General features: G+C 60.1%; 53 protein-coding genes and 1 pseudogene (3 of these 54 running past the window's edge). 33 read left to right on the forward strand and 21 right to left on the reverse strand.

Annotated elements, in window-relative coordinates:
* From DES49_RS09105 to DES49_RS09120, 4 genes are all read left to right on the forward strand, one after another.
* Nucleotides 1-539, forward strand: the final stretch of a protein-coding gene (locus DES49_RS09105; RefSeq protein ID WP_133736082.1) for a type III polyketide synthase. The gene continues 556 nt to the left of window position 1, outside the view; 539 of the gene's 1095 nt are visible here — the last part of the coding sequence; its start codon lies off the left edge, out of view; the stop codon is at nt 537-539.
* A 4-nt stretch (nt 540-543) separates the two neighbouring features.
* Nucleotides 544-1245, forward strand: coding sequence for a methyltransferase domain-containing protein (locus tag DES49_RS09110; protein WP_243864984.1), 702 nt, complete (start codon nt 544-546; stop codon nt 1243-1245).
* Between the two features lie 5 nt (nt 1246-1250).
* Nucleotides 1251-2423 (forward strand): NAD(P)/FAD-dependent oxidoreductase, encoded by a 1173-nt coding sequence (locus tag DES49_RS09115; RefSeq protein ID WP_133736083.1) that lies wholly within the window; start codon nt 1251-1253, stop codon nt 2421-2423.
* 119 nt (nt 2424-2542) lie between these two features.
* Nucleotides 2543-3607, forward strand: a complete 1065-nt coding sequence (locus DES49_RS09120) for a hypothetical protein (RefSeq protein WP_133736084.1) — start codon at nt 2543-2545, stop codon at nt 3605-3607.
* Here DES49_RS09120 and DES49_RS09125 read toward each other — a convergent pair.
* Nucleotides 3598-4572 (reverse strand): ribose-phosphate diphosphokinase, encoded by a 975-nt coding sequence (locus tag DES49_RS09125; RefSeq protein ID WP_133736085.1) that lies wholly within the window; start codon nt 4570-4572, stop codon nt 3598-3600. The two genes, DES49_RS09120 and DES49_RS09125, sit on opposite strands and share 10 nt — an antisense overlap.
* 107 nt (nt 4573-4679) lie before the next feature.
* On the opposite strand from DES49_RS09125, the gene DES49_RS09130 reads away from it, so the two are divergent.
* The 4 genes from DES49_RS09130 (at nt 4680) to recQ (ending at nt 7735) form a co-directional block, all read left to right on the forward strand.
* Nucleotides 4680-4964 carry an ORF6N domain-containing protein gene (locus tag DES49_RS09130; RefSeq protein WP_133736086.1) on the forward strand — a complete coding sequence of 95 codons (285 nt, stop codon included), beginning with the start codon at nt 4680-4682 and terminating at the stop codon, nt 4962-4964.
* A gap of 66 nt (nt 4965-5030) precedes the next feature.
* Nucleotides 5031-5213 carry a DUF2897 family protein gene (locus DES49_RS09135; protein WP_133736087.1) on the forward strand — a complete coding sequence of 61 codons (183 nt, stop codon included), beginning with the start codon at nt 5031-5033 and terminating at the stop codon, nt 5211-5213.
* 158 nt (nt 5214-5371) lie between these two features.
* Complete coding sequence (locus DES49_RS09140; protein WP_133736088.1) at nt 5372-5818, forward strand: phosphate-starvation-inducible protein PsiE; 447 nt, start codon at nt 5372-5374, stop codon at nt 5816-5818.
* 48 nt (nt 5819-5866) lie between these two features.
* Nucleotides 5867-7735: a DNA helicase RecQ gene (gene recQ, locus DES49_RS09145; protein WP_243864985.1), complete on the forward strand. Its 1869-nt coding sequence runs from the start codon at nt 5867-5869 to the stop codon at nt 7733-7735.
* Nucleotide 7736: 1 nt separating this feature from the next.
* On the opposite strand, the gene DES49_RS09150 is transcribed toward recQ, so the two are convergent.
* Complete coding sequence (locus tag DES49_RS09150; RefSeq protein WP_133736089.1) at nt 7737-8270, reverse strand: hypothetical protein; 534 nt, start codon at nt 8268-8270, stop codon at nt 7737-7739.
* Between the two features lie 335 nt (nt 8271-8605).
* Between DES49_RS09150 and DES49_RS09155 the strand changes: the two genes are divergently transcribed.
* From DES49_RS09155 to DES49_RS09235, 17 genes are all read left to right on the forward strand, one after another.
* Nucleotides 8606-9076 (forward strand): Pvc16 family protein, encoded by a 471-nt coding sequence (locus DES49_RS09155; protein WP_133736090.1) that lies wholly within the window; start codon nt 8606-8608, stop codon nt 9074-9076.
* A gap of 52 nt (nt 9077-9128) precedes the next feature.
* Nucleotides 9129-10337, forward strand: coding sequence for a phage tail sheath family protein (locus tag DES49_RS09160; protein WP_133736091.1), 1209 nt, complete (start codon nt 9129-9131; stop codon nt 10335-10337).
* 36 nt (nt 10338-10373) lie between these two features.
* Nucleotides 10374-10877, forward strand: coding sequence for a phage tail protein (locus DES49_RS09165; protein WP_133736092.1), 504 nt, complete (start codon nt 10374-10376; stop codon nt 10875-10877).
* 24 nt (nt 10878-10901) lie between these two features.
* The gene (locus DES49_RS09170; protein ID WP_133736093.1) at nt 10902-11927 is read left to right on the forward strand and encodes a hypothetical protein; all 1026 of its coding nucleotides are present in this window, start codon (nt 10902-10904) and stop codon (nt 11925-11927) included.
* The gene (locus tag DES49_RS09175) at nt 11927-12667 is read left to right on the forward strand and encodes a CIS tube protein (RefSeq protein WP_133736094.1); all 741 of its coding nucleotides are present in this window, start codon (nt 11927-11929) and stop codon (nt 12665-12667) included. The genes DES49_RS09170 and DES49_RS09175 overlap by 1 nt, the downstream gene beginning before the upstream one ends.
* The gene (locus DES49_RS09180; protein WP_133736095.1) at nt 12664-14148 is read left to right on the forward strand and encodes a phage baseplate assembly protein V; all 1485 of its coding nucleotides are present in this window, start codon (nt 12664-12666) and stop codon (nt 14146-14148) included. Before DES49_RS09175 ends, DES49_RS09180 begins: the two co-directional genes overlap by 4 nt.
* Before the next feature lie 3 nt (nt 14149-14151).
* Complete coding sequence (locus DES49_RS09185) at nt 14152-14496, forward strand: hypothetical protein (protein ID WP_133736096.1); 345 nt, start codon at nt 14152-14154, stop codon at nt 14494-14496.
* Nucleotides 14493-14993 carry a GPW/gp25 family protein gene (locus DES49_RS09190; protein WP_133736097.1) on the forward strand — a complete coding sequence of 167 codons (501 nt, stop codon included), beginning with the start codon at nt 14493-14495 and terminating at the stop codon, nt 14991-14993. The genes DES49_RS09185 and DES49_RS09190 overlap by 4 nt, the downstream gene beginning before the upstream one ends.
* Nucleotides 14990-17560: a putative baseplate assembly protein gene (locus DES49_RS09195; protein WP_133736098.1), complete on the forward strand. Its 2571-nt coding sequence runs from the start codon at nt 14990-14992 to the stop codon at nt 17558-17560. The genes DES49_RS09190 and DES49_RS09195 overlap by 4 nt, the downstream gene beginning before the upstream one ends.
* Nucleotides 17547-18092 carry a phage tail protein gene (locus DES49_RS09200; RefSeq protein WP_133736099.1) on the forward strand — a complete coding sequence of 182 codons (546 nt, stop codon included), beginning with the start codon at nt 17547-17549 and terminating at the stop codon, nt 18090-18092. The genes DES49_RS09195 and DES49_RS09200 overlap by 14 nt, the downstream gene beginning before the upstream one ends.
* Before the next feature lie 2 nt (nt 18093-18094).
* Nucleotides 18095-19354 (forward strand): COG1470 family protein, encoded by a 1260-nt coding sequence (locus DES49_RS09205; protein ID WP_133736100.1) that lies wholly within the window; start codon nt 18095-18097, stop codon nt 19352-19354.
* Nucleotides 19355-19365: 11 nt separating this feature from the next.
* The gene (locus DES49_RS09210; RefSeq protein WP_133736101.1) at nt 19366-19881 is read left to right on the forward strand and encodes a hypothetical protein; all 516 of its coding nucleotides are present in this window, start codon (nt 19366-19368) and stop codon (nt 19879-19881) included.
* Nucleotides 19878-20561, forward strand: coding sequence for a hypothetical protein (locus DES49_RS09215; protein WP_133736102.1), 684 nt, complete (start codon nt 19878-19880; stop codon nt 20559-20561). The genes DES49_RS09210 and DES49_RS09215 overlap by 4 nt, the downstream gene beginning before the upstream one ends.
* 29 nt (nt 20562-20590) lie before the next feature.
* Complete coding sequence (locus DES49_RS09220) at nt 20591-21436, forward strand: hypothetical protein (RefSeq protein WP_133736103.1); 846 nt, start codon at nt 20591-20593, stop codon at nt 21434-21436.
* 484 nt (nt 21437-21920) lie between these two features.
* Complete coding sequence (locus DES49_RS09225) at nt 21921-23063, forward strand: esterase/lipase family protein (RefSeq protein WP_243864987.1); 1143 nt, start codon at nt 21921-21923, stop codon at nt 23061-23063.
* A gap of 87 nt (nt 23064-23150) precedes the next feature.
* Nucleotides 23151-24209, forward strand: a complete 1059-nt coding sequence (locus tag DES49_RS09230; RefSeq protein ID WP_133736104.1) for a hypothetical protein — start codon at nt 23151-23153, stop codon at nt 24207-24209.
* A 136-nt stretch (nt 24210-24345) separates the two neighbouring features.
* Entirely contained in the window at nt 24346-25365 is a 1020-nt protein-coding gene (locus DES49_RS09235) for a sensor domain-containing diguanylate cyclase (RefSeq protein WP_133736105.1), read from the forward strand.
* A 45-nt stretch (nt 25366-25410) separates the two neighbouring features.
* Here the strand turns inward: DES49_RS09235 and DES49_RS09240 are convergent, their stop codons facing one another.
* The 7 genes from DES49_RS09240 to DES49_RS09270 form a co-directional block, all read right to left on the reverse strand.
* Nucleotides 25411-25776, reverse strand: a complete 366-nt coding sequence (locus DES49_RS09240) for a DUF7352 domain-containing protein (protein ID WP_243864989.1) — start codon at nt 25774-25776, stop codon at nt 25411-25413.
* 93 nt (nt 25777-25869) lie between these two features.
* Nucleotides 25870-26766, reverse strand: a complete 897-nt coding sequence (locus DES49_RS09245) for a LysR substrate-binding domain-containing protein (protein WP_243864991.1) — start codon at nt 26764-26766, stop codon at nt 25870-25872.
* Between the two features lie 58 nt (nt 26767-26824).
* Complete coding sequence (locus tag DES49_RS09250; RefSeq protein WP_133736106.1) at nt 26825-28447, reverse strand: tetratricopeptide repeat protein; 1623 nt, start codon at nt 28445-28447, stop codon at nt 26825-26827.
* Between the two features lie 160 nt (nt 28448-28607).
* A complete protein-coding gene (locus DES49_RS09255) occupies nt 28608-28937 on the reverse strand; it encodes a hypothetical protein (RefSeq protein ID WP_133736107.1) in 330 nt (109 codons plus the stop codon).
* Nucleotides 28938-28942: 5 nt separating this feature from the next.
* On the reverse strand, nt 28943-29413 hold the full coding sequence (locus DES49_RS09260) for a hypothetical protein (RefSeq protein ID WP_133736108.1): 471 nt from the start codon (nt 29411-29413) through the stop codon (nt 28943-28945).
* A gap of 8 nt (nt 29414-29421) precedes the next feature.
* The gene (locus tag DES49_RS09265) at nt 29422-29709 is read right to left on the reverse strand and encodes an ElaB/YgaM/YqjD family protein (protein ID WP_133736109.1); all 288 of its coding nucleotides are present in this window, start codon (nt 29707-29709) and stop codon (nt 29422-29424) included.
* 105 nt (nt 29710-29814) lie between these two features.
* Complete coding sequence (locus DES49_RS09270; RefSeq protein ID WP_208297028.1) at nt 29815-30279, reverse strand: PRC-barrel domain-containing protein; 465 nt, start codon at nt 30277-30279, stop codon at nt 29815-29817.
* 313 nt (nt 30280-30592) lie between these two features.
* On the opposite strand from DES49_RS09270, the gene DES49_RS09275 reads away from it, so the two are divergent.
* Together DES49_RS09275 and DES49_RS09280 are read left to right on the forward strand one after the other, a co-directional pair.
* Nucleotides 30593-31738, forward strand: coding sequence for an AI-2E family transporter (locus DES49_RS09275; RefSeq protein WP_133736111.1), 1146 nt, complete (start codon nt 30593-30595; stop codon nt 31736-31738).
* A 220-nt stretch (nt 31739-31958) separates the two neighbouring features.
* Nucleotides 31959-33308 (forward strand): GGDEF domain-containing protein, encoded by a 1350-nt coding sequence (locus DES49_RS09280; RefSeq protein WP_243864992.1) that lies wholly within the window; start codon nt 31959-31961, stop codon nt 33306-33308.
* Nucleotides 33309-33370: 62 nt separating this feature from the next.
* Here DES49_RS09280 and katE read toward each other — a convergent pair whose 3' ends face one another.
* Complete coding sequence (gene katE / locus DES49_RS09285) at nt 33371-35518, reverse strand: catalase HPII (RefSeq protein WP_133736112.1); 2148 nt, start codon at nt 35516-35518, stop codon at nt 33371-33373.
* A 291-nt stretch (nt 35519-35809) separates the two neighbouring features.
* Nucleotides 35810-37666 (reverse strand): catalase, encoded by a 1857-nt coding sequence (locus tag DES49_RS09290; protein ID WP_133736113.1) that lies wholly within the window; start codon nt 37664-37666, stop codon nt 35810-35812.
* A 580-nt stretch (nt 37667-38246) separates the two neighbouring features.
* Here DES49_RS09290 and DES49_RS09300 point away from each other — a divergent pair.
* A complete protein-coding gene (locus DES49_RS09300; RefSeq protein ID WP_133736115.1) occupies nt 38247-39116 on the forward strand; it encodes an alpha/beta fold hydrolase in 870 nt (289 codons plus the stop codon).
* A gap of 9 nt (nt 39117-39125) precedes the next feature.
* Here DES49_RS09300 and DES49_RS09305 read toward each other — a convergent pair whose 3' ends face one another.
* From DES49_RS09305 to DES49_RS09315, 3 genes are all read right to left on the reverse strand, one after another.
* Nucleotides 39126-41009 carry a sensor domain-containing diguanylate cyclase gene (locus DES49_RS09305; protein WP_166646050.1) on the reverse strand — a complete coding sequence of 628 codons (1884 nt, stop codon included), beginning with the start codon at nt 41007-41009 and terminating at the stop codon, nt 39126-39128.
* A 295-nt stretch (nt 41010-41304) separates the two neighbouring features.
* Complete coding sequence (locus DES49_RS09310) at nt 41305-41799, reverse strand: hypothetical protein (protein WP_133736168.1); 495 nt, start codon at nt 41797-41799, stop codon at nt 41305-41307.
* Nucleotides 41800-42047: 248 nt separating this feature from the next.
* Nucleotides 42048-43331 (reverse strand): cation:proton antiporter, encoded by a 1284-nt coding sequence (locus DES49_RS09315; RefSeq protein WP_133736117.1) that lies wholly within the window; start codon nt 43329-43331, stop codon nt 42048-42050.
* A gap of 312 nt (nt 43332-43643) precedes the next feature.
* Here DES49_RS09315 and DES49_RS09320 point away from each other — a divergent pair, with 312 nt between their 5' ends.
* The 3 genes from DES49_RS09320 to DES49_RS09330 all read left to right on the forward strand — a co-directional run bounded on the left by DES49_RS09320 (nt 43644) and on the right by DES49_RS09330 (nt 49827).
* On the forward strand, nt 43644-44972 hold the full coding sequence (locus DES49_RS09320; protein WP_133736118.1) for a PilZ domain-containing protein: 1329 nt from the start codon (nt 43644-43646) through the stop codon (nt 44970-44972).
* A 21-nt stretch (nt 44973-44993) separates the two neighbouring features.
* The gene (locus tag DES49_RS09325) at nt 44994-47546 is read left to right on the forward strand and encodes an EAL domain-containing protein (protein ID WP_133736119.1); all 2553 of its coding nucleotides are present in this window, start codon (nt 44994-44996) and stop codon (nt 47544-47546) included.
* Between the two features lie 166 nt (nt 47547-47712).
* Nucleotides 47713-49827 (forward strand): EAL domain-containing protein, encoded by a 2115-nt coding sequence (locus tag DES49_RS09330; RefSeq protein WP_133736120.1) that lies wholly within the window; start codon nt 47713-47715, stop codon nt 49825-49827.
* Between the two features lie 51 nt (nt 49828-49878).
* Here DES49_RS09330 and DES49_RS09335 read toward each other — a convergent pair whose 3' ends face one another.
* The 3 genes from DES49_RS09335 to DES49_RS09345 all read right to left on the reverse strand — a co-directional run bounded on the left by DES49_RS09335 (nt 49879) and on the right by DES49_RS09345 (nt 52000).
* On the reverse strand, nt 49879-50052 hold the full coding sequence (locus DES49_RS09335; RefSeq protein ID WP_133736121.1) for a YqaE/Pmp3 family membrane protein: 174 nt from the start codon (nt 50050-50052) through the stop codon (nt 49879-49881).
* A gap of 345 nt (nt 50053-50397) precedes the next feature.
* Nucleotides 50398-50529, reverse strand: a complete 132-nt coding sequence (locus DES49_RS15630; RefSeq protein ID WP_341776798.1) for a hypothetical protein — start codon at nt 50527-50529, stop codon at nt 50398-50400.
* Nucleotide 50530: 1 nt separating this feature from the next.
* Nucleotides 50531-52000 carry a malate:quinone oxidoreductase gene (locus DES49_RS09345; RefSeq protein ID WP_133736123.1) on the reverse strand — a complete coding sequence of 490 codons (1470 nt, stop codon included), beginning with the start codon at nt 51998-52000 and terminating at the stop codon, nt 50531-50533.
* 282 nt (nt 52001-52282) lie between these two features.
* Between DES49_RS09345 and DES49_RS09350 the strand changes: the two genes are divergently transcribed.
* A complete protein-coding gene (locus tag DES49_RS09350) occupies nt 52283-54382 on the forward strand; it encodes a bifunctional diguanylate cyclase/phosphodiesterase (protein ID WP_133736124.1) in 2100 nt (699 codons plus the stop codon).
* Nucleotides 54383-54494: 112 nt separating this feature from the next.
* Here the strand turns inward: DES49_RS09350 and DES49_RS09355 are convergent, their stop codons facing one another.
* Both DES49_RS09355 and DES49_RS09360 read right to left on the reverse strand, forming a co-directional pair.
* The gene (locus DES49_RS09355) at nt 54495-54809 is read right to left on the reverse strand and encodes a HigA family addiction module antitoxin (protein WP_133736125.1); all 315 of its coding nucleotides are present in this window, start codon (nt 54807-54809) and stop codon (nt 54495-54497) included.
* Between the two features lie 10 nt (nt 54810-54819).
* Nucleotides 54820-54939: pseudogene (locus DES49_RS09360) on the reverse strand (type II toxin-antitoxin system RelE/ParE family toxin); the annotation flags it as partial.
* Between the two features lie 411 nt (nt 54940-55350).
* Here DES49_RS09360 and DES49_RS09365 point away from each other — a divergent pair.
* The gene (locus DES49_RS09365) at nt 55351-56559 is read left to right on the forward strand and encodes a cyclic di-GMP phosphodiesterase (RefSeq protein WP_166646051.1); all 1209 of its coding nucleotides are present in this window, start codon (nt 55351-55353) and stop codon (nt 56557-56559) included.
* A gap of 80 nt (nt 56560-56639) precedes the next feature.
* Here DES49_RS09365 and DES49_RS09370 read toward each other — a convergent pair whose 3' ends face one another.
* Nucleotides 56640-57671: the 3' portion of a TIGR02285 family protein gene (locus DES49_RS09370; RefSeq protein WP_341776800.1), read on the reverse strand. Its footprint extends 12 nt past the window's final position; 1032 of the gene's 1044 nt are visible here — the last part of the coding sequence; its start codon lies off the right edge, out of view; it ends in the stop codon at nt 56640-56642.
* Nucleotides 57646-57671, reverse strand: the end of a protein-coding gene (locus tag DES49_RS15500; protein WP_166646053.1) for a hypothetical protein. It continues 148 nt past the right edge of the window; only the last 26 of its 174 coding nucleotides appear in the window; the start codon falls outside the window, past its right edge — the gene reads right to left on this strand; the stop codon is at nt 57646-57648. Before DES49_RS15500 ends, DES49_RS09370 begins: the two co-directional genes overlap by 38 nt.

Genomic DNA, 57671 nt, shown 5'->3' on the forward strand with positions numbered 1-57671 from the left:
TGCATCTGCAAGAGACCTCAGACCTGAACGCCCTGTTACCACTGACGTTGTTTGCTGACGGCGCCAGTGCCGCGCTGGTAACGGCACAGCCTACAGGCATTGCCCTGCTTGATTTCCTGGCGATTATTATTCCCGACAGTAGCGATCTGATGACCTGGCGTATTGGCGACCAGGGTTTCAACATGCACCTCTCGGGTCAGGTTCCGCAACGGATCAAGCAGGCCCTGCGCGCGGAAATGGAACAGGCCGGAGCCAACAGGATATTGCGCGGAGAGCAGGTCAAGGATTATGACTTATGGGCTGTACATCCTGGCGGCCGCGCGGTGATTGACGCTGTTGAGACTGGATTGGAACTTACTTCTGCTGACCTCAGTAGTTCGCGTCGCATACTGCACGACTATGGCAATATGTCCTCGGCGACAGTCATGTTTGTGTTGCAGAACATGCTGCACCAACATCACCCCGAAGCACGTGGCCTGGCGATGGCCTTTGGCCCAGGCATGGTAGCTGAAACCTTCCGCTTCCGGATGGCGGGGTAATACCATGAAATTGCTCAAAGAGCGCAGTACCGACCCCGAGTTGATGGATGATGACGACACCAGCAACGCAGATTACAACCAGTGCCTGGCTGATCTGACATCGGTCAATCGTATCACCCGGACTCATCAGCCAACATTGCGCTGGCTGGATCAAGCGATACGCACTTTACCGGCGAACACACCCATTACCATTCTCGATGTCGCCTGTGGCCAGGGTGATTTACTGCGGATGATTCATCGCTTTGCCACTCAGCGTAATCTCAGGGTCACACTGCAAGGCCTCGACCTGAATCCGAACAGCGCCATCGCCGCCCGGCAGGCCACCCCGTCGAGTATGGCTATTACCTATTACACGGGTGACGTCTTTACGTTTACGCCTGAACCGCCTCCCGATTTCATCGTGAGCTCGCAGTTCACCCATCACCTCAGTGATAGTCAGGTCGTGAGCTTCCTCCAATGGATGGAGCATCATGCACGGCATGGATGGTTTATTGCCGACCTGCAGCGTCATCCGCTGGCATACTATGGCTATTCGCTACTGGCGAGGCTGGCACGCTGGCACCCTATCGTCCGTCATGACGGGGCAGTCTCCGTTGCGCGGAGTTTTCGTCGTGCTGATTGGCAGGCTCTGCTGGCGCAAGCGGGCATCCCGGCGGATATTCGCTGGCATATGCCATTTCGTCTGTGTGTAGGACGGCTGAAATAACGGCCATGCAAACCACTGCCTCTACAGAAATGCCACCCACCACAGCCGAAGTGGCCGTCGTGGGTGGCGGCCTGGCTGGAGCCGGCGCGGCCTGTGTATTGGCGAAGGCAGGTCATGAGGTGATGCTGTTGGAGCGTGAGGCCTCTGCCACCCACAAAATCTGCGGCGAATTTCTGAGCACGGAAACGCAGGGCTATCTCAGACGACTTGGTCTGGATCTGGATGGACTTGGTGGTCACGTCGTCTCCCACTTGCGGCTCGTCCGCGAGAACACAATCGTGGAAACAGCCCTGCCGTTTAATGGCATGGGTCTTTCGCGCTACCGTCTGGATGAGGCATTGCTGAATCATGCCTGCCAGTGTGGCGCGCAACTCTCGCGTGGCCAGCGTGCCAGTGTTGCTGACATCAGTGGGTCTATTGATCTCGACGTTCAAAATGCTGGAACAGTCAGAACCAACACATTATTTCTGGCCACGGGCAAGCATGATCTGCGTGAATTGCGGCGCCATCCCGATACCCCGCCCGAAGACCTGGTCGGCTTCAAAATGCATTTCGATGTTGATAGCACGCAGCGTCACGCGCTCGCAAACCATGTCGAATTGGTCCTGTTTGCTCATGGGTATGCAGGGCTGCAGCGCGTGGAGGATGGTCGGGTCAACCTCTGCCTGTTGGCTGAAGGTAGCTGGCTGAAAGCATGTGGGGGTACCTGGGAAGGCTTACTGGAAGAACTGTTGCGCACCTGTCCACACTTGCAGCGACGCCTATCCAATGCCACACCCCTGCTGTCACAGCCTCTGACTATTTACCGCGTACCTTATGGTTTTGTCTATAATCCGCCTGCCAATAGTGCGGGCAACATCTATCGGTTAGGAGATCAGGTTGGGGTGATTTCTTCGTTTTCCGGTGATGGGATGGGTATTGCGCTCCACAGTGGAGTCGTGGCTGCTACCCATTATCTCGCGGGTTTGGACGCGGGCAGTTATCATCGCAGGATCCGTCACGATATTGCCAGCCAGATCTGGCGGGCTGGCCTCCTCTATCGCGCAAGCCGCTGGGCGCCCAGCCAGCGGCTGCTCATGGGCTGGACACGTTTGATGCCTCGTAGCCTGCGTCTCGCCGCCAGCCTGACTCGAATACCTCCTTCTGCCGTGACGCAGGCCATGGAGCGCATACCTTAAGGGAAACTGACCTGCCGCACTGACCGCTGCCGGCACCTTTTATGGAAACCCCATGCGGTTGGGATACCCTGAGTGTAAACCGTGTCAGGATGTCATTCTGAACCAACAGGACGCAGCCTATGTCGGCCGCCAGCAACGAAATCAATCTGCGCCAGACCCTGTCGTTTCTGAGTGATCCGGCCAGCTATACGGACAATCCGGAAACGGTCGAGTGCGTCGAAACCCGTATGTCGTGGGTCTTCCTCACCACGCATTACGTCTACAAGATGAAAAAGCCCGTCGTCCTTCCCTATCTGGATTTCACAACACTGGATAAGCGACGCGCCAATTGCGTGGAGGAAGTTCGGCTCAACCGCCGGCTGGCACGCGACGTCTACCTGGACGTGTTGGCGGTCACCCGAGAGCGTGACGGCCAGCTGGTGTTTGATGGCGACGGGGAGCCTTTCGAATGGCTTGTCTGGATGCGCCGGCTGCCCCGCGAACAAATGCTTGACCAGGCGCTGGCCAGGGACCGGGCCGATCCGCGCGACCTGCGCCATTGCGCCCGTGTGCTGGTCGAGTTCTACCGGTCGTGTTCACCGGCCATCCGGGACCCCAACACCTACATTGAAAAGCTGCACCAGGCCATCGACGAGGACCTGAACGGTCTCGCTCATCCCTCCTGCGCGCTGGACCCTGCTGTATTCCAGCAGCCTGCCAACATCCTGCTCGACTGCCTGAACCAGCGGCGGGACTGGTTTGAGGCGCGCGTGGATCAAGGCTATGTCATCGAAGGGCATGGCGACCTGCGTCCAGAGCACGTCTGTCTGTCGCGCCCGCCGGTATTCATTGACTGCCTGGAGTTCAGCCGCGAGCTTCGCACCCTCGATGTCGCGGATGAGTTGGGCTACCTGTTCCTCGAGTGCGAATGCCTCGGCGCGCCGGAAGTGGAAGGCATTATGGCAGACGAATATGTGACGTATTCCGGGAATCCGCTCCCCGGCGGTCTGCTGGCCTTCTACAAGTCCCGGCGCGCAATGTTGCGTGCCCGGTTATGCCTCGCTCACCTGGGCGGGAATCTTCCCGATGAAACGGAGAAGCGCTGGCGTGATCGGGCCGGGGACTACCTCAAACGGGCTGCTCACCATGCCAACAGCGCAAGGGACTTCGCCCTTACCACGCCATCGGATCAGGATCAGGGGTAGACACCGAGCTCTGTCAACGAGCCGCCCTCGGCCAGGCGCCGGAGCGCATCCGCCAACAAAGGCGCCACCGAAACAACCTCCAGTCCCTCCCATTCAATCCGGCGTCCCGGCCGGGAGGCGGGGACGGTGTCGGTGACCACAACGCCATCAAGCTCTGAGTCCGAAAGTACCCGGTCGGCCTCGGGCGAAAAAACTCCATGCGTGGCGGCCGCAAGAATCCGGGCTGCGCCCTGCTCCCGACAGGCCCGTGCCGCGCGAGCCAGAGTGCCTCCGCTACTGATCAGGTCGTCGACGAGGATAACATCGCACCCTGCCACATCCGCCACCAAACGCTCCCCACTGACCACACCGGCGCTGCGGTGTTTCTCCATGAACCCACTACCCGGTTCACGCCCAAGCTGTTCTGCCAGTACCCCACGAAAGAGTTCGGCCCGCTTAATCCCACCCACATCGGGGGAGATGACGACAATATTCTCAGACAGGTTAGGCAGAAGGTGGGATGCCAACACCGGCGCTGCGGTGAGGTGGTCGGTACCGATGCGGAAGGCATTCTCGAAGGCGGCCAGGTTGTGTACATCCAGGGTCAGGACGCGGTCGGTGCCCACGGCCTCAAACAGGGCCGCAACATGGCGCGTGGAAACCGGATCCCGGGGCTTGGTGCGCCGGTCCTTACGCGCATAACAGAGGTACGGAAGTAACACCGTCAAGCGGGCGGCGCCAGCATCGCGCAGTGCGCCGAGCAGCAGCAGCGTCTGCATCAGGCGATCGGGTACGCTGCGCTCAGTGTCGCCGTGGAGGGAGGCAAGCAGGTAGACGTCGTGATCACGCACTGATTCGAGTGCCCGCAGCTTGCACTCACCATCCTCAAACCAACGCTGCTCATGAGCGGCCACCGCGATACCCGCCTGCTCCGCCACGCGGTGCCCGAGTTCCGAATCAAGCGCAAAAAAGCTGATATCCTGCATAGTATCCCTACCGGATGCGATTTTTTATTCTATTCAATTCTGCAGGATTGAAGGCGGGTCCGGATTGACTGGGGTCACCTGACCCAGCGGAACAGAAGCGCGGAGCTATGGAACCGATCGACTACAATGGCACTCCAACCCTCAGCTTCAGGCAGGTGGATAGCATGAACGGGTTTACCAAGGGGACGACCTTCCGCCTGTTCAAACGGGCTGGGGATGCCCTTCAGGAAGGCCGGGATTTTTTCTATCTGCCCGCGTCGGAGTACAGTGAGTGGATCGGGACACTCCGTGCCGCCGGAAGGATCTACCCGTCTTCGCGGCACCTGGTTCTGCTGACCCGTGAGGGCTATGAGCGACTGCAGGACCTCTCGAGCACATCCAATAACCGGTAGATCAAGCAGGCCGTAAACGTTACTGGCAGGGAAGCTGTCAGCAATCAACCCCACAAGGAGAAAATCATGTCGGTCACTGAATGGATCATTCTTATCGCCGTCCTGGGCTCGCTGCTGGGCGGGCTCTTCATGCTGAAAAACAGAGCCCACAAGCTGGAGGTCTCCAAAGAACAGATGGAGCGGATCCGCCAGCGCAAGGAGGAACTGGAAGAACAGGAAGAGCGCGAAAAGGCAGAGAACGACCAGTGAGGCGAGTCACGCGAGGGAATCCGGTGATACCGGACTGTTCCCAAGAACCTTTCCGCGAAACGGACTAAGCGGGGGGTTGTAGACTTGGTTGCACAGGCTGAGCTCCAGCACGAACCAGATGCTTGAGATAATTGCTGTAAACAGGAAAAGGCTTACCCATGAGCGATTCAGATTCAAACAACGCGCGTCAAACTGGCGACCCGGACGCAAATAATCCTGGATTTCCCAAGATCAGCAATTCGGAACATTTTTTCATTGTTGGCGGCTTCGACGTTATCATGAAGTTGCTGCTGATTCTGACCGGGCTGATGACCTTAGGCGCTGCCGGAATAGAGATCGTGGGCATCTACGAAAATGGAACCATAGACCTCGCTGATATTCTGATGATGTTTCTCTATACCGAGGTGGTTGCAATGGTGGTGGTCTCATACACCGGGCGAGGATCACCCTTTATCTACCCGATTTTCATCGCTATTACTGCTCTGTCGCGACTGATAGTGCTGCAGGGCAAAGAGATGGATCCACAGAATATCCTGTTCGAGGCCGGATCAATCGTGCTGTTGGCTATCGCGGCCATCGTGATAGTGCGTTTGCCCCGGCGTTAATCGCCTTTCTTTCAAAGATCACACTACCGACAAGGAGTCATTGCCCTGATGTTCGATAACAGCGTCGCCCCCGAAATGGATTTTGAGCAGGCCGCGCACCGCACCCTGCAGGATGTCTTCGGTTACGAGCACTTCCGTGGCCGCCAGCTGGAAATCATCCGCTCGCTGGTGGAAGGCCGCAACGCGCTGGTGCTGATGCCCACTGGCGGCGGTAAATCGCTGTGTTACCAGATTCCCGCCCTCCTGCGCCCGGGGCTGGCGGTGGTGGTATCGCCATTGATTGCGCTGATGCGCGACCAGGTGGAGGCGTTGCAGCACAATGGGGTGCGCGCAGCCTACCTGAACTCCAGCCTGGACCCGGCCGCGCAGCGCGAGATCGAGCAGTCCGTGGCGGCCGGGGAACTGGACCTGCTCTACGTGGCGCCGGAGCGACTTCTTGGCGAAAGCACCCTGGGGTTGCTCCAGGGCGTGACGGTCTCGCTGTTCGCCATCGACGAGGCCCACTGTGTCTCCCAGTGGGGGCACGACTTCCGGCCCGAGTACATGAAACTGGACGTGCTGCGCCAACGCTTCCCCGATGTGCCGCGCATTGCGCTCACCGCCACGGCGGACAACCGCACCCGCGAGGAAATCAGGCGCCAGCTCCTGCCAGACGGCGCCGAAACCTACATTGCCAGCTTCGACCGCCCCAACATCCGCTACAGCGTGGGCCTGAAGGGCAATGCCAAGAACCAGCTCCTGGCCTTCATCCGCAAGGGCCACGAGGGCGAATCCGGCATTGTGTACTGCATGAGCCGCAAGCGCACCGAGTCCACTGCGGAGTGGCTGAACAGCCAGGGCGTCCCGGCAGTGGCCTATCACGCGGGACTGGACCAACAGACCCGCCAGCACCACCAGCAGCGTTTCCTGCATGAGGACGGGCTGGTCGTGGTGGCGACGGTGGCCTTCGGAATGGGCATCGACAAGCCCGATGTGCGCTTCGTGGCCCACCTGGACCTGCCCAAGAGCATCGAGGCGTACTACCAGGAAACCGGCCGCGCCGGGCGTGACGGGGATCCGGCCGATGCCTGGATGGTCTATGGCCTTCAGGATGTCTACCAGGTACGACAGATGCTGGCGGCGTCCAACGCCGAGGCGATTCAGCAGAAGGCGGAGCGCGAACGCCTGGAGGCCCTGCTCTCGTTCTGTGAGGCCACGGGCTGCCGCCGACAGGTGCTGCTGCGCTATTTCGGAGAGGAACACGAAGGGAATTGCGGGAACTGTGACAACTGCCTGCAGCCACCCAGGACCTGGGACGCGACCGAACCCGCCCGCAAGGCCCTGTCCTGCGTCTACCGTACCGGCCAGCGCTTCGGCGCCGCCCATGTCACGGACGTACTCATGGGCAAGACCAATGACCGCCTCTCGCGGCTGCGCCACGACCAGCTCAGCACCTTCGGGATAGGGGCGGATCTCTCCAAGCAGGCCTGGCACTCGATCCTTCGCCAACTGCTGGCCCACGGTCACCTGCAGAGCGACCCGGAGGGTCACGGCGGCCTGCAGCTTGCCCCGCGATGCCGCGAGCTGCTGCGTGGCGAACAGGCACTGGAGCTGCGCGAGGATATCCTGCCCACATCCAGCAAACGAAAGGCTGCGGCCGGAACCGGCCGAAAGGCACCGCCGGATGTTCCCGCCGGCCCCCACTGGGAACGGCTGCGCCAGTTCCGCAAGGAGTTGGCGGATGCCGAGGGTGTGCCCCCCTACATCATCTTCCACGACGCCACACTCAAGGAAATGCTCCACGCGCGCCCCGCCACCCTGGAACAGATGGGCGAATTGCCCGGTATTGGGCAGGCCAAGCTGGAGCGTTACGGGGAACAATTCCTGAGCGTTATCCAGGAGCTTGATACCGCGCCCGAGCAGGCAGAAACTGACTAGGTCACATGTTTGTGATGATCCGGCCTTTTTCGAGCATCACGTCGACGGCGCAGTCATGGGTTCCGGGAAACTCTTTCTTTACCCTTCGCAGGTATGCGCGCGCCTTTTCCCGTGAGCCGTTTTCCTTCTCGGCTTCGGTCAGGGCCATGAGGTAGAGCGCGTGAGCCCGGACGTTGGTGGCCAGGGTCTCGTCCTGATAGATGCCGACCAGGATCTCCTGGGCTTCCGCATAGCCATCTTCCTGCGGTGCGCTCTCCTCAAGGTATTCCATGATTTTCGGGCTGACCTGGTACTCTTCGGGGTCACACTCGGAAGCGGCAAAGATACCTTTGTAGACGTTGTAATCACGGTTCAGGTTGGTCCTGAATTCCTGGCGTTTTTTGTGCAGCACAGCGGCGGCTGTTCCGGCTGCGGCGTAGGTGGGTCCGGCAATTGAGGCACCGGCGCAGCCCTGCAGCACACTCGCTGCAACAACGGCTGTCAGCGTACCGACGAGTGCCCTCTTAAGTTTTGTCCCGCCTGAATTGCGTTTCATGGCTTTAGCTCCCTGAGTATCGTTGAATGATCCATCGGTCGAAATTAAGGTCCGGAAAGCCTACCAGACCCTGCGCTGGATTGTGCAGTGCCATTGCAGATGTCCGCTGCTAAAAATGTCGCAACCTGAACTGGACGTACCCCCGAGAGCCACTTACACTCGGGTTAATAAACGGAAAATCCCGCTGACCAGTGACGGTCACTTCCCTATGGAGCTGTAAGGGTGTTGTGTGACGCAAGAGGCCGTGCACCACCTGAGCTGTAGCCAGCAGTAAGGCGTCAGGCGCGCGGCGCGTCGTCAAGGCTGCGTCGGCTGCCATGGAGGAAGACGCGAGCATGGAACTGCCGCTGATCCACGAAACATTCCAGTCCTGGGCCCAGAGCCTGAACGAACAGGGCCTGTCGGCGCGCTTTGCGCACGACCTGGCAACCCCCGACGAGGGGCTGATCCTCTCGGCCCTGCTGCTTACCGCGCGAACCGATCCCCAACGCCGGGCCAATGGTCCCGCCCGTCGCCGCCCTTACGAACGGCCACTGGCGCGTCTGCGTTACCTCATCAGCGTCGCCACGCCCGAACGCAACGCACAGGCCGAAGAAGCGCTGCTGTCGGTGATGACCTGGGCCGAGGGCACGGCCGGACTGGATCTGCTTACGGAAGACCCCTCTCCTTCATGGTGGCAGGCCTGGGGCACCCCCCCGAGGCCGTCGTTCCTGCTGGAAGCCAGTGTTACAGAAACCTCACAGCCACCGGACACGCCGGTGGTGAAAAAACACCAGATCGATCTTGTTGGCAGGGAACCTGGCTGATGTGTACGGAGCAGCCGGGCAGTGATCACGATCAAGGCAGGAGGAGAAGACCATGCCCAATTACCTGACGCCGGGTGTCTACGTGGAGGAGGTATCCTCCGGGGCGCGCCCCATCCAGCCGGTGGGAACCAGTACCGCCGGTTTTGTCGGCATTGCGCCGGACCCCTCGATCCGCCCCCACGAACCGGTGGCCATCAACAGCTGGTCGCATTTCATGCGGGTTTTCGCGCCGGATCCGGCCAAGACCGAGTCCACCCACCTTGCCCAGGGGGTCCACGGGTTCTTCCTCAACGGTGGCAGCCGCTGTTACGTGGTCAACTGCCAGGACGAGAACCAGCTTACCGGCAACCGCAAAGGCCTGGGCGCGCTGGAAACCATCGACGAGATCGCCATTGTGGCGGCGCCGGGATTCACCTCGGCGGCGGCCTATGACGCGGTGCTCAACCACTGCGAGAAGATGGAGGACCGGGTCGCCATCCTGGACGGGCCCCAGTCAGTGGATTCCATCAATAACCTCACCAAGGTTGCCACGGCCAAGGCAACGAAAAAGAAAGACGAGGACGGGGAATCCTCCTCTGGAGATGGCGGCGGCCTGCGTCCCCGGAACTCGGACAGGGGCTACGGCGCGGTCTACTTCCCGTGGATCGTCGGACGTGACCCGAACAACCGCAGCAGCCTGGTGCCCATGCCACCCTCTGGCCACATGGCCGGCATCTACGCCCGCACCGACGCCCAGCGCGGCGTGCACAAGGCTCCGGCCAACGAGACGGTACGCGGCGCGCTCAACGTCAGCTACCGGGTCACCCGCCAGGAGCAGGCGGAACTCAATCCCCAGGGCGTGAACTGCATCCGGTTCTTCCCGCGCGAGGGCATCCGCGTCTGGGGCGCGCGCACCCTGGCGCCGGCAGCCAGTGAATGGCGCTACATCAACGTGCGGCGGCTGTTCAACATGATCAAGGAATCCATTGCCGAGAGCACGCACTGGGTGGTTTTTCAGCCCAATGACAAGGATCTCTGGATGGGGATCAAGCGGGACGTGTCCGCCTTCCTCACCCAGATCTGGCGCCAGGGGGCGCTGTTCGGGTCCACGCCCGAGGAGGCCTTCTTCGTGCAGTGCGACGCGGAACTCAATCCGCCGGAGGTACGGGACGCGGGCAAGGTGATCACGCGCATCGGCCTGGCGCCGGTGAAGCCGGCGGAGTTCGTGATCTTCCAGATCGGCCAGGATACCGGCGGCGCCCAGACTGAAGAACAGGCCTGAAGGCCCGACTAAGGCAGGCAAAGAAGGAACAGAGCAATGCCAGACAACGACAATGGAGCAACAACCGGCCAGTGGTCGGACCCCTTCACCTCCTTCCACTTCGCCATTGACGTGAATGGCGTAACCGAGGGGCGCTTCGTGGAATGCAGCAGCCTTGGCGTGGACGTGGAGGCACTGCAATACCGCGAGGCCGGGACCAATCAAGTGGTGCACAAGGTTCCCGGCCAGGTGAACTACACGGACCTGACCCTGCGCTACGGCATGGGCAGCTCCATGGACCTCTGGAAGTGGATGCAGCTGTCCATCGGTGGCGAGGTGGACCGGCGCAACGTCTCGGTGATCATGTATGGCCACGATGGCTCCACCGAAGTGATGCGCTGGAACCTGCGCGGCGCCTGGCCCCGCTCATGGCGCGGCGCGCCCTTGGATGCACTGGGCAGCAACGTCGCCATCGAGACCCTGGTGCTGGTGTTCGAGGAGTTTGAACGGGTGACCCCTGAAGGGGGTGGCGGCGGTGAAGAGGGAGCCGCCGAGGCTTGACGCTGAAACCGAAGGGAGTCTCGCATGTCACGGATTGGAATCATGCTGCGTGGAGTCCTGCGCTGGGTGGGTGAGCGGTTGCCCCGCCGCATTGCTGGGCTGCTCGTGCCCCGCCAGCCGGAAAGATCCGCCCCTCTGACCATGGCCGAGAGCCGGGAACAGGCCCTTGCGGCCTGGGAGCAGCTGGTCAGTGAACACGCACCACATCTGATGCGGGAGTCACCCCGTGGGCGCAGAGGCGAGACACCCTTACACTGGCCCCGCATGGAGCCCTTTGCCTCGACCCGGAAACGCGCCTGGCCGACGTACCCAGCCGGGGACTACAGCGCGCCACTGAAACAGGAACAGCGCCAGGCGGAGCGTTACGGGGAATCAGGCAGTCCAAGGGCATGGCCCGAGGGGGAGCGAACTCCCGGGAACACCCGATATGCCCATTCCGGGGCAGGCGCAAGTCCGGAACCGGCCGAAAAGCATTCCGTGCAGAGCCGCTGCTTCGGGGAGCAGCTTGGGACAACACCCGGAACCTCCACCCCCAGCATGGAACCCGCGCCGACTACGGCTCACCGGGGCTGGCAGAAGCCGCTTACCGCGGATTCGGATTCCGTCAGTGCCCGTCACACCAACTGGTGCACCGAATCCGCCGGTAATCGTGCCCGCTCGCCAGACACGGCGATCCCTGAATCCGCTCCACCGGCCCATGACTGGATGACCCCGCCGGTACCAGGCGCAGAATCTGCGCAACGGGGATATGCCCCCCCGATGCCCGAGCCACCGACTACAAACTGGCTCGCTACGAGCACTGGGGTAACCACGCCCGCCGCTGGTCCCCAACACCCTGTCTCGCCCTGGCTGGAGACCCCCGTCCCGGAAGGCAACAGACCAGCGTTTGAAGCCGGTAATGCGGAACCAGGGCCGCAACACTCAAGGCGCGACGCCTGGCCCGACCTCCCCTCGGGCCCATTGTCGTCACCGCCCGAAGCACCGCGCGCCGGGTGGGCGGAAGCCGACCGTCGTCAACGCCTCTTTGATGAACAACGGGGAGTGCTGTAATGGAAAAGGCCGTACTACTGATTGAACATTCCGGCGACCATCTGCGCTGCCTGCTGAACCCGGAACAGCTGGAGTTCCGTCGCAGCGCGGGCATTGGCTCGCGGCAGTCGCTGGGCGGGGCCCTGACCGGTGAGGGGCTCAGTGACGACCCCCTGCTCTATCGCGGCGGCGGTCAAACCGAATTCACCCTGGACCTGCTCTTCGACACCTCGGTGGTTCCCCAGAGCCAGGACGCAACTCCGGTGGCGGATGTGCGCCAGCTCACCGGTCCGCTCTGGGAGCTGGCCGAGAACAGCGGCCCCGGCGACCGTCATGGACGTCCGCCCACGGTCGCCTTCCTCTGGGGCACGCGCTGGAACCAGCGCGGCGTAGTGGCGGCCGTCTCGGAACGGCTGGAACACTTCACCCGCGATGGCAACCCCCGCCGCAGCTGGCTGCGCCTGCGCCTTCTGCGTGTGGGCCTGGAGGAACACCCTGAACCCGAGGAGCCCTCGGCCCCGCCGGTGAATGAAGACGAGGCCCGGCGCCGACTGGCGCGGGGTGACATGGTGAACCGGGAGCCGGTTGGCGACAGCCGGGGCGGAGAACGACTGGACCAGATCGCGGCCGAGCATTTTGGGCACGCCGGCTACTGGACCCTGCTGGCGGACATCAACGGCCTGGACGATCCCTTCAATCATGACGGACGCCCTTTGCGAGTGCCCGCCGACCCCGGTGTGATTGGTGGAGGTGGATCATGAAGCAGATCACGGCCCTGCCAAAGATCCGTGTGGACGGTGCTGAATTGCCGGACGCCCTGCAGCTGACCGACGTCCGCGTCACCCAGCGGCTGGACGCTCCGGCCCAGTGCGAACTCACCTGGCAACTCGGCCACATGGACATCAGCAGCCTGGACTCCATTGCCCTGGCCCCGGGTGCTGTACTGAGCCTGGCCATCGAAACCCAGCCCGCCACCCTGTTCGCCGGCGAGATCACCAGCGTGGAACATGGCCATGAGCCCTCCGGCGGCTTCTGTCTGAAGGTGCGCGCCTATGACGACCTGGTTCGCCTCCAGCGCCGCCAGAGCCTCAACACCCATGTGGACGTAACCACCTCCGAACTCGTGCGAACCCTGGCCGGCGAGGCCGGGCTGTCCGTCAATTCCCGGGCGGACGGGCCCATCTGGCCCCGGATCGTGCCCCGCTTTGATCACGACCTGGCCCTTGTGCGTGATTATTGCCGGCGCAGTGGCCTGCATTTCACGTTCTCGGACGGCGAACTCCAGCTTTTCCCGGCCGAGCACGACGAAGGCGAAGCAACAGAACTCACCCTGGGTGACACGCTGTTCGAGGCCCGGGTGGAGCGCAACAGCGTGCAGCCGCTGGACAGTGTGCGTGTCTTTGGCTGGGATCCGCACAGCGGCGACACCCGCCGCGTCCTGGTAGGCGCCAATACCTCCGCCGAACGCGCCTTCCTGGGCACCACTGTGGAAAGCGATGGCGAGGCGGAGGCTCTGGCTGGCGCGGCGCTCCACCATAACCAGGCCATGGGGAATGTCTTCTGGGGCGTGGCGGACGGCAACGCAGCCCTGGGGCCCGGCAGCCGGATCCGTGCCCGGGGCCTGGCGGCGGACCGGGGAGGCCCGTATCGGCTGACCACGGTGGTGCACAGCATTGATACCACCAGCGGCTACATCTGTGAACTGAGCTCCCGCCCGGAACCGATCGAGACCGGTGAACACGCAACCGTTCAGAACCTGGTACTGGGTGAAGTCTGCGACGTGGAAGACCCCGAGGACCGGGGGCGCGTCCAGGTGAACCTGCAAAGCTACAACGGGGCCGTCAGCTCCTGGATGCTGGTCCTACAGGCCGGCGCAGGAGACGACAAGGGCCTTGTGGTGCTGCCTGAGGTGGGGGATCGCGTACTGGTCGGCCTGCCGGATGGCGATCCCTCCCGGGGTATCGTGCTGGGCGGCGTCTACCGTAGCGAAGGCCCACCCCGTGACCCGCAGTCCGCACGGAGTGCCGGCGAACACCGGCCCTACACACTGACCACAAGGGGTGGCCAGCGCGTCCAGCTCAACGACGCGGATGGATCCATAAGACTGACGAACGCCGCGGGCAGCTACCTGGCCCTTACCCCGGAAGGGATCACCATGCATGCCAGCGGCGAGATGACCATCGAGGCGCCTGGCCAGCGGCTGACGCTGGGCAGCAACGAGATTGATATGGAACAGAGGTGACCCATGGAGCTGCTGACCGAAGACGCCGACCTGCGCTGCGCCCACGACATGGGCAGGGTCGGCATTATTGCCGGCCAGGGCTGGGTGCGAGTGAACACCCGGCGCCTGCTGGTTGAGCGGGACCCCGAAGGCCGTCCCATTGCCGGCTGCCCCAACGCGGGCCCGACCATCAAACCGTGCACGGCCACGCTGCCCGTCGAAAAGGGGTACTCGAGCTTCATTCGCATCGACGGGCGACGCGTCTGCCTGGATACCGTCACCGGACTGACCGACGGCACCCCGCCCGGGACCGTGAAGTATGACGTCCGCGCCAGCGGCCAGCACCTGGTCAGGCAGGTGTCGGCATGAGCATCACCCCGGATCGTGCCTGGCGCTTCGACCTCCCGGTCAGCACCGTAGCGACGGACCCGGGCGAAAAGCCCCGCGGGCTGCTTGTCAACCCCACGGGCGGCATTGCCATGGCGGAGGACGGCCAGGCCGTGCGCCAGTCGATCCTGCTGCTGCTCGCTACCCGACCCGGCGAACGACTGATGCGCCCGGATTACGGCTGCAACCTTCACCGCCTGGTCTTCGCGCCCAACGACGCCAGCACGGCCGGCCTGGCCATCCACTACGTGGGCGAGGCCCTGCGCCGCTGGGAGCCCAGGGTCGCCATACGACACCTGGACGCCGGCGCCGACCTGTTCAACACCGGCGACGGGACGGTGCTGGACATCGTGCTGGACTACCGCATCCGGCGCACCGGGCGGGAGGAACGCCTGGCCCTGGCCTATGGACTGAATGACGCCCGGCTGATGCCAACCACACCCGGCAATGAACCGCCACAGGGAGATGCGCGCGAATGAGTCTGCAAGCGCCCAAACTGGATGACCGTTCCTTCCACGACCTGGTGGCCGAAGCCCGGCGCATGGTCCGTGAACGGTGCCCGGAATGGACCGATATGAGCGCGGGAGAACCCGGCACCACCCTGATCGAGCTCTATGCATTCCTCACGGAAGTAATGCTGTACCGCATCAACCGGCTTCCGGAAAAGGCCTACATCGAGTTCCTGCGCCTGATGGGCGTCATGCTCGCGCCGCCCAGCGCCGCGCGGGTCAAGCTCACCTTCAGCCGCAGCCAGGGCAACGACCAGCGGATCGAGGTGCCCCGGGGAACCCGCGTCACCCTTTCCCGCAGTGCCGAGGGCGAGGATCCACCCATTTTCACCACCGCCAGTGCCCTCACCCTGGAGCCGGACGAGAACAGCGCTTCGGTGCTGGCCTATCACTGCCAGCTGGTCCAGGGCGAAGCGCTGGGCTCCTCCACCGGTTTGCCGGGCCAGAGCTTCCAGTTGCGCCAGGCCCCGGTGATCGCTCCCACCGGCGACAAACTGGACCTGGTCATCGGCGTCGAAGCGGAATCCGAGCTGGATGAACGCACGCCCTCGGTTACCCACGAGGGCATCACCTACCGGATCTGGCGGGAAGTGGAGCACTTCAGCCGGGACAGCGGCGATGACGACCACCTCTATGTTGCCGACCGTGCCACCGGCTCCATCACCTTTGCCCCGGCCATCCGCACCACCGGCGCCGACACCGGCAATGGCCTGAGCCGGAATGCCGAGGCACTGGCCGCCGTGCCGCCGGCCAACCAGCGCATCCGGGCCTGGTACCGCTGCGGCGGTGGCCCGGGCGGCAACGTGGCAGCCCACACACTGACGGTGCTCAAGGACCCTATCCCCGGTGTCCGGGTGGATAACGAAGAGGCGGCAGTGGGTGGCTGTGAGCAGGAGTCGCTGGACAATGCCATGCAGCGTGGCCCCCAGGAGCTGCACAGCCTCAACCGTGCCATCACCGCCCGGGACTACGAGGCGGTGGCCCTGCGCGAAGGCAGCGTCGGGCGCGCCCATGCCGTGGCCCGGGCCGAGCGCTGGCGCTTCGCGGCGCCCGGCACCGTGCAACTGCTCCTGGTGCCCGGGCTGGACCAGACGCCGCCCTACAACCAGCAACAGCTGGAAAACGCCCAGACCAACGAGGCCCTGGCCCGGGTACGCCAGGCCATTGATGAACGCCGTCCCCTGGGCACGGACTGCGTTATTGACTGGTACCACTACAAACCCGTCAGCGTTCAGGCGCGCCTTGTCCTGCACCCGGAGGAGGACGCGCGTTCAGTGGAGGACCGGGTTGAGAACCGCCTTCACGAGATGATCAATCCCCTCGGCAAGCAGCCCCTGCGCAGCCGGCTTCACGCCTCCGATGTCTACCACGCCGCGCTGAACGAACCCGGGGTGCTCTATGCAGACGAGGTTCAGTTTTCGGTGGATCATGCTCCGGAGTCCGATGTGGGCGCGGTAATGGCGGACCCCTTCCATCCCGACCTCTGGTACGCCGGCGCCGGCGACCAGGTCTTCCGCTCCATGGATGACGGCGAGGGCTGGGAAAAACTCGTGCGCTTCGACGAGGAGTACATTGATCGCATCACCTGCTGTGACGCCAGGGCCGGGCTGCTTGCGACCATATCGCTCAGGTCGGACGGCGACAACACCATCAGCAGGGTCCGTATCAGTGAAGACTGTGGCCAGAACTGGCAGAAGCCCCATGAGCTGGGGTTCCAGGTGAACGACCTTGCCTGGGTCCAGCGCGGCGGGGAACCGGTACTGCTGCTTGCCACCGATGAAGGCCTCTACCAACTGCCACCGGGCAGCGGCCCCGTTCCGGTAGCCGTGGATGAGCACAACCAGGGCCTTGCCTTCTACGCCGTGGCCGCTGCTGAAGCGCCCCGCGTGGGTACCCAGGTGGCCGTGGCGGCACGCAACAGCAAGGGGGTCTACCTCTGCCCTGATGAGCAGCTGGAGGACTTCCAGCACATCGGTCTGGACGGGCAGGATGTGCGGGTGCTGACCGCTCAGCGAATCGGCCCCCGAGCCTTCCTCTGGGCCGGTGTGGCGGCCGTGGGCGGCGAGGACGGCGATGGCTGCCTGCGCTGGGAACTGCGCCGGGACACCACTGGCGGCGACGGCTGGATGGCCATGGGTAACGGCTGGAAAGGCGGGTCCTGCCGGGCGCTGGCCACCCACGGCGAGCACGTCTTCGCCGCCACCTTCCATTCCGGCGTGGTGGCCATGGACAGTGCGGTGAAGGACCCGGAATGGCGGGTTCCCGCCATCGACTGCGGTCTGCCCCTGCGCGACACCGACCGGCTGCTCCAAAAGGTCAATGACGTGACCGTGGCACCACCCCGGGGCGCGGAAACAGATCGCATGCCCACGGTCCTGTGTGGTGGCCCTCATGGCGCCTTCCGCAGCCGTGACGGCGCGCACGCGTTCAGGAACATATCCAGGCGCACCTTCACCGACCACGTCACCATCGGCGAAGGCTTCCTGTTCTGCAGCGGCAAACACAAGGTGGAGGCGGTACACGATGAGACGCGCTGACCTTGATGCCCTTCTCCCCGCCGTCTTTCAGGATGCCGTCGCCGACGGCAGCCCGCTGGATGCCGTCCTGGAAACAGCGGCCAGGCTCCCGGAGCCGGATGAGGCCCTGCTCGCCTCCATGGACCGGCTCTTCGACCCGCGCCGCACCAACGACGACATGGTGGCTTTCCTGGCCGCCTGGGTGGACCTGGACCGCTTCCTGATCCGCCGAAGCAGTGACAACACCGGCGGTGAGCTTCTCTCCGGAAGCGGCCCCCTGCGAGAACTCTGCGCGGCTGCGGCGGAACTGTCCCGAAACCGGGGCACGCGCCAGGGCCTGATCCGCTTCCTGGAAGTTGCCACCGGACAGAAGGGATTCCGGATTGAGGAGAACCGGGACCCCGACGGCAATGAAAAGCCCTTTCACCTTGTGGTCACGGCGCCGCGAGAAGCCGAGCCCCATGCGGAACTCATCCATGCCGTAGTCGCTTACGAGAAGCCGGCCTACGTCACCTACGACCCCAGTGAACTGCGTTTTGAACGAGGAGCCTGACCATGCCCAATTACTACGAAATCTCCCCGACCGACGACACACTCACCCTGCGCGACGGCAAGGCCTCGGCCAGTTTCACTGTGCGCTATGTCGGCAACCGGACGGTGGAAGCCCGTGCGCAGCCAGTGGCACTCAAAGGGGCCAATGACGCCTGGCTTGAAGTGGAATCCCCCGCGACGCGGGAGATGGAGCCCAACCAGACCCAGAACTTCAAGGTCAGCGTCAAGGCGCCGCCGGGCACGCCTACAGGTGATTACGCCCTGCGGCTGGACATGGTGTCTGTGGACAATACCGACGAAGAATACGATCAGGGTCCGACCGTTTCCTTCAAGGTGGAGGAAAGCAAGGAGCCCGAACCCGAGCCCATCGGCTTTCCCTGGTGGCTCGTCGTGGTCATCGCCGTGGTCCTGGTACTGGCCATCGGCGGAGGCACCTGGTACGCCCTTTCCGGTGACGGGACGGATGGCGAGGAAGAGGAAGAGGAAGATGACGAGGCGACCCTCGCGATCGATGCCTCCGGCTGGTCCGGCGACTACCGTGGCCGCCTCGACGGCCGCAACGCCAGTCTACGCATTCAGGCCAACGAGGCCGGCGACAATCTGCGCCTGATTCAGCGCGACCTGGACCGCAATGCCACGACAAACGGCGAGGTATCCTTCTCCGGGGGCGACAACGCCCACATCATCACCGGCCCCTTTGGTGACTCAAATGAACGGCTGATCCTCCACCGCCATGACCGCGACCTCATCTCCATGCTGGGCAAATGGCGCGGAGTCTCTTTCGGGCGCGTATTCGCCCGGGGCGGCTTTGATCGTTCCGGGGGCCGCAACTTTGATGATGACCGTTGGAAAGCCTACTGGCAGGGCAAGTTCGAAGGCCATACCGATGGCCTGGAATCCCGACTCAGCGCCACCATTGGCGGCAACACCGTGAACCTTGTGCTGTCGGTCGACAACCCGGACGGCGGCAGCACCACCTATGTCGGGACCCGGAACATGAACCCGGGCAGTGACCCCACGCGGATGCATGTACTCGAAGGCGCCAGGCTGGAAAGTTTGGAGGGCAACGAAACCCTCACCATAAAGGAACTTCTGGTCCACACCTGGGGATCGAACTACGTCACAGGCATCGCGGAAATGCCGGACGGCACCGAGGTGGGCCAGATCTTCATCCGCGAGAAGGATGTACCGGCCCCCGGCCGGTTCGAACTCATCCCCATCCAGCCCGAGATCCGCATGCACCGGATCAATCCCGGCAACTGAGGCAGTTGGTTATGAAGATGAAGGTGATGCAGCTGATGCTGGTAGTGGCGGCAATTCTCGCCGCCCTGGGCATTGCCGTGGCGCTCAGCAAGGGCGGGATTGAGAACCCGAAAGAGCACGCCAGGACCTATGAACCCTCCGGACTGATGAGGTCCTTTGGCAGCCTGGTGAGTCCACCCCTGCTTGGCCGTGATGAACTCACGGAGGCCGGCAGGGCCTTCCCGGCGTCACTCAGGCTGGCGCCGGGCACGCGGAAGACGTTCAACATTGCCTCAGGCAACGCGGACCAACGCCGGTTGGAACTCCGGGTCACGGGCACAAGTACGCCGTTCGCCATCACCTACGAGCCGTCACGCGGACAGACATTCAATGACCAGCCAGTGGACAAAAATACATGGGAACAGGACGAGGCCGAGAAAAGCGACAAAGTGAGCTTCGTGATCTTCAACAGGGGCGGCACGCTCATCTTCGACAACACCGGTAACAGCGGTTCCACCGTCAGCATCCGGATGGAGGAGTCACCATGACCCGCGCCCAACGCCTGAACCGCCCCCTGTTCCTCCTGGCCGTCGCACTCCTTGGTCTGGTGCTGCTCGCCGAACTCGGCGTTGCCGTCGTCTCGCCCTTTCTCGGGGAATCAACGGGCGCCGTTGGCTGGGGCATTCCCGCTCTCGCCCTGCTCGACGCCCAGCTCGTATTCACCGCCCTGCTCATGGGCGCGCCGCTGGTCTTCCCCGAGAGCGTGACCGGCCGCATCCAGGGCATCTCCACCTTTGTGGCCGCCATTATCCTCGTGATCGCCTGCGTGACGACAGGCCTGGCCGCATTCGGGCTGCTTACCCTGCTCATCGGCCTGCTGCTGGCGCCACCCATCGGCCCCGGCATCTACGCGGCGATGGGGTACGCGAGCTTTCCCACCGGTACCGCCGCCACAACGCTGAGCCTGATCATGCTCACCAAGCTGGTCAGCTGCGGCGTCCTGGTGATGGCCCATCCACGCTTTCTGGAAAACAAGGGGCTGGTGCTGATGATCGGCACCTCCCTGCTGGGGACCATCGTGGTCTCCTTTCTCCACGGGTTCCCTCCGGGATTCGTGGTCAGTGTCGCGGACCTGATCGCCACGATCGTGGTGGTCATCCTGGCCGTTATATGGGCCATCTTCGCCCTGGTGCTGGGCGGGATTTCCGTTATCAAGGCAGTTACCTGAAAACAGACAGGCCTCAGGGAGGAATCACCATGACTGGACTCAAACTCAGCAGTGCCTCCGGCTTTGCCGGAACCATCAGTGGCCTGGCGCTCTGCGCGCTGGCTTTTATCCTGCTCAGCGTCACGCCGACCGTGCCTTTCGCACTCGTTGGCGGCGTGGTCCTGATTGTTGCGGTTCTGGTGTTCTACATCCTGGCCACCATCCAGGTAAAAAAGGACTCGGGTACGGAAAGCGCGGCCACCTCCGTGTACCGGGGCCTTCTGGTGGGGATCAACAGCACCCTGAACTTCGGGCTCGTGTTCCTGCTGCTTTACGCACCGCTGGGCAACCCCGCTCTGGTGATCGCCGCCGTAATCGCCCTCATCAACCTGCTCGCCTGCATCGGGCCGGTTTCGCAATCGGCGTTCTATCAGGGCGTGCTCGGCTGGGCCAACTGGCTCATGCCCATGTCCTGGCTGATCGTCGGGCTGGGGCTGGCGTTCACCCTCTTTTCCCTGCTGCTGCATCTGGTGCTGACGCTACCCTTCGGCGTTGAGTTCACCCGGGTCGGCATCAAGAGCGGCGCCCTGAAAGGCAAGGCGTTCTCGGTGGACTGGCCCACGGGCACCTTCTTCCAGTACGGCGGTCTCGTGGCCAACCTGAATCACCTCCAGACCGCGTTCAACATGGGCAACTTCGCGTTTGTCCACTACAAATCGAGTGCCAGCCACAGCCAGCACGAGGCCGGCCACACCCTGAACCTGGCGGCCTTCGGCAGCCTCTTTCACCTGATTGGCGCGGTTGACGAAGTATTTGCGAAGCACCGGGCTTTTGCTGAATTCCTGGCGGACAGCAATGATCCAACTGGCAGTACGCAACTGAAGATGTGGTCCTGAAGGCAGGCAATGGCACTCGTTCTGGCCGTTGGTGGTCTTGAAGCAGGCCCCGCCGGAGGTGAAGCTCTCAAGCTCCCCGCCATGGAGCAGCACCCCCCACAAATGTGGGATGTTAACGCCCCCTTGAGCCGGCCTATTCTGGACAGGTCGGATCAACTCCGGCCACGAACGCATGGAAGTGTGAAACAGGTCCTGAAAGTACAAAAGATTACATCTTGGTGGCTTTTGACCGTTTCCCGGACAGGGTTTAAAGCTCAGTCTGGTCGTGTGTGAGGCAACAGCAGGAATGTCAGACAACAATAACCGTTTCCCAGGGCCTCGACAGGAGGCACAGGAAGCATAAATCGACGCATCGCGCGCACTCACAAACCGAGCACCGGATCGGCGCCACAGGCGTTGGACAGGGACCGCCCAGAGATCGGAAGGAAACGCTACGAGGTCAGATTGTGCCCGTGTGTGCGAACCAGATCTCTGGGGCTGCAACATGAATAACAAATCCAATAAACGAATAACGAGAAAAGCCACAACCCTCCTCTTCAGCGCAACACTCGCCCTGAGCGCGCTTTTCGGCGTGAGCCTGGCACACGCAGGCGCTGACAAAACCACGCATCCCGTCGTCATGGTTCACGGCCTGGCCGGATTCGATGACATTCTGGGTTATCACTATTTCAGCGATACCTACGGACGTAAGCTTTACCGCAACTGCAACTGGTACAGCAGCTGCAACAAGTATCTGGACGATGGCCAGATTGGTGCAGCGGCATCGATGACGCCATTCCAGTCATCAGACAAGCGGGGCCTGGAGCTGGCCAATGCCGTGGAGTCCTGGATGATTGCCAACGACTTTGAGCATGTGAATCTGGTCGGGCACTCCCAGGGTGGCATGGACCTGCGCAAGGCGGCCAAGGTCCTGCATGACCGTTTCGGCTACCGAGTGGTCAAGGTCGCCTACAGCATCTCATCGCCACACCGGGGTTCGCCCATTGCCAAGCATGTTCTGGATCTGGGCGATGGCGTGAATAACATTGTTGATGCACTCGCGGAGGCCTATGGCGAGATCGTCTACGGCGATGGCAATGATGCTGGCGCGGCCCTGAAACAGCTCGTCTATGACGACTACGACCCGAATGACGGCGTGCATACCGGTGCGAAGCAGTTCAACGAGAACTACCCGGTGAGCAGCCAGTATGCCAAGCGCTATGCCTCCACGCTCAACGCGCAACAGGGAGCATACGTAAACCCTGCGCTCTGGATCACCCAGGATGACTACTTCAATATCGATGGTGACGGCTACTGCACCGATGACTGCAGTGGTGACGGTGCCGCCGGACAGGGTGACGGTGAACAGTACGACACGGATGATGACGGCCTGGTTGGGATCAACTCGCAGCAGATGGGTTGGCGGACTCAGCTCCATGACAACTACTGGAGCATGGACCACCTGACCACCATCACCGACACGGACAACGTGGACGACCTCAACTACCCCACACCGACCCAGATGACGTCGCACGCCGGAGTAATCAACCAGGACCATGTCGACATGATCGGCATTCCCAGCACCACCTTCGATATCCGCAACTTCTACGGTGCGATCTTTGATTACATCGCGCAACACGACGGCTAATCCACTCCCCTGAGCGGTAGAAGCACCGAACCATCCCGGCTCCGACCGGGTTGGTTCGGTCATTGAAAGAACAAGAGTCATCCTGTTATGAGAGCCACTGCGCCCCCCAAACACCTGACAATCACCGTTATGCTTGTTGGCGGCATTGCGCTCGCCTATGTGCTCTATCCGGCATCGCCCGGTCCCGAGGAACCGGATCAGCCACAGAAGGCCGCAGAAAGCGTGACGCAAACAGACACCCCCAACGCCACAGAATCGCGCAGAAAGGCATCAAAGGAGGAAGCCCCGGCCATGCAGGGCGACCTCAGCTTTGAAGAAGTCGTTGAATTGATGCAGGAGCGCCATGGCGGTGAGCTGGGAACCCGCCTGGGTCAGATTGATATGATCAATGCCCTCATTGCATACCTGAAGAAGACGCACCCGGACAACTGGCAGGCCATGATGGAAAAACTGCTGAATGCGGCATTCCCGGACCAGGCGGCTGAACTTCTGGAACTTGCCAACAATCACCTCGAATACGTGGCCTGGCGTCGACAGGCCGATGCCGAACTGCGCCAGCTCGACAACGACGCCCGTATGGAGATGCTGATGGAGCAGCGCCGTGAGATCTTCGGCGAAGCAGTGGCGGAAGATCTCTGGAAGCACCAGATCAGGGACTACGAAACGCAGAAGGCCATCGAGCGCCTTGCCTCGGAAAGCGATCGCCCTGTGAACGAGCGGCTTGACGAGTTCAGCAGCGTGGTTAAAGAGAACTATTCCGAGGAGGCCCTGAAGAACCAGAGCACAAGCATGGGCGACTCCTTCGCCAGCCAGTTTCTGGAGGCCACCCAGGACGAACTCAGGGACATGGAAGCGCAGCAGCGCCAGCAAACCATCAATGAAACACGCCGGCAGCTCGGCTACAGCGAGAGCGCTGTCGAGAACCTGGCACGCCTGGACCGCACCCGTGACAAGCGCTGGGAATCCGGTGAACAGTACATGGAAAAGCGCGAGCGGATCATGGCCAATTACGAAGGCGAAGAACGCCAGGAACGCCTCAGGTCCGCACGTGAACAGATCCAGGGCGCCTCGGCCGACACCATTCGCAAGGAAGAAGAATCGGGCCACTTCCGCTTCGAGCAGGAAAGGACATACGGGCTGCAGTAAAACCTGCATGGCAACGGGCCCTGTGGAGGCTCATCCCGCCAGTGTGTAGGGCCAAATCTTTTAGCGTGTAGATAGTTGCTCTTTGCACTATAGTAAAAGAAACAGGCCACACTCGCTGGACCAGGAGAGCTTGACCGTGTCTGTCCCTGTTACTGATGTCCCGGATATCCACCTTCTCAAGGGCATGCTGGACACCATGATCGACCACGTCTTCCTGATGCGCGTCGAGGAAGACCGTTACCGCATGGTGTACTGCAATCATGCCATGGAAAACTTCATGCACGCGTCCCGGAGCATGCTCCAGGACCGATTCCTGGACGACATCATCCCCGACCCCGTGCTGTACCAGCGCATTACCGATAACTACCAGCGAGCACTGGCAGCAGACCGCGCCCTGCGCTACGAGGAAACGACCGAGGGGTTCCAGCCGGCGCCTTATACGATTTTCGATACCCGAATCGCTCCTCTTACCGCCAGTGACGGCCAGGTCCGCTACATCTGCGGCATCTCCCGGGACATCACGGCGCGCCGCAATGCCGAAACCGCCCTGCAGCACACCAACCAGACCCTGAAGCATCAGCTCGTGGAGATCCAGCGGCTGCAGGAACAGCTGCAGAACGACGCCGTCCGCGACCCGCTGACCAACCTGTTCAACCGGCGGTACTTCATGGAGAGCCTGACCCGCGAACTGCACCGGGCTCAACGTGAGAACTACCCCATCACCCTGATGATGCTCGACATCGATTACTTCAAGTCCCTGAACGACGACTTCGGCCACGCCGCCGGCGACCGGGTGCTCACCGCTTTCAGCCACCAGCTGCGCGAGGGTATGCGCACCGAGGACGTGGTAAGCCGCTGGGGCGGCGAGGAATTCCTGATCATGATGCCTGGGCTCGCGCTCAAAGATGCCCGCAACCGCATCGAGACCTGGCGCCAGAATTACAGCCCGATGGCAATCACCCTCGGCGGGCGAGAGCTGAACATCCGATTCTCAGCGGGACTCGCCACGGCTCCGCAACATGGCCTGGATCCCGACGAGCTGATCAATGCCGCCGATGCCGCCCTCTACCATGCCAAGACAGAGGGCCGTGACCAGGTTCAGGTCTTCCAGTCCTATGGCATCGAGGCTGACCGCACCAACGAGAGTGCCGAATAATCATCTGCAGCCAATAAGGCCCCGAAGGGCCTTTGAGGATGGCCGCTACGCCGACCTGATCTGCTCGAATGAGGTTGCATTCAACAGCTCTGGATGAACGCCCCGACCAGCAACGATACCATTGCTCACCACCGGCTGGGCCACCTCGAACACGTGGTAGGCCTCTGGCCCGAATGGATCCAGAGCGGTGTCCAGGTACTCGTAGCTGCTCGGTACCGGATCCCCCGAATAAGCCACGACAAACTGGCGCTTAACCGTCGGGATGGCCGCACTCAGCGGTTGCTCAACCCACAGATAGACTCCCTTCATGGGCACCAGGTACTCGCAGCGGACCACTCGATAGCCTTCACGCAGCTTCAGTGTATTGACTTCCTTACCGCATTCGAGACGAAACTTGTGGATTGTTTTCATGGCTTTTCTCCTCTGGGACACAGCCTCATAATCCACTATCGTTCTGTCGATAAAAATAAGGTTTTTTAATCTTTATAGTTCGTTTTTTTCGAACTAATCTTCCAGTTCCGGACGCTCCCGGAGCAATTCAGCCACCGCCGCATTATGGCTGCCACGCGCCCGGGTTACCGCAAAGAGCGTCTCCCTCACCTCCGCAATGCTGGCCACGTGCTCCACATGGTACTGGCTGCAGACCTCGTGGCGGATGGCAGTGGGAGCCGCGAAATAGCCGAACCCCTGGCGTCCGAATACCTTGATCAACGCACTGTCGTCCACCTCGGCCGCCACCTTTACCCGGATCCCCTGGCTGGAAAACCAGTTCATCAGGGCATTGATATAGGGGGCGTCAAGGGAGGTTGCGAGGAACGGCTCCAGATCCAGACTGGCCGGAAAATCCGCACGGAGTCGGGCTGCCAGTGCCGGCGCCGCAAACAGCGACATCGAGGAGCTCCCCAATCGATGTGAGCGGAAATGGCTGGCCTCGGCCGAGGGGGGCTGGCGGTCCGTGAGCACCACGTCCAGCTCCCGTTGCGCGAGACGCCTGAGCAACTCGACGGTATCCCCACTGTGGACATTCAGGCGCACCTCCCGTTCCAGCTCAAGAGCCGGTTCCGTCAGGTGATAGGCAATCAGCTTATGGATAGAGGCCGAAACACCGACCGACAGCCGCAACGGCCGGTCTTCCGGGGGTTGGCGCAGCACCTCGCTCAGCGCGTGGGCGGTCTCGAACATATCATCCGCGTAACCGAACACGGTCTGCCCAAAGTTGGTCAGCTGCAGCGAACGGTTGGCCCGCCGGAACAACGCGTTCCCCAGCGAAGCCTCAAAGGTCGCCAGCTGGCCGCTGAGCGTCTGGGGGGTCAGGTCCAGCATTTCAGCCGCACGGGCAATGGAGCCTTCATGGGCAATGACCCAGAAGTGGTAAAGGTGACGAAGGTTCAGATCCTGCACCGCCGGTTTCCAATCTCCGATAATAGCTGTGATTTTGGAGAATACTCGCGACGCTTTGCTACTCGGTGCCCGTCATTATCGCGTGGCTCGAGCCACGCTCGGTCCCAGGGGCGGTTTCCCGCAGCCGTTGCGACCAGAGAGTAGCGGCGTCCGCATCATCGGCGGCATCCGCCGCCCGGGCAGCGCCAGCGAGGGTATTGTAGCGCTTCGGCCATGTGCCATTCGACTTCTCGTAAGCAACCAGCGCCTCGCCGGGGCGCTCAAGGGCAAGCAGCAGGTCCCCCAGGGCCTCGTAGGGTGGCAGCAGCGCGCCCGGGGTCACCGGGTGTTTCTCGACGCTCGCCTCCAGCTCCCCGGCAGACCGCATCAGCGTGATGGCCTTCTCAGGCTCGCCTTCGGCCTTTGCGATCCAACCGGCCAGAATCCGGCGGTCTGTTTCAATGTAGGTCGAAAAGCGCTGATCGGCGGCGAACCTGGCATTGTCAGCCAGTGTCACCAGCCGCTGTTCCGCCTCGCGGGCGGTTTCCAGGTCACCGGTGTGCACGGCGCCCAGTCCCCGGGCAAACGAAGTCAGGCCTGCCGGCCAGGAAAACTGCTCCCGATTGATGTTTTCGGGATCGCGGGGCGCCAGGGCCGCTGCTGCTTCCCAGTCCCGTGCTTCCACGGCGAGCCGCGCCGGAATGGAGGCAAGGTGAAAGGCGCCAGGGAAGTTCGCCTCATGCGGCCCGTTGGCCTGGGCTTCTTCCCACACGTCCTGCGCCGCGCTGTCCTCACCGCGCTGGAGATAGCCATAGACCAGATAATCGAGGGCGTGGATGTAATGGAAGGATTTAGCACCATCCGCTATGTGATTCACGGCGACATCAGCCGAGCGGCGATTCCACTCAATCACGAGGGGCCAGTCTCCAAGGCGCACATAGATGTGGGATGGCATATGCAGGGCGTGGGGAACATCGGGAGCAATCGCCCCATAGGAGGCCACGATCCTGGTTGCGTTCCCCGCGCGGCCATCGGCATCGGTGGAGTGGATGGTGTAATGAACCGCCCCCGGATGGGTAGGCTCGGTTTCCCAGGCCCTGCGCAGGACCTGTTCCGCTTCACCGTGCAAGGCTTTGCGTTCATCGGAAGACGCCGCCAGCGTGAGGCGGGACAACGCATAGAGTGAGGCAACGTCAAGATCCCGGGGAAAGGCTTCATACGCTGCCTCCATGCCCTCGGCCCAGCCGGCTAAACGCTCTTTAACTGCATCGGTTTCCGGTTCGAAGAACGCCGCCGTCGCCTCAATCAGCCTCTGCTCGCGGGGCTCCTGTGCGGCTTCGCGTGCTTTCCGGATTGCCTCGCGGCCACGGGCAATATCGGCCGCGTCCGGGGTGGTCCCCCATAAAGGTTGGAACAGGGTCGTGGCGATGCCCCAATGGGCCATGGCGCAGCCGGGATCGGCCCGGGCAATGGCCTCAAACTCCCCTCGGGCCTGGGTGTACATCATGTGATGCATCATACCAAGCGCGTGATCCACGTCAGCGCGGACAGCATCAGCACAGTCGGCCTGAAAGTCTACGGTGCCGATCGTATCGCCGGCGCTGGCCGAATGCGCATCGTTCATAGTTTGCTGCTGCGCTGTGGCGGGAAGTGCCAGGCCCAGGGACGCGAAAAGGACGGCAAGGCGAAGTGATGGTTTCATGGCGGGACTCCATTTCCGTGTTGCTTTTGGAGCCGGCATGTCATACATCGATCAGGCACTTAAAACACACGATTAGACACTGGTCAAGCATGCGCAGCTTGTCACTCCAACAATACGCCGATCCCTGCGCCTTCGCCAGCGCGACCAGCTCTCTTTTTGATCATGTGGGTGGTGGGCGTCGTCCCGTTTCATCAGCGTCACTCCCGGATAGACGCGGAAGCATGGGCAGCAGTGAGGTGATCAGTCTGACAATGGCGTCGAGCTGTCGAACTTCCTTCCGGAAGTGCCCCACCCGCGCGGTGACCCTGGGAGTTAATCGCACAAGTACCGGCGCGATCCTGGCGACAAGCATGCCACCCAGAAAGGCGGGGATGAGGACCACGGGATGACGAAGCCGCGAGAGGGCCCGCTCCCGGTGCAGGCGAATGCGGGGCCCGTAACCCATAAGCGTATCGCGTTGCTGGGCGACCCTGTTCTCCAGTGAAGGCACGGCTGCTACTCCTGTTGGTCCACGTTGCGGGACGCGTCGTCCAGCAGGGTCCGTACAGCAAGGCGCGTCTCCGGAAACACCAGCCGGCGGGCAAGCCGTTTCAGCACGAGCAAAAGCGCTCCCACACAGGACACGTTGACCAGTGATGCGGCGGCAATGCTCAACGTCATGCCCAGGCCCGTATATTCGTACAGGCCGGCGGCGACGATAAGCGTAATGGAGAGCCAGACCCCCAGTATCACGAGCCCAAGCACCACACCGAGCACCATCATCATAAAGACGGTCTTGAATACAAGACGCGTCTCCAGGCCCAGAAGCTGGGCCGTATCCCGCGCGGATACACCAATCAGCGTGAAGAAGGTGGCAGCGTCCGCGAACGTGCCATCAACGTCGTTTTCTTCATCGCTGAAGGCGCGTTCCGGGTCCTGTTCATGCCGGTCGCCCGGCGCTGCCTCGCCGGTTTCCGAGTTCTGCATGTCGTGTGCTACCGACGACGAGCAGTCAGCCATGAAAACAGCACGCCAACAATAAAGGCGATGCCAATGGACATCAGCGGGTTCTCGCGGACGTAGCTGTTCGCGCGATCGACCGCCTCATCCGCCTGCTGACGCCCCTTAGCTGCCGCCTCGCGAGCACGCTCCTCGGCCTGGGATGCATGCTCCCGAGCGTACTCTTCAGCCCTGCCAAAGGTCTCACCAGCCCTGTCCACCGCTTCATGAGCCTTACCCACAAACTGATCGGTGGTTTCGTGTTCCCTTGCGTTCCTGGCCATGATCTTATCCTCCTGACACCCCTGATCCACTCTTAAATGGCGGGGTGTATAGGTGAGCTTTCAGACACCGGAGGCACATCGTGCCCCCGTTGTCCGTGGGTTGGATTATTCTTCTTGGTCGCTTCTGAATTCGGGCGCGTTACGCAGCGTTTCCTCGTCCATGTCCACGTAGAACACGGATTCATTTTCTTCCTGGGATTGCTGCAGTTGATCCCACGCAAGGCCGACCTTCTGTCCGCCCAGTCCGAGGAAGCTGCCAGTCGAGAGCACGACGCCAGCGATATTGCCGTCTTTGCCGATAACAAGATCCTGGATCTGGCCGATTTCCTCACCGGATTCGCGGTGCTTGACGCTCTGGCCAATCAGTTCGTCGGCGTAGCTTCCACCAGCGGGCTTACCGCTGAGGTACTTCTCGCCGGAGCTCTGCTGCATGCCGGAACGTTGCTGCTCGCTGGAACGCTCCTGGTCCTGCATCTGCATGCCGTCGTCGCTCTCAGCAAATGCGGCGGTGCTCAGTGCCAATGCCGGGACGAGCGCAGCCGAAAGGGTAAGTGCGGTTAGATTTTTCATAACTTTCATCATTGTTTCTCCTATGTTTCCGGCAGTTTGCCGGACCCTCCTGGGTCTAAAATCGCAATTCCCTGGTAGCGGGAATGCTGTTCCAGCGTCGGCCGAAACGAACGCCTTGTCGGTGCGCTAGCACACACAGGTTCCGGGAATCTCTCTTTCCGATGAGAGGCAGGTTCAACGCCGGGGAAAAATGACTCCCCTAAGTTCGACAAGGCACAGACCAGACATCGCGCTCCCGCCTATCCTGAAAACAACGCAGTGGTGAACTACTGCTGTTGGAGACATCCGCAAGGGACTAAGACAGGAGTTGGCAATGCCCAACGGCGTGCATGAATCCGAGGCGGGCGGAGCGAAGGATAAACGCCTGTTCAGCCCGGCTGAATTTCGCTTGTTCCGCTGCACCGCGGTTCTGTTGTCGCTGGTTGCACTGATTGCCCTCACCGGACTCATCGTTTGGTCATTCGGCTGGATACTGAGTACGTTTTACAACCTGCTCCTGTCGCTGTCCGTCGCCGGTATTCTGGCGCTGGTGCTTCATCCTGTGGTGGAGTTTCTCGAACGCCGGCTTCACTTACCCCGCTTACTGGCAGTCAGTGTTCTGCTGGTGGTCTTTTTTGCGGGTATTGGTGGTCTGCTTTTCCTGCTTATCCCTCCCCTGGTCAGCCAGGCTGTCCAGTTGATGACCGTTCTGCCCGATACCCTGGCGAGCTGGCAGGAATACGTCTCCTATCACTTCCCGGAACTCACCGACATGATTGAATCCAGCATGGAGAGCAACGGTGAGGAGAAATCCGAGCCGGTCATGGAGGATCCGGGCGAAACCATCATGTCCTATATGGGGATGCTGGCAGCTCTCGGTTTCGTACCCCTGTTCCTGTTCTTCACCCTCCTGTCCGGGAACCTCCTTCGGGAAAAGGCATCCGAGCTGTTATCCGTCTTCCACAACGCCACCCAGAAGAAAGTCCTGTATTTCATGGACGTGTTCGTGGGATACGTCAGCGCCTTCTTTCAGGGCCAGCTGATCATCGCCATGTGCATGGGCATCCTGTACGCCCTGAGCTTTACGCTGATCGGCCTGAACTACGGCGTGCTTGCCGGGCTGGTGCTGGGTCTGCTGAACATTGTCCCCTTCCTGGGCACCCTGATCGGCCTGCTGGCGATCCTGCCCATGGCCTATATGCAGCCTGAGGGCGGCGCTGAGCTGATGGTCCTCGCCGGGCTGGTGTTCCTGGCGGTGCAGGTCGTGGAAAGCTGGCTGCTGACCCCCAGGATCATGGCCAACCGCTCGGGCCTGCACCCGGCACTCGTGGTAATTTCCCTGTTCTTCTGGGGCACTGCCCTGAGCGGCATTATCGGCATGGTACTGGCGGTTCCCCTGACGGCGTTCTTCGTGGCCATCTGGAGCGAGATCAAGGCCAGCCTGAAACAGGTACTCAGCCGCAAGGATGCGACGTCATGAAAATTGTTCCTGGCATACTGGCCCTGTTGCTGGTGAGCGTGTCAGGAAGAGGGAGTTGGGGTTGAGCGGTGCGTACGCTAGCGCACAGATTCTTCCACAGCGCGCTGTCATGATCGAATCGAACCTCGCTGGGAGTTGGAGAAGCGAGGAAATGGACGACGGCGGGTGACTCCGGGGCAGAAGCCAGGCCGGACGAGCCGGACGGAAAGGGAGCAGAGCAATGGAAGTGCGATTATCGAATTTTATTCGGGCGGAAATAGAGCCGATTCTTGAGGACTGGGAAGACTTTGCCGAAACCCTCCTTCATGCCCGTCATATGGACCAGATAGGGCTGCGCGACCATGCCAAGCACATGCTTCTGGTGATTGCCGACGATCTCGATATCCACCAGAGCGAGGCCGAACAGACCACGAAATCCAAAGGCCTGGGATCCGGAGCAGAAGGGGCGTCCTGGGCAGAGCTACACGGGGGAGATCGACAGACCAGCGGCTTCAGCGTCATGGAGACGGCTTCCGAGTTTCGGGCCCTGCGGGCGAGCGTGGTAAAGCACTGGGCCAACACTAACCCAACGGCTGCCGGACAGCAGATTGAAGAGCTTACGCGATTCCATGAAGCCATAGACCAGGCCGTCGCCGAATCGCTGGAGCAGTATACGATCTTGAAAGAGTTGGAGACCCGGCTGTTCGGAGCGGTTCTGGTCGCATCCCCCGATCCGATTTACGTGCTGGATCTTGAGGGCCGGTTTATCTATGCAAACCAGGCAACCGCGAGCCTTTTCGCTCTGAAGACCGAAGCGATCATCGGAAAGTCGACCTATGACTTCGGTTTTTCATTCGCCTCGAACTTCCAGCGCCATCTTCAAAAGGTGATTGCCAAACAGTCCACTTACCGGGGCCAGCTCACCCACACCTTTGCTTCTGGCCAGGGGGAACGATTCGAGTATCTTCTCGCGCCGGTGCTGGACGAGCATCAACACACCGAAGCGATTGTCTGCATTTTCCGGGATGTTACCGAACGGGCCCTCGCCGAGGAAAAAATATGGCACAACGCCCATCACGACCTCCTGACCGGGCTTCCGAATCGACGTCTTTTCCTGGATCGCCTGAACCAGGAGGTCAAACATGCAAAACGCAGCAGCCTGGCTCTTGCCGTGCTCTTCATGGATCTTGATGGTTTCAAGGAGGTCAATGACTCCCTCGGCCATGAAGTGGGCGACGCTTTACTGGCTGAGGTGGCAGAGCGGCTGTCTGATTGTGTCCGGGAGGACGATACGATCGCCCGACTGGGCGGTGATGAATTTACCATGATTCTCGCCGGTACCAAGGACCGTACGGATGTTGAGCGCGTGGTGCGGACTATTATTGATTCACTCGCTGTGCCCTTCCAAATCGCAGAAAAGCCTGTCCGGATTTCCGTCAGCATCGGGGTTTCGTTCTACCCCCGGGACGCATCTACGCCTGTCGCTATGCTACAAGCCGCGGATCAGGCCATGTATAAGGCCAAGGAATCCGGCTCCAACCACCTGTGCTTTTTCGATAGATCCGATAAGCCGGGCCGACATTCGGCCTGAACGATGCTTTGGAAGAGATCCAATGGTCATCCACATAGCCTGCTGACACGGGCATCCGCACCTCATGCAGGCATGGCATTCGCCCGGTTGTTGCGCGACCAGACACGGTGGTTCGACAGCGCCTTGACGAACGCCGGGAACACGTCGTCGACCTGATCACCCATGATCACGCCCTCGTCGTCCTTTGGAATTCCGGCGGCGTCGAGCAACTGCTGGCCGTCCGCCAACGCGACGATGACCTTCAGGTGCTTGTAGGCTTCCTGTAGATAGTAGCGGCCAAGGCCGGACTCACTCAGGCGCCTGGCGCTGTCCGCCCCACCGGCGACGATTACCGCATCCACTGCGACAGAGGGCAGCCCGTTGAGCATGGCGTCGCTGTCCACGTTGTCACCTCCTGTCCCAGCCACCGGCGCCATGGAGGGGGCAATGACCATTCCAGTGGCGCCCTCCTCCGACAGTTTCCTCCTGAGTTCCGTGACCTGCGCAACATCCACCCCATCGGCCGCCAGGATTGCGACCTTGCGGGTCCGGATGTTGCCCGGGAGCCGGTGCATAAGACTGAGGGGCGCCGATTCGACCTGGCTGCTGTAGCCCAGCTCCGCCGCCGGCGCGACCGGCTCGGAGGGCGCCTCGATGCCGTGGCCACGGCCCACGGCCTGGGCGAGCTCCACCGAGATGTTGGGCAGTATCCGCTGGATAACCCGTTCGCGGATATAGGGCCGTGCGACCTTGGACAGCTCGAAGGTATAGGCGGCGATGATGTGCTCTTTCTCCACATCGCTCTGGCTGTTCCAGAACAGCCGCGCCTGGGAGTAGTGGTCCGCGAAGGACGCACTGCGCGCGCGGATCTTGCTGCCGTCCACCCGCTCCTGAACGGTCTCAAACCCGCCCTGCGCCGGCGCGGACGGCGTCTGCGCCGGGTAGCCGCCGTCGATCGAGTTAGGCTCGTAGGACGCCTGGCCGGTGTTGATGGTCTGGCGGTGGGCGCTGTCGCGCTGGTTGTTGTGAAACGGGCATACCGGCTGGTTGATGGGGATTTCGTGAAAATTGGGGCCATGCAGTCGTAGCATCTGGGTATCGAGATAGGAGAACAACCGCCCCTGGAGCAACGGATCGTTGCTGAAGTCGATGCCCGGAACGATATGACCCGGGTTGAAGGCCACCTGCTCGGTCTCGGCGAAGAAGTTGTCCGGGTTACGGTTGAGCACCATCCGGCCGATGGGCTCCACCGGCACCTGCTCCTCGGGAATGAGCTTGGTCGGGTCGAGCAGGTCAAAATCAAAGTTGTGCTCGTCCTTTTCCTCTACGACCTGCACGCACAGCTCCCACTCCAGGGCGTCGCCGTTCTCAATATCGCTCCACATCTCGCGGCGGTTGAAGTCGGGGTCCCGGCCCCAGAGCTTCTGGGCCTCATCCCAGATCAGCGAGCAGGTACCAGCCACCGGTTTCCAGTGAAACTTCACGAAGCGCGATGCCTCAAGCCTGTCGATCAGGCGAAACGTGTGCACGCCGAAACCTTCCATGTACCGGAAGTGCCGGGGAAAGGCGCGATCCGACATGGTCCACAGCACTGTGTGGGTGGCCTCGGGCATCAGCGAGACGAAATCCCAGAAGGTGTCGTGGGCGGACTGGCCCTGGGGTATTTCATTGTGGGGCTCTGGCTTGACCGCATGCACGAAGTCCGGAAACTTGATCGCGTCCTGGATGAAGAATACCGGCATGTTGTTGCCCACCAGGTCCCAGTTGCCCTCGCTGGTATAGAACTTGGTCGCAAAGCCGCGCACGTCCCGCACGGTGTCGTTGGACCCACGCGAGCCCTGGACCGTGGAGAAGCGGGTGAAAACCGGCGTGCTCTGTTTGGGATCCTGGAACAGTGCCGCCTTGGAATACCGGGCGGCGTTCTCATAGGGCCGGAAGTATCCGTGAGCGGCCGATCCGCGCGCGTGCACGATTCGCTCTGGAATACGCTCGTTGTCAAAGTGATTGATCTTCTCCCGGAAGATGAAATCCTCCATGAGAGTGGCACCGCGCTCGCCCGTCTTCAGCGAATTGTGGTTGTCCGCAATGCGTACCCCATGGTTCGTGCGCAGGTCCTTGCCGTCGGCATTCGAGCGATAGCGGTCCAGTTTCTCATGCTTCTTATTTTTGTCCGACGAGGGATTATCCTCGGGGGGGCCTTCGTTCGGGGTGGTGTATGGATTCCTTGGCATCAGTGCTTCCTCCATTGCGTGTGACGTTGGATCATCCGGTGTGATTCCGGCGAACACGGTCGCAGGATTCAGGCACTGCGCCGACCAGACATGGGCTCAGCTGCACAGGGCATTGGTGCATTGAAGAATTCCTGGAAAGCCTGGACTACACCCTGCGATTGTTCGTGATGGGGAAAATGGCCACACCCCTCGAACACTTTCACTGTCGATACCCGGAATGTAAGCAACGCACCAGCAGTCGTCTGTACGTTAGCGCACTCTTTACCCACACCTGGTGCGTCATGAACTCCATCATTTCGTTGGCGAGGTGCTCTCGTGGTATGAATGGCGATGCCCCGAGACCGCGGTGATGAATGCCGGCGCGACCTCCGCCGCATTGGCGCTTTCCGCTAACAGGATGCCGTCGTCCTCATTCATGACTGGCCCCATTCCGGCCATTTTCAGCAACTCCCGTCCGGCACCCAAAGCGAGAATCGTTTTGCAGTGCCTGAAGATATCCTTTATGAACGCCATCGCATGCCCGTTACCTGCGAGCGCCTGGACGGCGTCGCTCCCATCGGGCACCACCAGCGCATCGAACAGCACGCCTGGTGAACTCTCCATCGACCTGTCCGCTTCAATTTCCTCACCGGACGAGGCAACGAACACACCGACCCGTGAACCCACGAAATGAACAACTGCACCCGCGTCGGTCAGCGCCCTATGGATGCTGGCGAGAGGTGCATGGTGGACGCCCTGCTCGACCAGCACGGCGATCTGACGCGTGCGGACACCGCGCTGGCCCGGCAACGCTTTCAATGACAACGCGGGAGAGACGGTCACCTCCGCCGGCTCCGGATCGGTGATGGCCTTCGGCATTGCATCGGGCACTTGCATGCCCAATCCGGAGGCGACATCTGCGGCCAGTTCCCGTGACACGTTCACCAGCGAGGAAAGCATCCGCTCACGGATGGCAGGCACTCCAACCCCGCGCAACTCGAGCCGGAATGCGGCTGCAATATGTGCTTTCTCGACAGCCGACTGGCTGTTGTAGAACAACGCGGCCTGCGCATAGTGCTCAGCGAATTTCTCCGACTTTCCGCAGACCCTGTCCTGGTCGTTGGTATCGGGGAACGGTTCGACCCCTGCTTTGCCGGCGATTCGCGCAATCTGCGTATCCGCATAGGAATGGCGTCGACCGGTGAGCAACGGGTGATGACAGAAGTCGATGCCCGGCACCATATGCGATTTGCAGAATGCAACCTGCTCGGTTTCCGCGAAGAAATGGTCCGGGTTGCGGTTCAGCACCATGCGCCCGACGGGCGTAATCGGCACGAGTTCCTCCGGCACTATTTTGGTCAAGTCGAGCACATCGAAGCTGAAGCCCTGGGCCTGCTCCTCGGTGAATATCTGCAGCCCCAGTTCCCACTCCGGGAATTCGCCCGACTCGATGGCTTCCCACAGATCACGACGATGAAAATCGGGGTCCGCGTCCGCGATTTTCACGGCTTCATCCCAGACCAGTGAATGGGTGCCCTGCAGCGGTTTCCAGTGGAACTTGCAGAATACCGATTCGCCCTGCTCGTTGATCAGGCGGAACGTGTGCACGCCAAAGCCTTGCATCATCCGGTAGCTGCGCGGTATCGCGCGATCCGACATCACCCACATCAGCATGTGCGTGGACTCCGGCATCAGCGAGACAAAATCCCAGAAGGTGTCATGGGGCGATTCGGCTCGCGATATGCCGTGATGGGGTGCCGGCTTGAGGTCGTAGACCAGATCGGGAAACTTCATCGCATCCTGGATGAAGAATACCGGCATATTATTTCCGACCAGATCCCAGTTGCCCTCGTCGGTACGGAACTTCACCGCAAAGCCACGTGCGTCGCGCGCCATGTCCTTCAAACCGCGTTCGCTGGCCCCCTTGGTAAAGCGCGCACTCACGGGCGTTCTCTTGCCTTTTTCGGCGAACGGGACCGCCCGGGTGTACTGGGCAAACGCGTCATAGGCTTCGAAGTATCCATGCGCTACTGAGCCGGGAGCATGGAGGATCCGCTCCGGAATGCGCTTGTGGTCAGAATGATCGCTTGGATCGACACGGACCCGACCGAACGGAAGAACGGTCGCACTCGTTCCTGACAACCGGGCCGGATTCCTTTTCGTAGCCATGGTTCCTCTCCGTGGAGGTGGGAAATGTGGGCAATCGAGATGCAGCTGAAACCTCTAGCCCTACTGATTTTCATGCCTCTGATGAAGGATGTCTGTGCGATAACGAACGCGGGCGCCGCGTTGTAGCTGCCCCGCTCTTTTCCGCTAAGTGTGGTAGCGCACAGACGCGCCGCCTGGAGTATCACTCAATAACGGCGTGTATTATCTGCCAGGGCGGTGCCTCCTATGACGGACGTGATTACCAGGAAAGCGAATACACTGAATGCGAGCGCCGGGAGGGCCGGGCAATCGGTTTCCCTGTCGGGGCGCTACAGCAAGGTGCGAGCCGACTCATCAGCGACTACCGCCCCTTCAATCCAGGTTTTTCCGTCTGTTCAATTCCTATTACAAGTCTGCCGGCGAGCACTGGGTGCAGGGCGAACGGGGCCAGCTGTCACGCCCTACCCTGGCCGGGATTGGGGTGGAAAGCTTCACAGACCCGCACGAGCGTTTTATCGACTCCCTATGGCAGGTGAACAAGCAGGTCAATCCAGGGAGTGGTTAATTGAGAATCCAGAAAAATACCTGTCGGAGATGACAAATGATCAGCAATACCGCAATTGTGGACGGAATTACCATGAGGTGGGAGGAGACCGGCGAAGGCATGCCAGTCATCCTTATACACGGGATTCCCACGTCTCCCGCGCTGTGGCGACATGTTGCGCCCCAGATTACCAGGGGACGCTGCCTTGCCTGGGAAATGGTCGGCTATGGCGCGTCCATTCCGGAGGGTCGTGATCGGGACATATCCATAGGGCGCCAAGCCGATTATCTCGTGAGCTGGCTTAAACACCTGGGAATCGAGCAGGCCATTTTCGTCGGGCATGATCTTGGCGGGGGCGTCGCCCAGATTGCCGCTGTCCGGAACCCCGGCTTGTGCCGCGGCTTATTTCTGACCAACGCGATTGGTTACGATTCCTGGCCGATCCCGAGCGTGAAGGCCATGCGCATGGCCGGACCGCTACTTCGGCATCTGCCCAATTCCGCATTCAAGCAGGTGATCCGGACGTTCCTTCAGCGTGGGCACGCCAACAGTGCTCGGGCGGAGGAAGCACTCGAAGCGCATTGGCCCCATTACAGGGAACATGACGGTGCGGCCGCCTTTGTCCGGCAGGCGAACTCCCTCAATGTACAGGACACGCTGGCCGTTGCGGGTGACCTGCCCAGGCTGGGAATACCTGCCCGCGTCGTCTGGGGCACCGCGGACCAGTTCCAGAAAATCGAATACGGCGAACGGTTTGCACAGGATCTTTCCACGCCGCTGCAGCGGATCGAAGGCGGAAAACACTTCACGCCGGAGGATCATCCGGGGATGATTGCTGACGGCATTAACCAACTTGTAGCGGACGTCACGGCCACCGAGATCATTGCTGACACCCGTAATGACAAGGACGTTGCCAGCAGTCTCTGACACTCTGATTCAGGATGGAAGCTCGTGAGCCACAACAACCCGGTTGCGGCCCGCCTCCTTGGCCTCATACAGGGCGTTATCACTGCGCCTGACCAGCTCTTCGGCATCGCTGCCCGGCCCCGGTATCTGGGAGGCGACGCCGAGACTGAGAGTGAACGCCAGCCGATGGTTCTCGGTTTCCACACGGTGGGCCTCTGCCCGACTGCGGATACGCTCAGCCAGATGCTCGGCGCCGGCAATGGCTGTGTTGGGTAACACGATGACGAATTCCTCGCCGCCGAAGCGGGCGAGGATATCCGAAGTACGCTGAACTTCTTCCTGTAACAGCTTTGCCAGTTCCACCAGACAGCGGTCACCCGCCATGTGGCCGTAGGTGTCATTGAGCAGCTTGAAATAGTCGATATCCATCATGATCATCGACAACGGAACCTGTTCCCGACAGGCCCGTTTCCATTCCCTGTGCAACTGACTGGTGAGATGGCGGCGATTGTAGACGCCGGTGAGCGGGTCCACGATGCTGAGCTGTTCCAGCTCTTCGTTGGCCGAGGCCAGTTGCTCCATCGTCTGGCGCAGTTCCAGGGTACGCTCTTCCACATGGCTTTCAAGTTCCGCGGCGTGGCGCTTCTGGTCCTCGATGGTCTGGCGCTGCAGGTGGGCGGTCATCTCCAAGGCCTCGTGCTCTGCCTCTGCCCGGGCGCGCATTGCCATGTTCAGCCGCATGGCCAGGCCGATGGACAGCAGAAAGCCCTCCAGCGCCGATCCGATCTGAAACACCAGGAACGGCCTGTTGTCACCGGGCAGCAGTGCCATGTGGGACAGCATAAGGGCAATGGCGCCAATAATGATGATGGTCCAGGCAAAGACATAGAAGCGGGCCTCCAGAATCCCCTTGTGCCAGGCTGCGATGCCGCTGTAGAGGAGCAAGCTGCCGCCGATCAGCAGGATGACTGAAATCAGCTTGAGGGTGGTAATGCTGGGCACAAAGAGAGCGTACAGGGCCATGATGCCCCACACCCAGAGCAGTACCGTCATGATGCGGAAAAGGGGTGGGTGGCAGGTCCTGAGAGAGAGAAACTCCCGCGTGAACAGGACACTCATGCCCGCCCCAGCGGCCATCATGACGATATAGGCGCGATCACTCCACCAGGGCCAGTCAGGCCACAGATACTGCTCGGCAAAGCCCTGGCGGATGAAAAACCACAGTCCAGTGGTGAGAATGAAACCAAAATAGTACAGGTAGGCCCGGTCCCGGATGCTGAAGAAGATCACCAGACTGGCCAGGGCGATGACCAGCATCAGACCGAAATAAGCGCCCTGGATGATGCGGTGAGTGAGCCGCTCGTTGATGTACGCATCCATGGGCATCAGCGTAAGCGGGATGCGCATGTGGGCGTGAGTCTCAACCCGCAGATAAGCCCGGTAGGCGGTCTCCGGCTTTAACGCCAGCGGAAAGGCGAAGGCGCTGTCCTCGATCGGGCGCTCGGAAAAGGGGTAGCGTTGGCCAGTACGGTAGTGAACCCGGGCCGGCGCCTCGTCCTCTTCATAGAGCCAGAGGTCGGCCCGGTTCAGGGACGCATTGTCGAGATGCAGCACCCAAGGCTGTCCGGATGCCTCATTCGGTCCTTCGAAGGCGACCCGCAACCAGACGGTGTCGCCGGTCAGGCCCAGATTCAGGGGCAGGGTTCGGCGCTGCCACTGGTCGGAAGAGGCCACATCGGCCGGGTCTGTCGATGGGTCGGCGGTCTGGAGCAGTTCCACGCTTTCCGGCAAAAGGGTTGGTTCGGCCGGAGGAGTGGCCCTGGCAGCGCCGTCCCGGAGTGTGACCAATGCGACCAGCACCAGCACCAGAACGACCAGGACAAACAGGCCCGGTAACAGCCTATGTCCACCCATCCGTGCCCACCATTCCATCGGCGCAGGCTGGGCGACCGTGGGCTTTCGCGGTAACAAGCGGACCATGGGCTTTTCGCTTTTGGCAGATTATTGACAGTAGCGTACGCATTAAAGGTCAATACAGCAAAAAGCCAACCTTTTCACAAATCACCGCTGTTTTTTCTCTGACAACCACCAGCAGATGAGTTGGATACTGCCCAGACCAAAGCTCGCGTTTCAACTTACGCTGAAAGCTCAACCCAATCGGAAAACTAAAGCGGCCGGCGCAGAGCCGGCCGCTTCAGGATCGATACCCTTAAAAGTTGTAACCCATCCCTATTGTGTAGGCCCAGATCGCGTCATCCTGAAACGCGTCAGTAGCCTCATCGGTGCTGCTGAACAGGAACTGATACTCAGCGCGGGCCAGGAGATAGGTCTTCTGCCGCACGTAGTACTTTATGCCAGTTTCCAGCCCAGCGAAGCCACTGTCCTTCACGCCGTCGCCGTAGACACCACCCAGGCTAGCGCCGAGAAAGGGCCGCGCGCGATCGGTTAGAAAGTGATGGTTGACGTAACCACGGGTTGAGCCGTTCCAGAAATCATCGGTCACGCCCTCACCACCGATATCGGCATAATTGACGCTTTGCCGGATACCGGCAGACATGGCATCGCTCAGATACCAACCAAGATCGCCCGACAGGCCGAGGCTGCCACCTTCAAAATCCTGATCGCTACTGCCGGTCCCTGAGATGGAAAATTCCCCTTCGCCCTCCTCCGGGCCGAATCCTGAGGATTGTGCGGATACTGCCATCGGCAGTGCACCGAGAAGGCAGAGTGTGATTGCCGCAATATTGAGTCTGATCATAATTAAGCTCCTTGCTTGCATTTTTTAGATTGCTTTCCGAAGTGCGCCATTAGTTAATGGGCGCGGACCGTGACGCGGCGGATACTTCGGCAGTCAAACCGACGCGAACGCACACCTACAGTATCGGTGCCGGGGCACTCAAGTGTCTGTACGCAACCGCACAAAGGGCGCTGAAAAGGGCTGTATGAGCAGAATCACCACCACCTTGACATCATCGGTTTGACAGTCAGCCCATGGATAATGATCGAGAGCACAACAACCACCAGCGTAAGGTGGATAAATTCCAGGGCCAGCTCTTCCCCCAGGCCAAAAACGATCGCGAACATCAGGTAATAGATCGAACCGATACCGCGCACCCCGAACCAGCCGATCAGCATCTGCAGTCGAAATGGCGTGCCAGAACCAAGCAGACCAATGTATACACTGACAGGGCGAATCACTGCGAACAGAACTAGCGCGAGACCAACGGCCCTGAAACTCCAGGAGTCCAGAAACAGCATCCCGCCCAGCAGCAGGACCAGCACCAGCTCGGACAATCGCTCCAGGGGTTCCTTGAAGACCAGTGAACCTTCGGACACGTGTCCGCTTTGCTGAAGCGCCGGTTCCTCGGGGGGAGCCGGCGCTTCCGGTGCCGCCTCAGCGTCTTCGGTTACCTCGCTGAGACCGGCCAGTGTCAGTTCCGATTGACGCAGCGAAACGGCCGCGACGAAAACGCCCAGAAATCCCCAGGCCTCGACCAGGAGACAGACACCATAGACCAGGCCGATCAGGCCCAGACCAAGAAAATCATCCAACAATAGGCCATCCCTGCTGAAGAAACGCTGTTTCCATACAACCCGGGCCAGCAAGTGCCCTATCACAAGCCCGACAACAAGGGCCCAGACCGTGGACCACAAAACGTCCTCCAGAATCCAGTCCCCAAGCAACCCGTAGCTGGGCGGAGCGCTGAGCATCGCCAGCCCCAGCACCACAAACGGAAAGGCACTGCCGTCATTCATGCCCGCTTCACTGGTCAGGGTAAACCGCAAAGGATCCTGATCGCCCATGTGCCGGGACTGCACAGCCGTGGCCAACACGGGATCGGTGGGCGCCAGAATGCCGCCCAGCAGAATAGCCGCACCCAGAGGCAAAGCGAGCAGGTAATAGCCAAACGCCGCCGTCAGTGCGACGCTGATTGTCATGGAAATGAATGCGAGTCGCGCAGGCGCACGCCATTCCTGCCACCTGAACGGAACGGGCATTTTCATGCCGGCAATAAACACCGACAGCAGAACCGCCAGTTCGGCAAGAACTTCCAGAAAATGCGCCTGTTCCAGCGGATTGAAATGGAAAGCGCCCAAAACAGTCGGACCGAGGACTATCCCAATAATCAGATAGACAAGGGACGATGTCAGATTAAAGCGCTGGAGGATCTGAAAGCGCAAACCCATCATGATCAACAGGGTACCGATCAGTACAAACCAGGCAGCGTTGGTCAAAGTTACTCCCCCAGACTCATGAGTGCTCAGTCAGCACAAACGTGACCGAAAAACTGGGATCCTTCTGTGCGCTAACCCACGGGGACCGTCCAACATTGCATAAACCGGCCATAAGGCCAAAGGAGAAAACGATGAACAAGGACACCATTGAAGGTAACTGAAGCGAGCTCAAGGGCGGCCTCGTCGTCCTCCCATAAGTCTGTTACCGCACAAACAGAAGCTGGCTGTTATTGATACAGTGCGACCAACTGACACTTTTGGAGTACTCTTAGAAAGTGAGTATCAGTTTCGCCAGGGCGTCGGGGGCCAGCCATGATCAGAATGCATGGAGAGTATCGCCGGCATTTGCGATCCGGGATCAGGGTCCCGGTGGTGCTGAAGTATGCCAATCACACCATTGAAGCCAGGACGCTGGACGTATCGGCCAGCGGGTTACGCCTGAAAAGGCCGGAGGCGGTGTATATCCGCCCTGGCGAGGTCATTAACGTCGACTTCCGCGACAAGGCCGACCTGAACGTAGCGGCCACAGTGGCGTACGCCGGCAAATCGCACATCGGTTTGGAGTTCTACGGCAAACGCTTTTCCGAATACGAACTGAGGGAACTCTACGACGTTGCCCCTTCCTGGCAACGCCTGAAAGCCAGAAGCAAGCGTGCACTCTGGATGAACAGTCGCCGTTTTGCGGTTTTCCTGGCCAATACCTACCTGCGCCGCCTCGTTCATGCCCTGGCCAGACCGCATTTTGTGTTTGCGGTGTACGGTAACAAGGAACAGGCCGGGGCCTATTTGACGCCCCGCACGGCGCAGCGTATGCCATCCAACCTGGTGCTTGGTTTCATTCGCAATCAGGACATGCGCGGCCTACTGGTGGCGTCGCAATTTATGGAGGACGAGTTAGAGGAAGATTCCGAAAAAGTTCGCCTTTACCTGGATCAATTGCAACGCGACTACCCGGATGTCCAGCGGATCGCCCTCGTCGGACGGCTCCCCAACTTCGCCATGAAAGCAGGTATCGAGATTACCGAACCTCTGGTGGAAGGGAGCCTGGGAACGCGATATATGATCTGGGACGTGGCGCGAAAAATGCTTGAGCGTCCCCAGTACTCCCAGCAAACCAGCATTGTCGTGCTGGGAGGCGCCGGGCGCATCGGCAATGCGGTATGTCAGGACCTCACCAGCTTATATGACAGGGTAATCGGGTTTGATCCTCGCTATGAGGAAGACCGGGAAATAGCCACTGACCGAGGTACGGTACTGCAGACCTCCTCACTATCCCATCTACGAGGCGAAAAGCTTTACATTGGTTTAACCACTCATGGCGATGTCGTACTGGAGTTCCAGCAACATATAAGCCCGGGGGCCTTGATCGCGGACGATACCCACCCCTGCATCAGTCTGAAGGCCCGGGAACGTCTGCTGGAAAGGCAGATCGCCGTGGAAAAGGTGGTGCTTTCGCACGACGAATTCATGATGTGGCCACGTATGCCGGCCTGGAGCAACCGAGCTATTCCAGGCTGTCTGGTCGAAGCTCTGGTTCTGCTTCGCCAGCCAGACATCGGGGAAGGCGACTTTTCCGCCTTTTGCCAGGAAGCCGAGTTTCTCGGCTTTACGGGCCGCCTGATCAGCCCGCTGGACGAATAGGATGAACAGGAATGCACCGTGATGAAACGCAACCTATGGGCAGCGGGATTGGTGGCAATATCCCTTCTATTCGCCCTTACCGTCAGTGGCAGGGAACTGACGGTCCAGGGAGACGCTGGCTATTACAACCTGAACAGTCACATCGATTATTTTCTGGACGATGATCCAACCCTTGCCCAAGCACTGCAACGCGAACAGTGGCAGGAAAAACACAATGACCGCGTACTGAACCTGGGGTTCACCGACCAGTCTGTATGGCTCAGGACCTCCCTGACAATCCCGGAACCCTTGACCCGCCAGTGGTACCTGGTGATTCCCTATCCACTTCTGGAGGAGGTGGATCTCTATATAGTGCGTGATGGGCAACAGCCAGCCGTCTACCACACCAGTCGCCAGGAGGCTGAAAACCGGCAAGAACAGGCAAACAGTTACCAGGTGGCCCTGCCGTTACCGCGTGACCTGAACGGCCAGGTGGAGTTGTTCCTGCGGGCACGGTCGGCGACGGCACTGCAGGTGCCGCTCGAGCTTTGGCGCGAGGACAGGCTGCTGGGTCAATTTTCCCTGGAGAGCCTCTATTGGGGCGTCTATTTTGGCGTGTTGTTTGCCTTGGTGATTTACAACCTGTTCCTGTTTCTCTCCCTCAGGGACCTGGCTTACGGCTATTACGTGCTGTACATCGGCTCGGTCAGCCTGGTGATGCTCTGCATCTCCGGGGTCGGGACCGCCTGGATCTGGGGCGGGCTGCCGTTGCTGCCCCGTTATGCCCTGCCCATCAGCACCGCACTTGCGTCTCTGTTTGCCTTGATGTTCGCACGCAGCTTTCTTAAATGGCGGAACATTTCTTCCCGCTGGGATCACAGCATGAAGATTGCCGCTGGACTGGCCGGGGGGCTTTTCGTCTACACTTGGGCCGATCCCATAGACGGTGCCCTGTTCGCCGGTCTGCTCAGTACCCTGGTACTTGTCCTGCTCATCGCCGTGGGGCTGGCCGCCCTTAAGGCCGGGGTCGCCATTGCCCGTTATTTCGTGCTGGCCTGGACGGCCTTTGCCCTGGGGGCCGCCCTGTATTTACTGAGCGTCTTTGATCTTCTGCCGGTAAACCTCGTCACCAACCATGCCCTGCAAGTCGGCTCCGTCGCAGAGCTATTGCTGCTTTCCTTTGCCCTGGCCCATCGCATCAAGGACGAACGGGCCCGCAAGCTGGCGGCGCTGCGCAAACAGCAGATGGCCGAACGACAGGTCCGGGATCTGGAAATGCAATCCATCGAACAGGCCATGCACGATTCAACCACCAGGATGCCCAACGCCTCCCTGCTCAATCAGCAGTTACAAACAATGATGAGTCAGCACAAGCGGGTTGCACTCACGCTGGTCCACTATCCACAGATCAAGGACATTGCTTCCAGCATGGGCCACAGCCTGGCAGAAGAAGTGTTCTGTGAGTTAATGGACAAGCTCAACCATACGCTGGCGAGGGTCGGCGGTGTGGTCTGCCTGGAAAGCCGCCAGCCCGCCTACATTGCGATTCCCGAATTCGGTTCAGCGGCATTCCTGATTGACCTCAAGCAGTTCGAAGGCCCATTGGAACCCTTCATCGCACAAGTGGTGGGCAATCATGAAGTCTCTGTCCATGCCGTCAGGCTGCCTGTCTTCATGAACCTACACTGCGGTGTGGCGGTTGCTCCGGAGGATGGCGACACCGCAGAAATCCTGTATCAACACGCCCTGGCGGCACGGGACCGCAGCGAGTCAAGCAAGGTTCCGGTGCAGGTCTATAACGACGAGATCTCCGATTTCGCGCGCCGCCGCCTGGATCTGCTGACGGCCCTGCCGCCGGCCATCGAGGCCGGGGAGCTGGAGCTTTACCTGCAACCGCAGATGAACAGCACCGGCCAGGAGCTGGTGGGCGCGGAAATCCTATTGCGTTGGCACAGCCCGCGTTTTGGGCCGGTGCCCACCGGGGAAGTGATCGAGATTGCAGAAAATGCCGGCTTGATCGACCTGCTATCGCGCTACATCGTGACCCAGGCCTGGAAAACCATGCAGGCGCTGCAGGAACGACAGCTGACCATTACCTGCAGCATCAACCTGTCAGTTCAGAACCTCACTGACAGTCACTTTGTGCCCTTTGCACTGGCCGGAATCAGGGAGCACGCCATTCCAATGAATCGCGTGATCTTCGAAGTGACGGAGACCTCCATGATGCACAACATGGAAGCCGTGATCGGGTCCCTGCTTCAGATTGCCAACAGCGGCTGCCACATTGCCCTGGATGATTTCGGCACGGGCTACTCTTCCCTCGCCTATCTGAGCCGCCTGCCCATCCACGAGCTGAAGATCGATGGTTGCTTCATAAGCCAGATGGTTTCCAGCCAGAATGACCGGGGAATTGTCCAGAACACCCTGAAACTGGCCCGCACCCTCAACCTGGAAGCCGTCGCCGAAGGCGTGGAGGACAATAACACCAGGGAACTTCTCAGCCAGCTGAGCTGCCACCGACAACAGGGCTACCTGTTTGCCAGGCCGATGCCGTTGGAAAAATTCTGCGATTGGGCAACAGCACAGCACCACTGAGCCCCATCGTCCTCCTATAGATCGCTGCAGACCCGGAAAACCATCAGTCTGTTACCGCACATACGGATCTTAACTGCTACTGATAAAGTTCAGCCAGAAGAAGTTTGTACAGAACCTCAATCGCCCAGATCCTGACGGTTCTAGATCATGGAGGAGCCCTTTCGCCATGAAACTGGCGCAATTTATCCAGACGAACATGAAGCAACTCCTTGAAGGCTGGGAAGAAGCTGCCCTGGAGATCGCCCCGGAATTGAAGGGCGAAAGCAGACGGGCGCTGAGGGACCATGCCCGGTCGATGCTCAAGTTCATATGCCAGGACCTCGCCACCTCCCAGACCAGGGACGAGTCAGTACGCAAAGCCCTTGGCAAAGACACAGCCCCCGCTTCGGGAGAGCATGCCCTGGACCGCGTCCAGCAGGGTCTTTCGATGTTCCAGATGGTGCAGGAGTTCCGGGCCCTGCGGGTTCGGGTTATCAAGGCCTGGAGCGATGAACAGCGGGGCCTCACCGGGAATGACATCGATGAGTTGGTGCGGTTCAACGAGGCCATTGACCAGTTGATTGCCAACTCGGTCTCCAGATTCTCAGCCCTCAAAGACCAGGGAACACGCCTGATCGAAACCATGCTGAAAGCCTCTCCCGACCCCGCCGCCATATTCACTCCCGACGGCATGTTCCTCTATATCAATACGGCGATGGCCGACCTGGTCAATGCGCCACCCCGGGACGTCATTGGGAGAACCCCGCGTGAGCTTGGACTGGACTTTGCCGCGGAGCTTCACGAGGAAATCACCACCACCGTCACCACCGCGGAATCGCTGCGCAGGCAGCTTCATTGCCGTTTACCTTCAGGCCGTGAGTTGGACTTTGACTGCCAACTTGTCCCGGTTTTCGATGATCAGAATAACGTTGAGGCTGTCGTCAAGACGTCCCTGGACATCACGGAGAGCAAACAGGCTGAATATCAGGTCTGGAAAACGGCCAATTTTGATTCGCTCACCAGCCTCCCCAATCGGCGTCTGTTCATGGACCGGCTTGAGCAGACCCTGCTGGAGGCCGAACGAAAGGGCACCTCCTTTGCAGTGCTGTTCATCGACCTGGACCGCTTCAAGCAAGCCAACGACCAGCTCGGCCACCGGGCTGGTGACCGGCTTCTGGCGCAGGTGGCCGAACGCATAAGCAGCCAGGTCCGTGGCATGGACACCGTGGCCCGTCTCGGCGGAGATGAGTTCACCCTGATCCTGAAGGAAACCGGCAGGGAGGGTGCGACAGAAGCCGCCAAGGCCCTCCTGACCCACCTCGAACGGGCGTTTCACGTTGATTCTCACGAGGTCAACCTTTCCGGAAGCATCGGGCTGACGCTATTCCCCGATGACGGCAAGGATGCCGACCAACTGGTGGACAACGCCGATCAGGCCATGTACGCCGCCAAGGAGCATGGAGGCCAACAGGTTCAGTCCTACGAACCCTGGATGGGACAAAGTGAATCAGAGGATAGACGGTGGAACAGGGAGCTGGAAGATGCTCTCAGGGAGAACCAACTGGAGGTTTACTACCAGCCTATAATCGACATCCGCACTGGTGCCATCTCCAGGGCAGAAGCATTGCTCCGATGGAATCATCCGTACAAGGGGCTGCTGACACCGACCGCCTTTCTCAGCATCACTGAGCAAAGCGGCCTGACGGACAGGATTACGGCCTACGTACTGGAGCAGGCGGTAACCTGCTCGCTCCAGTGGCACGACCTGAGTGACCAGCCTTTTCCAATCAACATCAACGAATCGCCGGCCTCCTTTGTTACCCGACGCCTTGTGGACCAATGGCAAGCGCGACTGACACAGATTGGCCTCGATGAGAGTTGGATCACCATGGAACTGACCCCCGCCTCCTTCAACAACATTCGTGCCTCCGGATTCAATCCGGTCAAAAACCTGGATCTGACCGGTTTGCGGCTACACCTGGCAATCGACGACTTTGGTGTCGAACCCTTCTCCCTGTTGGCGCTTCAGGAGTTCAGGATGGGCAGCGTCAAGGTAGACATCGATCTGATCAAGGATGCTGGCAAGGGTGGTGATGCCGACCGCATACTGGAGGCCATAATCGCTATGGCTCACGCGCTGAACGTCCGGGTGGTTGGCGTGGGCGTTGAGACGCACGAGCAACTGCAATTTCTCTCCCGTGCCGGCTGCGACTATGCCCAGGGCTACCTGTTCTCCAGGCCCCTGCGCCAGGACGATTTCGAGGCATTGCTGAAACGGGACAGCCAGGCAATGCTTTCTTAAAGGCATTCGGCTCAAGACATATAACCGCCTTGCTCACTTCAAACTCGCGCGTTAGTGCTTGAGTATCACGTACAGAGCATGAATGATCCCGGGAATAAAGCCCAGCAGGGTCAACAGGATGTTCAGCCAGAAATGGCCTTTCAGGCCGACCTCCAGGAACACGCCGAGCGGCGGCAGAAGTATGGCAAAAAGAATCTTGATTGGATCGGTTGCAGTGACGGCCATGGGGACCTCCTATCGATGAAATGAACGTCTGGCTGGCAGATTGAGGCCAGGGGCTGAACCTGTCTGTGCGGTAGCGCAGGTTGTAGTAGCCCCCGGTCAGGACCGTCCCATCTATATGGCCCTGATGTGCGCCACCGAACAGACTATGAGAAGGCGATACCCTAGTCTGGATTCAGATGAGGCGAAGGAAGCGCCAATACAGGGAGTTACATCGTGCGCCCCCCGGAAGGCGGCGCACCCCCAATTTCGGATCTGTGAAAAGGAGCATTTACTAATGAACAATATCGTCTATATCGTCGGTGCAGTCGTTATCGTTTTAGCGGTCCTTTCCTTTCTTGGGCTGCGTTAGGGGTCCGGTTCAATAGCCCGATAGCCTGCTGCGGTGATGGCAGGAATCATCTTGCGGTAGAGGTGACACCAGGGAGGGCCTTCGTCCAGATCATATAGGCGCGGCTCGCCACCCTCGAACTCGTCCACTTCAGGCGTCCGGCGAGTCCGTTGCAACTATCCCCAGCTGCCTGTTGACGTCATCCCGGATTGCCCGATACCGCTCGGGATCGTTGATCAGTGTGTTCAGGTCATCCTCGGGAAAGATCTCCCTGCGCTTTTTCCGGGCCTCTTCCGTTGCGATGCTGGCGGGCATCAGCTGTTCAAGACAGCGCAGCATCGCCTCCGGCGAGACCGAAGCGCCCGGCGAGGCGCCCAGCAGGGTGCCGTAGGTCCTGTCCTCGGAAACCACAATCTCGGTTCCCATCTGGAGATCCCCATCCTTGATGATCTGAACCCGCTGGCCCGCCTGGATGGGTTTCCAGTCAAACTTTTCGCTCATGCCGGGGGCAAACTTCTCGAGCTCCTCGTACATGCTTTTGCTGCCCTTGAACGATTCGGACACAAGATATTTCACCAGCGAGAAGTGCTCCATGGCGACGTTCAGCATGCTGGGCAGGTCATGCAACCGCAGCCCACTCAGGTAATCGAACAGGCCACGGCCTTTTTCAAGAATGGGGTTGAACGAGGCGAACGGGCCGAACAGCAGGTAGTACTGGCCATCCACCACGCGCAGATCCAGGTGTGGCACTGACATCGGCGGCGCACCGACTTTTGCCTTGCCATAGGTTTTGGCGGTGTAGTGCTTCGCCTCTTCCTCGCTGATCGGGGCCCGCAGGAAACGCCCGCCGACCGGAAATCCCGCAAAGCGGTGGCGGAACGGCAGATGGCTTCTCTTCAACAGTGGGAACGCACCGCCGCCGGCACCCACAAACAGCACATCGGCCTTGTACTGAACCGCTTCCCCGTGCTGAGAGGCTTCCAGCAACCAGCTCCCGGAGGGACTGCGGTGGGCCCGTTTAACGTGAACGCCATGCTCGATGGTGACGCCCCGATTCCGCACCAGATGCGTGGCAATCTCGCTGGTCAGCGCCCCGAAATTGATATCGGTCCCGGTTTCAACCGCGGTGGCCGCCATCTTTTCATGGCGGGGCCTTCCTTCCATGGTGTAGGGGATCCAGCTCTTGATCTCATCAAAGTCTTCCGAGTAGCGCATCTGCTCGAAGAAATGATGGGCGGACATCTCCTGATAGCGAAGCCGTAACATATCAATGGCCGGGGCGGGCACCAGGGTGCAGTGCTTGGTCTGGTGGATGAAGCTCCCGGGATCCTCGATGATGCCCTCCCTGACCAGGTAGGCCCAGAACTGTTTGGCCACATTGAACTGGGCATGGATCTTCAGGGCTTTTTCGACGGAAATGACTTCTTCATCAACGGGCGTGTAGTTAAGCTCACAATTCGCCTCATGCCCGGTCCCGGCGTTGTTGAACCCGGCCGAACTGCCCTGCCCGACACCGTCCAGCCGCTCCAGGATGGTAATATCCAGTTCAGGCGCCATTTCTTTTGCCAGAGCGGCAAAAGTGGTCCCCATGATACCGGCTCCAACGATGATTACCTTCATAATGGTTCCCTGCCCGTCAGTCTGTCTGGTGGTGGAATGCGCATGATTGCAAGATGCCTTGAATGGAGCATTTCTTCAATAATTCCCAGATAATGTGGCGAAGGGCACGACCACGCCAATAACAGGAAGCCATAAGACGCGCTAACGCGGCCAAAAGGCTCATTCCGAGGGGTAGCTCAATAACCAGATTGTAAAAAGCACCTAAATGCTACACTGATCAGGTGTGTTTTTTGTACTCAAGACACCACGCTATTCCTCGCCTTGACGGGAGCACCTATCAAAATGGACAACACCCCGCCTCTTTCAGGGACGAATCTGATCGAAGCTGCCTTTCTGGCCAAGGACCAACCGGTTTTTATAGTGGGTTGGGAGACACGCCGCATACTCGCTGTAAATGATGCCGTTTACCGTGTATTCGGTTGGCGACCTGAAGAGCTTCGCGATCGCACCACCGAAATGTTGCACGTGAATGCAGATAGTTTTAAGCGGTTTGGTTCCATATCAGAAACTATGCTGCAGTCGAAGCGGGATACCTTTCATTGTTCGACCCGAATGCTTCGTCGCGATGGCTCCAGCTTCGATACTGAGAACATGCTGGGCATCATTCGTGACCGCGATGGCACGCCTCTGGCGGCGGTAAGTGTTGTGTTTGATCTCTCTGAGGGAAGCTCCATTACTTCCCCTGCCGAACACAGCCCGGACCTCTCCCTGCTCGGTGACCACCTCCCTGGCGGCGTATTTCAGCGCATACAGCGGCCGAATGGCGACATTCTGTATAATTTCATTCGCGGTGACCTGGCCGAGCAGTTCGGCATCGATCCGGAACAGGCAAAGAGCAACCCGGAGCTTGTTCTGAACCGCATCCACCCAAGTGACCGCGAACGCCTGATGCATTCGATCGATCAGACAGGCAAAACCCTGTCGATTCTGGACATGGAGTTAACCGCTTATACCGCCAACGGAGAAGTTCGCTGGCTCCGAAGTATTTCCCAACCCAGAAGGCTGGATGATGGCTCTACCATCTGGGACGGCATATTCCTGGACATCACAGAGCAGCGCTCTGCAGAGAACAGAGCACACCACCTGGTCATGCACGACCGGATCACCGGCTTACCCAATGTTGTAACTTTCGAAGAGCGGCTGGCGGGCGCCATTACAAATGCGGCGGCGGAAAACACTTTTCTGGTCGTCGGTGCGCTGGACGTGAGTCGCTTTTATACAGTCAACGAAAGCCTGGGTTTTCAACAAGGGGATGATGCACTGAGGAAGATCGGTGCCCGCCTGCAGTCGATATACAACGGCAATGACATTGTAGCCCGTTATGAGGGGGATGAATTCCTGTTCATGGCCCAAAACCTGCCAACTTCGGACAGCGTCAGAAGGCTGGGCTATGACGTCACAGCGCTCTTTGACGAGCCTCTGGAACTGGATGATGGGGCACTTCTGTCTGTCTCGGTCAAAGTTGGCCTGTCGGTTTTTCCAGATGATGCTGATTCACCGGATGGCCTGCGTCGGGCAGCGGACCTTGCTCTCCAGAGGGTGCGAAAAGATCCGGATCGGAATTTCGAGTTCTATTCGGCAAAAATGCGCCAGGATGTGCTCGAGGCAGTGACACTTGAGAGAGAGCTGAAGCAAGCAATCAAGGATGGCGCTATTGTGCCCCATTACCAGCCTCAGTTTGACACAGAAAACGGTAATCTCTGTGGTTTGGAAGTGTTGGCGAGGTGGCCCGTGGAACAGGGTGGAATGGTATCACCCGGGCGTTTTATTCCCCTGGCCGAGGAGACCGGCCTTATTCATCCACTAATGGAACACCTGGTGGATTCAGTACTCAGTCAGATTTCGCAATGGCATCGGGAAGGTTTTCTGGTGCCTTCGGTCGCTATTAACGTTTCCGCCCACCAGATTCGTCATCACCGGTTCTTCGACTGGTTATTCGAGCAGCTGTCGCACTATGATCTGGGCATCGATGCTTTGACGGTGGAAATTACGGAATCTGCCTTCCTTTTGGATTTTGCTTCCGTTCAATCGATTCTCGAAGCGCTTGCAAACAGAGGGGTGCGTTTGTCCATCGATGATTTCGGCACCGGCTACTCCTCGTTGAGTTATCTCAGCCAACTGCCCTTCCAGGAACTGAAAATCGACCGGGCTTTCGTCTCGGAAGTCGATTCAAGCCAACGCAAACGGGCGGTTGTCAAAGGTATTATCGAACTTGCCCGTGCCCTGGAACTTGAGGTGATAGCCGAGGGCGTGGAAACCGAAAGCCAACTGTCACAGCTTAAGATCCTCGGCTGCGACTCTGTTCAGGGTTTTCACTTGGCAAAGCCCATGGATGGCACTTCGCTGACTGCCATGTTACCCCCTGACGAGCGGAAGCGATGAGAGCAAAGGGTACCAGTTTACCGAGGGGTTAAGAATCCGCAGAGGATTCACCAGAGTTATCGATGCGTGTCCACTAAAGTGTGGGAAGTCCACGCCGCCCTAGAGCCGCTAGTTATGCCCTGTGATCCAAGGGTGAGCTCGAGTTCCAGGGTCGAATATTGTTCAACTGATCGGCCAGAGCATCTTCAGCTACCTCAGTGTCGTAAGCTGCTTGCGCCCGCAACCAGTAACCATTGGAAAGCCCAAAGAAACGACAGAGACGCAGATCGGTATCGGCGGTTATAGAGCGCTTCCCGGCAATGATCTGCCCAATTCGCTGAGCCGGTACTCCAATTTCTTTTGCAAGACGGTACTGAGAGATCCCCATAGGCTCAAGAAACTCTTCCTTCAGCAACTCGCCAGGCGTTACAGGATCAATATCGCGCATAAGTCACCCCCTAATGGTAATCAACGATTTCGACATCTTCCGCGCCAGCTTTCGTCCACCAGAAGCACAATCGAAATTGCTGGTTAATCCGGATGCTGTACTGGCCTCGACGATCACTGGCCAGCTTCTCGGTATCCCTACACTTGAACGAGATGATCATGGTTTAATAGTGACGCACCGCGTTAATAACGTCAAGCGTCACTATGGCACGATGGTGCGGCTGAGAACAGTCTTCCTGCTTGTTCATTTCACCAGCCCATTCACTGGTTCGATTATCTTCTGCCCGTAATTGGCCAGCTTGACCAGATGGGCAGGCGCCGCTTATTTTGAACTCTTCCGGCGATGGCGACAGGTCCTCAAGACCCTGACCAGAGACTGACCCGCCGTCAGCGAGTTTCGACTTGGCCGGCCAGCAATGATAATTTGGGGTCACGGGAGAGGATGGCTGCCAGGAATGACGGATACCCGATGGAAGGATCTGTCGGCTTGCCAAATGCCGATCCCGGCCCGGACGGGGCACGTCAAACCTCAGGAGCAAGCGATGGAATACAAAAAGGTACCGGTATCCGATCTGCGGATTGGAATGTATGTCGCCAACCTGGACCGTCCCTGGCTGGACAGTCCCTTCCTTTTTCAGGGCTTTACCATCCAGGACGAGCAGGAACTTCACCAGCTCCGCGAGACCTGTGAGCACGTCTTTGTGGACGCAGAGAAAAGTGGTGACGTCGATCTCTCCGACCTGGAAAACCGGGGCGCACACCCCACGCCGAAAGGCGAAGAAGTGGTCGACTTCAACGAGGAAGTCACGCGGGCGCGCAATGTCCGCGAGCGCGGCGAGACCCTCTCCAAGCGCCTCATGGAAGACATCCGCCTGGGTGAAAGCGTGCGCACCGAGGAAGCCCGCGAATTCATCTCCGATCTCATCGTCACCGTCTCCGACAACCCCAATGCCTCGATCTGGCTCACCCATCTTCGCCGTCAGCACGAATACGTGGCGGCCCACAGTATGGATGCCTGCGTGCTGGCGGTCGCCTTTGCCCGGCACCTGGGGTACGAGCGGCAGGCGCTTGAGGACATCGGCCTGGGTGCCCTGCTCCATGACATCGGACTGATGCGCACTCCCCAGGAGCTTCTCGCCAAGACCGGTCCGCTGACCGACGAAGAATTCGAGATCGTTGCCCGCCACCCGTGGGAAGGCTACAACGTGCTTCGCCTGACCCAGGGTTTTTCGAAGAGGACCCTGGACATCGTCCGTTATCACCACGAGCGCATCGACGGTAGTGGTTATCCCGAGGGCCTGTCGGGCGAAGAGATCCCGCAGGAAGTCCTGCTCGTGTCACTGGTGGATGCCTACGATGCGCTGACCAGCCCGCGCCCGTATGTTGACAACCCCTTGCCTCCCTACGAGGCACTCACCCAGCTGCGCAAGAGGGCCGCCACCGACTTCGGCGGCGACCTGGTTGAGCAGTTCATGCGCTGCATCGGCATCTACCCGGTGGGCAGCCTGGTAGAACTGACCAGCGGCGCTCTGGCAGCCGTGGTATCCCATACCCAGGAAACCCGCCTGAGCCCGGTCATCATGATGCTTCGGGATGCCGACGGTGAGCCCTACACCGGCCAGCCTCTGGTCAACCTGGCGTCGCTCGTGGAAGGCGTGGACACGAACCGCTGGCGCATCCTGGGCGTCCGGAATCCGGCCGATCACGGCATCGATATCAGCGAGATCGCTGCAATGCACGGCGGCGGCTGATAGCCGGCTTCCCTGTCCAGCAGCCCCTTATTCCGGCCACAGGAGTGGCCGGCTGAGGAGTTTGTTGGCGGGAATCCTTTTCACTCGATCGATCTTTGATGGGTCAGAAAATCTTCTGTGTAATGCTCCCGGAACGACTCATGGACGACCGTCGGCAGCCAGCGCTCAATCGCTTCCCGATAGGCCTCGGTCTTGCGAATTCGAGCCAACGCCTCGTCGATTTCGGCAATGAGTTGGCGTCCGGTGGCGGTCTTTGAGCAGCCAATATAGGAATAGGAGAATTCCCTGGATTCCCTGATGGGGAGAAACGCGATCTCGCGCTGGAGTTTTCGGGTCTCTTTCACATAACTGAATTCCATCGGGAAACCCAGCACATAGTCGACTCGCTCGCGCGTCAGCATCTGGACCAGCCCGGAATACGCCGGGCTTGAGAACCATTCATACACAGAGCCGGAGGTCTTGTATCGGGCCAGCAATTTGTCGATTTTTGGCCCATAAGCGCGACCAAACTCAATGCCTAGAACCAGGTCCGGATCATTCATCAGTCTTTCCAGGGCTACCGGCGGTTCGCCGAAACGATTCTGGTCTTCGGCGCGGATGGTGATGCCGTTGGAGGGCGCGATAATGCTTGGGCGCCGGGAAAAAACAATGTACTCCTGGCGCTCCGGGGTGATTTTCATCGCTGGATTACAAACATTCTGGCCCTCTTCCAAAGAGCGCAGGAGCCGTGGTGTTGGGACGATGGTACGTTTGTGGGTGTAATCGGGAAGGGCCTCGGCAAGGAGCTCCAGTAAGCGGTCGGTTATGCCTTTCTGGGCCTCCAGGGCCTCCGCGGAAGCGTTTTGATCCCCGGTTTCAATGTGATGGTACGGCGGAATCCTGACGTCAACCCAGTGAATCTCCTCACTGGCGAAAGCCAAGCCGGACTTCGAAGCGGCACCCAACAATACAATTGCTAAAGCGACCCACCGAAGTCTATTCATTTTTAGCGACCTATGGCTTCCAAACCAATTAGGAAAAACATTTACTTCTATTGATAATAACACCCAAACTGCGGCAAACCCATCTTGGGTTTGGGTGCAGAGCTCAGGCGGAGCGCTGGCCCAGCATCG

Origin of the sequence: Halospina denitrificans, assembly GCF_004364635.1 — a bacterium.
Lineage (GTDB): Bacteria > Pseudomonadota > Gammaproteobacteria > Pseudomonadales > Oleiphilaceae > Halospina > Halospina denitrificans.

Excerpts from the sequence above, each read along its gene's own strand:
- DES49_RS09110 (WP_243864984.1), top strand. The coding sequence starts at position 544 with ATGAAATTGCTCAAAGAGCGCAGTACCGACCCCGAGTTGATGGATGAT.
- DES49_RS09115 (WP_133736083.1), top strand. The coding sequence starts at position 1,251 with ATGCAAACCACTGCCTCTACAGAAATGCCACCCACCACAGCCGAAGTG.
- DES49_RS09120 (WP_133736084.1), top strand. The coding sequence starts at position 2,543 with ATGTCGGCCGCCAGCAACGAAATCAATCTGCGCCAGACCCTGTCGTTT.
- DES49_RS09125 (WP_133736085.1), bottom strand. The coding sequence starts at position 4,572 with ATGCAGGATATCAGCTTTTTTGCGCTTGATTCGGAACTCGGGCACCGC.
- DES49_RS09130 (WP_133736086.1), top strand. The coding sequence starts at position 4,680 with ATGGAACCGATCGACTACAATGGCACTCCAACCCTCAGCTTCAGGCAG.
- DES49_RS09135 (WP_133736087.1), top strand. The coding sequence starts at position 5,031 with ATGTCGGTCACTGAATGGATCATTCTTATCGCCGTCCTGGGCTCGCTG.
- DES49_RS09140 (WP_133736088.1), top strand. The coding sequence starts at position 5,372 with ATGAGCGATTCAGATTCAAACAACGCGCGTCAAACTGGCGACCCGGAC.
- recQ (WP_243864985.1), top strand. The coding sequence starts at position 5,867 with ATGTTCGATAACAGCGTCGCCCCCGAAATGGATTTTGAGCAGGCCGCG.
- DES49_RS09150 (WP_133736089.1), bottom strand. The coding sequence starts at position 8,270 with ATGAAACGCAATTCAGGCGGGACAAAACTTAAGAGGGCACTCGTCGGT.
- DES49_RS09155 (WP_133736090.1), top strand. The coding sequence starts at position 8,606 with ATGGAACTGCCGCTGATCCACGAAACATTCCAGTCCTGGGCCCAGAGC.
- DES49_RS09160 (WP_133736091.1), top strand. The coding sequence starts at position 9,129 with ATGCCCAATTACCTGACGCCGGGTGTCTACGTGGAGGAGGTATCCTCC.
- DES49_RS09165 (WP_133736092.1), top strand. The coding sequence starts at position 10,374 with ATGCCAGACAACGACAATGGAGCAACAACCGGCCAGTGGTCGGACCCC.
- DES49_RS09170 (WP_133736093.1), top strand. The coding sequence starts at position 10,902 with ATGTCACGGATTGGAATCATGCTGCGTGGAGTCCTGCGCTGGGTGGGT.
- DES49_RS09175 (WP_133736094.1), top strand. The coding sequence starts at position 11,927 with ATGGAAAAGGCCGTACTACTGATTGAACATTCCGGCGACCATCTGCGC.
- DES49_RS09180 (WP_133736095.1), top strand. The coding sequence starts at position 12,664 with ATGAAGCAGATCACGGCCCTGCCAAAGATCCGTGTGGACGGTGCTGAA.
- DES49_RS09185 (WP_133736096.1), top strand. The coding sequence starts at position 14,152 with ATGGAGCTGCTGACCGAAGACGCCGACCTGCGCTGCGCCCACGACATG.
- DES49_RS09190 (WP_133736097.1), top strand. The coding sequence starts at position 14,493 with ATGAGCATCACCCCGGATCGTGCCTGGCGCTTCGACCTCCCGGTCAGC.
- DES49_RS09195 (WP_133736098.1), top strand. The coding sequence starts at position 14,990 with ATGAGTCTGCAAGCGCCCAAACTGGATGACCGTTCCTTCCACGACCTG.
- DES49_RS09200 (WP_133736099.1), top strand. The coding sequence starts at position 17,547 with ATGAGACGCGCTGACCTTGATGCCCTTCTCCCCGCCGTCTTTCAGGAT.
- DES49_RS09205 (WP_133736100.1), top strand. The coding sequence starts at position 18,095 with ATGCCCAATTACTACGAAATCTCCCCGACCGACGACACACTCACCCTG.
- DES49_RS09210 (WP_133736101.1), top strand. The coding sequence starts at position 19,366 with ATGAAGATGAAGGTGATGCAGCTGATGCTGGTAGTGGCGGCAATTCTC.
- DES49_RS09215 (WP_133736102.1), top strand. The coding sequence starts at position 19,878 with ATGACCCGCGCCCAACGCCTGAACCGCCCCCTGTTCCTCCTGGCCGTC.
- DES49_RS09220 (WP_133736103.1), top strand. The coding sequence starts at position 20,591 with ATGACTGGACTCAAACTCAGCAGTGCCTCCGGCTTTGCCGGAACCATC.
- DES49_RS09225 (WP_243864987.1), top strand. The coding sequence starts at position 21,921 with ATGAATAACAAATCCAATAAACGAATAACGAGAAAAGCCACAACCCTC.
- DES49_RS09230 (WP_133736104.1), top strand. The coding sequence starts at position 23,151 with ATGAGAGCCACTGCGCCCCCCAAACACCTGACAATCACCGTTATGCTT.
- DES49_RS09240 (WP_243864989.1), bottom strand. The coding sequence starts at position 25,776 with ATGAAAACAATCCACAAGTTTCGTCTCGAATGCGGTAAGGAAGTCAAT.
- DES49_RS09250 (WP_133736106.1), bottom strand. The coding sequence starts at position 28,447 with ATGAAACCATCACTTCGCCTTGCCGTCCTTTTCGCGTCCCTGGGCCTG.
- DES49_RS09260 (WP_133736108.1), bottom strand. The coding sequence starts at position 29,413 with ATGCAGAACTCGGAAACCGGCGAGGCAGCGCCGGGCGACCGGCATGAA.
- DES49_RS09265 (WP_133736109.1), bottom strand. The coding sequence starts at position 29,709 with ATGGCCAGGAACGCAAGGGAACACGAAACCACCGATCAGTTTGTGGGT.
- DES49_RS09270 (WP_208297028.1), bottom strand. The coding sequence starts at position 30,279 with ATGAAAAATCTAACCGCACTTACCCTTTCGGCTGCGCTCGTCCCGGCA.
- DES49_RS09275 (WP_133736111.1), top strand. The coding sequence starts at position 30,593 with ATGCCCAACGGCGTGCATGAATCCGAGGCGGGCGGAGCGAAGGATAAA.
- DES49_RS09280 (WP_243864992.1), top strand. The coding sequence starts at position 31,959 with ATGGAAGTGCGATTATCGAATTTTATTCGGGCGGAAATAGAGCCGATT.
- katE (WP_133736112.1), bottom strand. The coding sequence starts at position 35,518 with ATGCCAAGGAATCCATACACCACCCCGAACGAAGGCCCCCCCGAGGAT.
- DES49_RS09290 (WP_133736113.1), bottom strand. The coding sequence starts at position 37,666 with ATGGCTACGAAAAGGAATCCGGCCCGGTTGTCAGGAACGAGTGCGACC.
- DES49_RS09300 (WP_133736115.1), top strand. The coding sequence starts at position 38,247 with ATGATCAGCAATACCGCAATTGTGGACGGAATTACCATGAGGTGGGAG.
- DES49_RS09305 (WP_166646050.1), bottom strand. The coding sequence starts at position 41,009 with ATGGGTGGACATAGGCTGTTACCGGGCCTGTTTGTCCTGGTCGTTCTG.
- DES49_RS09310 (WP_133736168.1), bottom strand. The coding sequence starts at position 41,799 with ATGGCAGTATCCGCACAATCCTCAGGATTCGGCCCGGAGGAGGGCGAA.
- DES49_RS09320 (WP_133736118.1), top strand. The coding sequence starts at position 43,644 with ATGATCAGAATGCATGGAGAGTATCGCCGGCATTTGCGATCCGGGATC.
- DES49_RS09325 (WP_133736119.1), top strand. The coding sequence starts at position 44,994 with ATGAAACGCAACCTATGGGCAGCGGGATTGGTGGCAATATCCCTTCTA.
- DES49_RS09330 (WP_133736120.1), top strand. The coding sequence starts at position 47,713 with ATGAAACTGGCGCAATTTATCCAGACGAACATGAAGCAACTCCTTGAA.
- DES49_RS09335 (WP_133736121.1), bottom strand. The coding sequence starts at position 50,052 with ATGGCCGTCACTGCAACCGATCCAATCAAGATTCTTTTTGCCATACTT.
- DES49_RS09345 (WP_133736123.1), bottom strand. The coding sequence starts at position 52,000 with ATGAAGGTAATCATCGTTGGAGCCGGTATCATGGGGACCACTTTTGCC.
- DES49_RS09350 (WP_133736124.1), top strand. The coding sequence starts at position 52,283 with ATGGACAACACCCCGCCTCTTTCAGGGACGAATCTGATCGAAGCTGCC.
- DES49_RS09355 (WP_133736125.1), bottom strand. The coding sequence starts at position 54,809 with ATGCGCGATATTGATCCTGTAACGCCTGGCGAGTTGCTGAAGGAAGAG.
- DES49_RS09365 (WP_166646051.1), top strand. The coding sequence starts at position 55,351 with ATGGAATACAAAAAGGTACCGGTATCCGATCTGCGGATTGGAATGTAT.